This window comes from Pseudoxanthomonas sp. J31 (genome assembly GCF_000510725.1).
Taxonomy (GTDB): Bacteria; Pseudomonadota; Gammaproteobacteria; order Xanthomonadales; family Xanthomonadaceae; genus Pseudoxanthomonas.
In genome coordinates this window covers 1-56782 of record NZ_KI783312.1, presented here as the reverse complement: position 1 = coordinate 56782, position 56782 = coordinate 1, and the positions used below count along the sequence as shown (strand labels likewise).

The 56782-nt window shown below is 70.0% G+C and carries 48 protein-coding genes and 2 tRNA genes (1 of these 50 cut by a window edge); 29 read left to right on the top strand and 21 right to left on the bottom strand.

All coding sequences use genetic code 11. The features are described from left to right. A protein-coding gene (gene murD / locus PSEJ31_RS0114410; RefSeq protein ID WP_028915854.1) for a UDP-N-acetylmuramoyl-L-alanine--D-glutamate ligase crosses the window boundary here: on the top strand, positions 1-991 show its 3' portion. Its footprint begins 398 nt before the window's first position; only the last 991 of its 1389 coding nucleotides appear in the window; its start codon lies beyond the left edge, outside the window; the stop codon is at positions 989-991. Between the two features lie 108 nt (positions 992-1099). Here the strand turns inward: murD and PSEJ31_RS0114405 are convergent, their stop codons facing one another. Further along, complete coding sequence (locus tag PSEJ31_RS0114405; protein ID WP_019398783.1) at positions 1100-2107, bottom strand: polyprenyl synthetase family protein; 1008 nt, start codon at positions 2105-2107, stop codon at positions 1100-1102. 381 nt (positions 2108-2488) lie between these two features. On the opposite strand from PSEJ31_RS0114405, the gene ssb reads away from it, so the two are divergent. The 4 genes from ssb to PSEJ31_RS0114385 all read left to right on the top strand — a co-directional run bounded on the left by ssb (position 2489) and on the right by PSEJ31_RS0114385 (position 8684). Next, a complete protein-coding gene (ssb, locus tag PSEJ31_RS0114400; RefSeq protein WP_028915853.1) occupies positions 2489-2992 on the top strand; it encodes a single-stranded DNA-binding protein in 504 nt (167 codons plus the stop codon). Between the two features lie 200 nt (positions 2993-3192). Further along, the gene (locus PSEJ31_RS0114395) at positions 3193-5145 is read left to right on the top strand and encodes an oligopeptide transporter, OPT family (protein ID WP_028915852.1); all 1953 of its coding nucleotides are present in this window, start codon (positions 3193-3195) and stop codon (positions 5143-5145) included. A 110-nt stretch (positions 5146-5255) separates the two neighbouring features. Next, on the top strand, positions 5256-7349 hold the full coding sequence (locus PSEJ31_RS0114390) for a S9 family peptidase (RefSeq protein WP_037035335.1): 2094 nt from the start codon (positions 5256-5258) through the stop codon (positions 7347-7349). Between the two features lie 75 nt (positions 7350-7424). Beyond that, a complete protein-coding gene (locus PSEJ31_RS0114385; RefSeq protein WP_037035332.1) occupies positions 7425-8684 on the top strand; it encodes a DUF819 family protein in 1260 nt (419 codons plus the stop codon). 576 nt (positions 8685-9260) lie between these two features. On the opposite strand, the gene PSEJ31_RS0114380 is transcribed toward PSEJ31_RS0114385, so the two are convergent. The 9 genes from PSEJ31_RS0114380 to miaB all read right to left on the bottom strand — a co-directional run bounded on the left by PSEJ31_RS0114380 (position 9261) and on the right by miaB (position 18587). Beyond that, positions 9261-9485 (bottom strand): CstA-like transporter-associated (seleno)protein, encoded by a 225-nt coding sequence (locus tag PSEJ31_RS0114380; RefSeq protein ID WP_028915849.1) that lies wholly within the window; start codon positions 9483-9485, stop codon positions 9261-9263. A 10-nt stretch (positions 9486-9495) separates the two neighbouring features. Next, complete coding sequence (locus PSEJ31_RS0114375; protein ID WP_028915848.1) at positions 9496-11586, bottom strand: carbon starvation CstA family protein; 2091 nt, start codon at positions 11584-11586, stop codon at positions 9496-9498. Positions 11587-11722: 136 nt separating this feature from the next. Beyond that, complete coding sequence (locus PSEJ31_RS0114370; RefSeq protein WP_028915847.1) at positions 11723-12727, bottom strand: magnesium and cobalt transport protein CorA; 1005 nt, start codon at positions 12725-12727, stop codon at positions 11723-11725. Between the two features lie 43 nt (positions 12728-12770). Further along, positions 12771-13940: a DUF4105 domain-containing protein gene (locus PSEJ31_RS0114365; RefSeq protein WP_028915846.1), complete on the bottom strand. Its 1170-nt coding sequence runs from the start codon at positions 13938-13940 to the stop codon at positions 12771-12773. Then, positions 13940-14824, bottom strand: coding sequence for a transporter associated domain-containing protein (locus PSEJ31_RS0114360; protein WP_019397761.1), 885 nt, complete (start codon positions 14822-14824; stop codon positions 13940-13942). The genes PSEJ31_RS0114365 and PSEJ31_RS0114360 overlap by 1 nt, the downstream gene beginning before the upstream one ends. Before the next feature lie 45 nt (positions 14825-14869). Next, positions 14870-15439: a hypothetical protein gene (locus tag PSEJ31_RS0114355; RefSeq protein WP_028915845.1), complete on the bottom strand. Its 570-nt coding sequence runs from the start codon at positions 15437-15439 to the stop codon at positions 14870-14872. A 3-nt stretch (positions 15440-15442) separates the two neighbouring features. Then, positions 15443-15934, bottom strand: coding sequence for an rRNA maturation RNase YbeY (gene ybeY / locus PSEJ31_RS0114350; protein WP_028915844.1), 492 nt, complete (start codon positions 15932-15934; stop codon positions 15443-15445). Positions 15935-16001: 67 nt separating this feature from the next. After that, on the bottom strand, positions 16002-16994 hold the full coding sequence (locus PSEJ31_RS0114345; RefSeq protein ID WP_019397758.1) for a PhoH family protein: 993 nt from the start codon (positions 16992-16994) through the stop codon (positions 16002-16004). A gap of 147 nt (positions 16995-17141) precedes the next feature. Further along, positions 17142-18587, bottom strand: coding sequence for a tRNA (N6-isopentenyl adenosine(37)-C2)-methylthiotransferase MiaB (miaB, locus tag PSEJ31_RS0114340; RefSeq protein WP_125165327.1), 1446 nt, complete (start codon positions 18585-18587; stop codon positions 17142-17144). 124 nt (positions 18588-18711) lie between these two features. Here miaB and PSEJ31_RS0114335 point away from each other — a divergent pair, with 124 nt between their 5' ends. The 6 genes from PSEJ31_RS0114335 to PSEJ31_RS0114310 all read left to right on the top strand — a co-directional run bounded on the left by PSEJ31_RS0114335 (position 18712) and on the right by PSEJ31_RS0114310 (position 23658). Continuing rightward, positions 18712-19608: a lytic transglycosylase domain-containing protein gene (locus tag PSEJ31_RS0114335; RefSeq protein ID WP_028915842.1), complete on the top strand. Its 897-nt coding sequence runs from the start codon at positions 18712-18714 to the stop codon at positions 19606-19608. Positions 19609-19763: 155 nt separating this feature from the next. Then, entirely contained in the window at positions 19764-20381 is a 618-nt protein-coding gene (gene petA / locus PSEJ31_RS0114330; protein ID WP_019397754.1) for a ubiquinol-cytochrome c reductase iron-sulfur subunit, read from the top strand. A gap of 3 nt (positions 20382-20384) precedes the next feature. Next, positions 20385-21644 (top strand): cytochrome bc complex cytochrome b subunit, encoded by a 1260-nt coding sequence (locus tag PSEJ31_RS0114325; protein WP_028915841.1) that lies wholly within the window; start codon positions 20385-20387, stop codon positions 21642-21644. Further along, positions 21637-22380, top strand: a complete 744-nt coding sequence (locus PSEJ31_RS0114320; protein ID WP_028915840.1) for a cytochrome c1 — start codon at positions 21637-21639, stop codon at positions 22378-22380. The genes PSEJ31_RS0114325 and PSEJ31_RS0114320 overlap by 8 nt, the downstream gene beginning before the upstream one ends. A gap of 153 nt (positions 22381-22533) precedes the next feature. After that, positions 22534-23169, top strand: coding sequence for a glutathione S-transferase N-terminal domain-containing protein (locus PSEJ31_RS0114315; RefSeq protein ID WP_026010333.1), 636 nt, complete (start codon positions 22534-22536; stop codon positions 23167-23169). 48 nt (positions 23170-23217) lie between these two features. Next, the gene (locus tag PSEJ31_RS0114310) at positions 23218-23658 is read left to right on the top strand and encodes a ClpXP protease specificity-enhancing factor (protein ID WP_026010332.1); all 441 of its coding nucleotides are present in this window, start codon (positions 23218-23220) and stop codon (positions 23656-23658) included. 39 nt (positions 23659-23697) lie between these two features. On the opposite strand, the gene PSEJ31_RS0114305 is transcribed toward PSEJ31_RS0114310, so the two are convergent. From PSEJ31_RS0114305 to PSEJ31_RS0114290, 4 genes are all read right to left on the bottom strand, one after another. After that, positions 23698-24051, bottom strand: coding sequence for a DUF3301 domain-containing protein (locus PSEJ31_RS0114305; protein WP_019397749.1), 354 nt, complete (start codon positions 24049-24051; stop codon positions 23698-23700). A 38-nt stretch (positions 24052-24089) separates the two neighbouring features. Next, a complete protein-coding gene (locus tag PSEJ31_RS0114300; protein WP_028915839.1) occupies positions 24090-25157 on the bottom strand; it encodes a DUF2272 domain-containing protein in 1068 nt (355 codons plus the stop codon). Between the two features lie 62 nt (positions 25158-25219). Further along, positions 25220-26092 carry a carboxylating nicotinate-nucleotide diphosphorylase gene (nadC, locus tag PSEJ31_RS0114295; protein WP_028915838.1) on the bottom strand — a complete coding sequence of 291 codons (873 nt, stop codon included), beginning with the start codon at positions 26090-26092 and terminating at the stop codon, positions 25220-25222. Next, entirely contained in the window at positions 26089-26358 is a 270-nt protein-coding gene (locus PSEJ31_RS0114290; RefSeq protein ID WP_019397746.1) for a Trm112 family protein, read from the bottom strand. Before PSEJ31_RS0114290 ends, nadC begins: the two co-directional genes overlap by 4 nt. Before the next feature lie 57 nt (positions 26359-26415). Here PSEJ31_RS0114290 and purE point away from each other — a divergent pair, with 57 nt between their 5' ends. Both purE and PSEJ31_RS0114280 read left to right on the top strand, forming a co-directional pair. Beyond that, a complete protein-coding gene (gene purE / locus PSEJ31_RS0114285; RefSeq protein ID WP_019397745.1) occupies positions 26416-26940 on the top strand; it encodes a 5-(carboxyamino)imidazole ribonucleotide mutase in 525 nt (174 codons plus the stop codon). 10 nt (positions 26941-26950) lie between these two features. Next, the gene (locus PSEJ31_RS0114280; protein ID WP_037035329.1) at positions 26951-28102 is read left to right on the top strand and encodes a 5-(carboxyamino)imidazole ribonucleotide synthase; all 1152 of its coding nucleotides are present in this window, start codon (positions 26951-26953) and stop codon (positions 28100-28102) included. A 16-nt stretch (positions 28103-28118) separates the two neighbouring features. Here the strand turns inward: PSEJ31_RS0114280 and PSEJ31_RS0114275 are convergent, their stop codons facing one another. Beyond that, positions 28119-28694 (bottom strand): Fe-Mn family superoxide dismutase, encoded by a 576-nt coding sequence (locus PSEJ31_RS0114275; protein WP_019397743.1) that lies wholly within the window; start codon positions 28692-28694, stop codon positions 28119-28121. 109 nt (positions 28695-28803) lie between these two features. Between PSEJ31_RS0114275 and grxD the strand changes: the two genes are divergently transcribed. The 5 genes from grxD (at position 28804) to ppnN (ending at position 35358) form a co-directional block, all read left to right on the top strand. Continuing rightward, positions 28804-29124: a Grx4 family monothiol glutaredoxin gene (gene grxD, locus PSEJ31_RS0114270; protein WP_019397742.1), complete on the top strand. Its 321-nt coding sequence runs from the start codon at positions 28804-28806 to the stop codon at positions 29122-29124. Further along, the gene (locus PSEJ31_RS0114265; protein WP_028915836.1) at positions 29121-29879 is read left to right on the top strand and encodes an SDR family NAD(P)-dependent oxidoreductase; all 759 of its coding nucleotides are present in this window, start codon (positions 29121-29123) and stop codon (positions 29877-29879) included. Before grxD ends, PSEJ31_RS0114265 begins: the two co-directional genes overlap by 4 nt. After that, positions 29876-30475, top strand: a complete 600-nt coding sequence (locus PSEJ31_RS0114260) for a YhgN family NAAT transporter (protein WP_019397740.1) — start codon at positions 29876-29878, stop codon at positions 30473-30475. Before PSEJ31_RS0114265 ends, PSEJ31_RS0114260 begins: the two co-directional genes overlap by 4 nt. Before the next feature lie 219 nt (positions 30476-30694). Further along, positions 30695-33850: a carboxypeptidase regulatory-like domain-containing protein gene (locus tag PSEJ31_RS0114255; protein WP_232211034.1), complete on the top strand. Its 3156-nt coding sequence runs from the start codon at positions 30695-30697 to the stop codon at positions 33848-33850. Between the two features lie 125 nt (positions 33851-33975). Beyond that, positions 33976-35358 carry a nucleotide 5'-monophosphate nucleosidase PpnN gene (gene ppnN, locus PSEJ31_RS0114250; protein ID WP_028915834.1) on the top strand — a complete coding sequence of 461 codons (1383 nt, stop codon included), beginning with the start codon at positions 33976-33978 and terminating at the stop codon, positions 35356-35358. Here ppnN and PSEJ31_RS0114245 read toward each other — a convergent pair. Beyond that, positions 35340-36413, bottom strand: a complete 1074-nt coding sequence (locus PSEJ31_RS0114245) for a histidine kinase (RefSeq protein ID WP_051403774.1) — start codon at positions 36411-36413, stop codon at positions 35340-35342. The two genes, ppnN and PSEJ31_RS0114245, sit on opposite strands and share 19 nt — an antisense overlap. A gap of 182 nt (positions 36414-36595) precedes the next feature. Here PSEJ31_RS0114245 and PSEJ31_RS0114240 point away from each other — a divergent pair, with 182 nt between their 5' ends. Genes PSEJ31_RS0114240 through PSEJ31_RS0114215 form a run of 6 tightly spaced genes read left to right on the top strand, consistent with a single transcriptional unit; the run spans position 36596 to position 43645 of the window. After that, on the top strand, positions 36596-37126 hold the full coding sequence (locus tag PSEJ31_RS0114240; protein ID WP_019397736.1) for a GspH/FimT family pseudopilin: 531 nt from the start codon (positions 36596-36598) through the stop codon (positions 37124-37126). Next, positions 37123-37689, top strand: coding sequence for a type IV pilus modification protein PilV (gene pilV, locus PSEJ31_RS0114235; RefSeq protein ID WP_028915832.1), 567 nt, complete (start codon positions 37123-37125; stop codon positions 37687-37689). The genes PSEJ31_RS0114240 and pilV overlap by 4 nt, the downstream gene beginning before the upstream one ends. Beyond that, a complete protein-coding gene (locus PSEJ31_RS0114230) occupies positions 37686-38681 on the top strand; it encodes a PilW family protein (protein WP_028915831.1) in 996 nt (331 codons plus the stop codon). Before pilV ends, PSEJ31_RS0114230 begins: the two co-directional genes overlap by 4 nt. Beyond that, on the top strand, positions 38678-39307 hold the full coding sequence (locus PSEJ31_RS0114225; RefSeq protein ID WP_028915830.1) for a PilX N-terminal domain-containing pilus assembly protein: 630 nt from the start codon (positions 38678-38680) through the stop codon (positions 39305-39307). The genes PSEJ31_RS0114230 and PSEJ31_RS0114225 overlap by 4 nt, the downstream gene beginning before the upstream one ends. Positions 39308-39351: 44 nt before the next feature. Beyond that, positions 39352-43227, top strand: a complete 3876-nt coding sequence (locus tag PSEJ31_RS0114220; protein WP_028915829.1) for a PilC/PilY family type IV pilus protein — start codon at positions 39352-39354, stop codon at positions 43225-43227. Beyond that, positions 43217-43645 (top strand): type IV pilin protein, encoded by a 429-nt coding sequence (locus tag PSEJ31_RS0114215; protein WP_304412550.1) that lies wholly within the window; start codon positions 43217-43219, stop codon positions 43643-43645. The genes PSEJ31_RS0114220 and PSEJ31_RS0114215 overlap by 11 nt, the downstream gene beginning before the upstream one ends. Positions 43646-44059: 414 nt before the next feature. Here PSEJ31_RS0114215 and PSEJ31_RS0114210 read toward each other — a convergent pair. Both PSEJ31_RS0114210 and PSEJ31_RS0114205 read right to left on the bottom strand, forming a co-directional pair. Then, a tRNA-Asn gene (locus PSEJ31_RS0114210) sits at positions 44060-44136 on the bottom strand. Between the two features lie 123 nt (positions 44137-44259). Continuing rightward, a complete protein-coding gene (locus PSEJ31_RS0114205) occupies positions 44260-44805 on the bottom strand; it encodes a GspH/FimT family pseudopilin (protein WP_028915827.1) in 546 nt (181 codons plus the stop codon). 516 nt (positions 44806-45321) lie between these two features. Between PSEJ31_RS0114205 and uvrB the strand changes: the two genes are divergently transcribed. Both uvrB and PSEJ31_RS0114195 read left to right on the top strand, forming a co-directional pair. Beyond that, positions 45322-47349: an excinuclease ABC subunit UvrB gene (gene uvrB, locus PSEJ31_RS0114200; protein WP_028915826.1), complete on the top strand. Its 2028-nt coding sequence runs from the start codon at positions 45322-45324 to the stop codon at positions 47347-47349. Positions 47350-47434: 85 nt separating this feature from the next. Next, positions 47435-47509, top strand: a tRNA-Val gene (locus PSEJ31_RS0114195). 243 nt (positions 47510-47752) lie between these two features. Here PSEJ31_RS0114195 and PSEJ31_RS16205 read toward each other — a convergent pair. Together PSEJ31_RS16205 and PSEJ31_RS0114185 are read right to left on the bottom strand one after the other, a co-directional pair. Continuing rightward, the gene (locus tag PSEJ31_RS16205; protein ID WP_028915825.1) at positions 47753-50194 is read right to left on the bottom strand and encodes a glycoside hydrolase family 127 protein; all 2442 of its coding nucleotides are present in this window, start codon (positions 50192-50194) and stop codon (positions 47753-47755) included. Positions 50195-50300: 106 nt separating this feature from the next. Continuing rightward, a complete protein-coding gene (locus PSEJ31_RS0114185) occupies positions 50301-52025 on the bottom strand; it encodes an IlvD/Edd family dehydratase (protein WP_028915824.1) in 1725 nt (574 codons plus the stop codon). A 400-nt stretch (positions 52026-52425) separates the two neighbouring features. Between PSEJ31_RS0114185 and PSEJ31_RS16200 the strand changes: the two genes are divergently transcribed. From PSEJ31_RS16200 to PSEJ31_RS0114170, 3 genes are read left to right on the top strand one after another with little or no spacing between them, the layout of a single operon-like run. Beyond that, entirely contained in the window at positions 52426-53793 is a 1368-nt protein-coding gene (locus tag PSEJ31_RS16200) for an MFS transporter (protein ID WP_037035325.1), read from the top strand. Between the two features lie 21 nt (positions 53794-53814). Continuing rightward, positions 53815-54780 carry a glycoside hydrolase family 43 protein gene (locus PSEJ31_RS0114175; RefSeq protein WP_028915823.1) on the top strand — a complete coding sequence of 322 codons (966 nt, stop codon included), beginning with the start codon at positions 53815-53817 and terminating at the stop codon, positions 54778-54780. After that, positions 54777-55862 (top strand): arabinan endo-1,5-alpha-L-arabinosidase, encoded by a 1086-nt coding sequence (locus PSEJ31_RS0114170; protein WP_198015083.1) that lies wholly within the window; start codon positions 54777-54779, stop codon positions 55860-55862. Before PSEJ31_RS0114175 ends, PSEJ31_RS0114170 begins: the two co-directional genes overlap by 4 nt. 596 nt (positions 55863-56458) lie before the next feature. Here PSEJ31_RS0114170 and PSEJ31_RS16195 read toward each other — a convergent pair. Further along, positions 56459-56782: IS3 family transposase (locus PSEJ31_RS16195; RefSeq protein WP_037034618.1), on the bottom strand; the 324-nt coding region annotated here is incomplete at its 5' end.

Here is a 56782-nt window from a genome sequence, read left to right as displayed (position 1 = left end):
CGCCGGCGGCCACAGCACCGCCCTGGCCGGCAACATCGGCCTGCCATTGCTCGAAGTACTGGATCCGCAACCGGCGCCGGAGTTCTGGGCGATCGAACTGTCCAGCTATCAGACCGGCGACGTCGCCCGCAGTGGTGCGCATCCGGAGGTGGCGGTGGTGCTCAACCTGTTCCCCGAGCACCTGGACTGGCACGGCAGCGAAGACCGCTACATCGAGGACAAGCTGCGCCTGGTCACCGGAGCGCGGCCGCGCATCGCGGTGCTCAACGCCGCCGATCCGCGCCTGGCGCGACTGCAGCTTCCGGACAGCCGCATCGTGTGGTTCAACCGCGAGGACGGCTGGCACCTGCGCGACGACGCCCTGTACCGCGGCGACGCCTTCGTGTTCGACACCGCGGCCGTGCCGCTGCCCGGGCGCCACAACCGCGGCAACCTGTGCGCGGTGCTGGCGGCGATCGAGGCGCTGGGCGTGGACGCCGCGCCGCTGGCGCCGGCGGCGATGGACTTCCGCCCGCTGCCGCACCGCCTGCAGTGGCTGGGCGAGCGCGACGGCATCGGCTACGTCAACGATTCGATCAGCACCACCCCGCACGCCAGCCTGGCGGCGCTGGACTGCCATCGCGGCTCGCCGGTGGCGATCCTGCTGGGCGGCCACGACCGCGGCCTGGACTGGCACGGCTTCGCCGAGCGCCTGCGTGCGCAGCCGCCACGGGCGGTGGTCACCATGGGCGCCAATGGCCCGCGCATCCATGACTTGCTGGCACCGCTGGCCGCCGAGGGCCTGTTCGCGCTGGAAGCGGCCGACGACCTGGCCGACGCGGTGGCCCGCGCGCAGCGGCTGCTGGCCGGCCGCGGCCTGGTCCTGCTGTCGCCGGGCGCGCCGAGTTTCGGCGCCTATCGCGACTACACCGAGCGAGGCCGCCACTTCGCGGCCCTGGCCGGGTTCGATCCGGACGGCATCAGCGCCATTCCCGGGCTTGGCGTGGCCTGAGCGACGTAGCCGGGGCCGCGGGGGTGCACTGCGGCAGGCCGCGGTGCGGCGCGCGGACGGGCCGCGCGCGCAGGTGCAAAGGGATGGGCCGCGCGGCGGCCCCGGGGATCAGTGGCTGCGCTCGACCGCGTAGCGGGCCAGGCCGCGCAGCGCCTGCAGGGCCTCGCTCTCCGGCAGCCCGGCAAGCGCCGCCTCGGCCTCGGCGGCGTAGTCCATCGCGCGCTTGCGGCTGTACTCCAGGCCGCCGGTGGCGCGGATCGCGGCCAGCACCTCGTCCATGGCCGAGGTGTCGCCTTCCTGCACGATCTGGCGCAGGCGCTGGCGGGTGGCCTCGCCGGAATGGGTCATGGCGTGGATCAGCGGCAGGGTGGCCTTGCCCTCGGCCAGGTCGTCGCCGAGGTTCTTGCCCAGGGTGGCGGCATCGGCGGTGTAGTCGAGCACGTCGTCGGCGATCTGGAAGGCATAGCCCAGGGCCATGCCGTAGTCGTACAGCGCCTGCTGGGTGGCGGCGTCGGCATTGGAGGCCAGCGCGCCCAGGCGGGTGCCGGCGGCGAACAGCACCGCGGTCTTGCGCTCGATCACGCGCAGGTAGGCGGCCTCGTCGGTGTCCGGGTTGCGCACGTGCAGCAGCTGCAGCACCTCGCCTTCGGCGATGCGGTTGGTGGTGTCGGCCAGCACCTGCATCACCTCCATCCGGTCCAGCTCGACCATCAGCTGGAAGCTGCGCGAGTACAGGAAGTCGCCGACCAGCACGCTGGCGGCGTTGCCCCAGATCGCGTTGGCGGTGCTGCGGCCGCGGCGCAGGTCGGATTCGTCGACCACGTCGTCGTGCAGCAGGGTGGAGGTGTGGATGAACTCGATGATCGCCGCCAGCTGGTGGTGGTCGGCGGTGGTGCCGAAGCTGCCGGCGGTGGCCTGCCCGGCCAGCACCACCAGCATCGGGCGCAGGCGCTTGCCGCCGGCCGAGACGATGTGCTCGGCGATCTGGTTGATCAGGACCACGTCCGACGCCAGGCGGGTGCGGATCAGGCTGTCGACCGCGGCCATGTCGGCGGCCGCGAGGGCCTGGATCTGGGGCAGGGAGGCGTAGGAGGGGGAGCTGAAGTGGTCTGCCATGCTGGCCGCCTGGAATACAGGCGCGGAATTATAAGCCGCCGGCAGCGGGCAGCCCCAAGCAGGGTGGGGGGGGCTGGCCACTGGCGCGCCCTTCGGACCGGTGCCTGCCTGGCGCGGGGCGCGCTGCGCGTTCGGATACCTGAACGCGCAGCGCGTGGTCCTGCCTTGGGCCGGAGCGTGGGCAGGGGCAGGCTGGCCGCGACGGAAGCGGGGCGGTCCGCCGGCCACGGGCGGGCAACGCGGGGCCGGGCGCAGGGATCGGCACGCACCTGCGGAATATCCCTACGCAAGGATCCGCTCTCCGGCGATGGCGCGGGAGGGGCGGCTATACTCTCCTACCTTCCCCGGATCCGGTCGGGTCCTGCACACGGAATCAGAACTATGGCGCGCGGCATCAACAAGGTGATCCTGGTCGGCAACCTCGGCGACGATCCCGAAACCAAGTACACGCAGTCCGGCATGGCCGTGACCACCATCCGCCTGGCCACCACCAGCGTGCGCAAGGACCGCGATGGCAACACCCAGGAGCGCACAGAGTGGCACCGGGTGAAGTTCTTCGGCAAGCTCGGCGAGATCGCCGGCGAGTACCTGCGCAAGGGCTCGCAGTGCTACGTGGAAGGCTCGATCCGCTACGACAAGTTCACCGGCCAGGACGGCCAGGAGCGCTACATCACCGAGATCATCGCCGACGAGATGCAGATGCTCGGTGGCCGTGGCGGCGGTGGCGGCGAGGGTGGCTATGCCGGCGGCGACCGGCCGCAGCGCAGCGCCCCGCCGCGCCGCGAGTACGGTGGCGGCCAGCGCAGCGCCCCGGCGCCGGCCCCGGCCGCCCCGGCGGCGGGCGGCTTCGACGACGGCTTCGCCGACGACGACATCCCGTTCTGACTGGAATACAGGCGCGGAATTAGCCGGCCCGCGCCGCCCCGGCGGCGCCGGCCCGGTCCCGGAATGTCCCGGCGCGGACGGCCCTGGCCGTCCGCGCCGCGTTTGTGCGCCTGCCGGTCCGGAAAGGGACGGCACCGGTACTGGACCTGCCGCCCCGGGGCCGATAACGTGGCGGCCTCTTTGTATGCAGGGGTAACAGAATGGCCGGCCCGGGCACGCCACAGTTGACTTTCCGCGCCGTCGTCCTCGCCATCGTGCTCGCGGTGGTGCTGTCGGCGGCCAATGCCTACCTCGGCCTGTTCGCCGGCCTGACCGTGGCCACCGCGATCCCCGCGGCGGTGGTGTCCATGGGCGTGCTGCGCCTGCTGGGCGGCGGCACCATCCTGGAGAACAACATCGTCCAGACCGGCGCCTCGGCCGGCTCGTCGATCGCCGCCGGCGTGATCTTCACCATCCCCGCCCTGGTCCTGATGGGCTACTGGCCGGACTTCGACTACTGGTGGGTACTGGGCATCGCCGGCCTCGGCGGCCTGCTGGGCGTGCTGTTCTCGGTGCCGCTGCGGCGCACGATGATCGTCGAGGAGCCGCTGCCGTTCCCCGAGGGCAAGGCCGCGGCCGAAGTGCTCAAGGCCGGCGAGAATCCCGGCCCGGGCCTGAAGATCCTCGGCATCTCCGCCGCCATCGGTGGCCTGGTCAAGCTGGCCGCCGCCAACGGCCTGCGCCTGATCCCGGACAGCTGGGCGGTGGCCGGCTACTTCGCCAACAACAAGGTGATCGGCTATCTCGGCACCGGCCTGTCGCCGGCGCTGCTGGGCGTGGGTTACATCGTCGGCCTGAACGTGGGCATCGTGGTGCTGTCCGGCGCGATCCTGTCCTGGCACATCGCCATCCCGCTGTACCACGCCTTCTTCCTCGACAGCGATCCGGCCCTGGCCAGCGCGATTGCCGGTGCACCGGCGGCTGACGCGGCCTTCGCCATCTGGTCGGCCAAGGTCCGCTTCCTGGGCGTGGGCGCGATGCTGATCGGCGGCGTGTGGACCCTGTTCTCGCTGCGCAACTCCCTGCTGGCCGGCATCAAGAGCGGCTTCGCCGCCGCGCGCAAGGGCGCGATGCACGGCGCGGTGATCGCCGAGACCGACCGCGACCTGCCGATGAAGTGGATGCTGTTGGCGCTGGTGGCCTTCGTGGTGCCGCTGTGGCTGCTGTACCACGCCATCGTCGGCTTCTGGGTGGCCAGCCTGGCCATGACCCTGATCATGATCGCGGCCGGCTTCCTGTTCGTGTCCGTGTCCGGCTACCTGGCCGGCCTGGTCGGCTCGTCCAACAACCCGGTCTCGGGCATCACCATCGCCACCATCCTGTTCGCCTCGGTGGTGCTGCTGGTGCTGCTGGGCGCCGACGGCCAGACCCAGGTCGGCGGCGCGCCGCTGGGCGCGGTCGCGGCGATCATGATCGGCGCGGTGGTGTGCTGCGCCGCGGCCGTGGGCGGCGACAACCTGCAGGACCTGAAGACCGGCTACCTGGTCGGCGCCACCCCGTGGAAGCAGCAGCTGATGCTGGGCATCGGCGCCTTCTCCTGCGCGCTGATCATGGCCCCGGTGCTGAACCTGCTGCAGGAGGCCTACGGCATCGGCTCCAAGACCCTGCCGGCGCCGCAGGCCAACCTGATGGCCTCGGTGGCCAAGGGCCTGTTCGGCGGCGAGCTGCCGTGGACCATGATCGGCATCGGCGCGGTGATCGGCGCGATCGTGATCGCGATCGACGGCTGGCTGAAGAAGACCGGCAAGCGCTTCCGCGTGCCGGTGCTGGCCGCGGCCATCGGCATCTACCTGCCGCTGGAACTGATGGTGCCGATCTTCCTCGGCGGCCTGCTGGCGCACCTGGTCGAGCGCTTCCACAAGGCCAGCCCCGACGACGAGGCGGCGCTGGACCGCGTGCACCGTCCCGGCGTGCTGTTCTCGGCCGGCCTGATCACCGGCGAGGCGCTGATGGGCATCGGCATCGCCCTGCCGATCGTGATCAGCCAGGACGCCGAGGTGCTGGCGCTGCCGGTGGACCTGGGCGCCGCCGGGCAGTGGGTGGGTCTGGTGGTGCTGGCCCTGGTCGGCTGGCTGCTGTACCGCACCGGCAAGCGCGCAGAACAGGCGGGCTGAGCCGGCAGGCTCGGCAAACCGGGCGGAAGGCCGGCATGACCTTCCGCCTTTGCGCCGGCCCGGCGGCGCTGCCTAGCATCCGGGATCGCCTTCATTCCAAGGAGTCCCCGATGTCCGCACGCACGCCCCTCGCCCTGGCCCTGGCCGGCCTGCTCGTCCTCGGCGTGGCCAACGACGCCGAGGCCGCCCGCGGCTTCGACGTCCGCGACCTGCACAAGCTGGACCGCGTCTCTTCCCCGGTGCTGTCGCCGGACGGCGCGCGCGTGGTGTTCGCCAAGCGCGAGATCGGCGAGGACCTGGGCAAGGCCAGCACCGGCCTGTGGATCCGCGACCTGCGCACCCGCGACCTGGCACCGCCCAGGCGCCTGACCCCGGAAGGCTGGAGCGTCAACTCGCCCGCGTTCTCCGCCGATGGCCAGTCGGTGTACTTCCTCAGCGCGAAGGACGGCACCCAGCAGCTGTACTCGATCCCGGTCACCGGCGGGCAGCCGCGGCAGCTGACCCGCTATCCGCTGGACATCGGCAGCTACAAGGTCTCCCCGGACGGCAAGCGCATCGCGGTGAGCATGGACGTGTTCCCCGACTGCGGCGCCAACCTCGACTGCACCGTCTCGCGCCTGGACGAGCGCGGGAAGTCGAAGACCAGCGGCGTGCTCTACGACCAGCTGTTCGTGCGCCACTGGGACACCTGGGCCGACGGCCGCCACAGCCGCCTGTTCGTGACCACGCCGGCCAACGGCGACAAGGCGCCGGCACCGGTGCTGGTGGGCGCGGCGAAGAACGACCCGGTGGGCCACGTGCCGTCGCGTCCGTTCGGCGGTTCCGACGAGTACACCTGGTCGCCGGACGGCAAGTCGCTGGTGTTCTCCATGCGCGTGGCCGACCGCCAGGAGCCGTGGTCGACCAACTTCGACCTGTACCTGTACCGCGACGGCCAGCCGCTGAAGAACCTGACCGCCTCCAACCCGGCCTGGGACACCGGCCCGGTGTTCAGCGCCGACGGCAAGACCCTGTACTACCGCGCGATGAAGCGCCCGGGCTTCGAGGCCGACCGCTTCGGCCTGATGGCGATGGACCTGGCCAGTGGCAAGGTGCGCGAGATCGCGCCGAGGTGGGACCGCAGCGCCGATGGCATCGTGCTGTCCGCCGACGGCAAGACCATCTACACCACCGCCCAGCACCTGGGCCAGCACCCGCTGTTCGCGGTGGACGTGGCCAGCGGCAAGGTCGAGCAGGTGGTGGGCGAGGGCAGCATCTCCGCCTTCGACATCGCCGGCGACACCCTGGCCTTCACCCGCAACTCCCTCAAGAGTGGCGACCAGCTGTTCACCGCCGCGCTGTCCAGCCCGGCCGCGCAGCGCGCCATCACCCCCAGCGCGGGCGAGATGCTGCCGGAGGTGGCCTTCGGCGAGTACGAGCAGTTCACCTTCGCCGGCTGGAACAACGAGACCGTGCACGGCTACGTGGTCAAGCCGTGGAACTACGAGGAAGGCAAGCGCTACCCGGTGGCGTTCCTGATCCACGGCGGCCCGCAGGGCAGCTTCGGCGACGGCTGGAGCTACCGCTGGAACCCGCAGACCTACGCCGGCCAGGGCTACGCCGTGGTGATGATCGACTTCCACGGCTCCACCGGCTACGGCCAGGCCTTCACCGATTCCATCAGCGGCGACTGGGGCGGCAAGCCGCTGGAGGACCTGCAGAAGGGCTGGGCCGCGGCGCAGCAGAAGTACCCGTTCCTGGACGGCGACCGCGCCTGCGCCCTGGGCGCCAGCTACGGCGGCTACATGATCAACTGGATCGCCGGCAACTGGTTCGAGTCCGATGGAAGCTCGCCGTGGAAGTGCCTGGTCAACCACGACGGCGTGTTCGACACCCGCGCCATGGGCTACGTGACCGAGGAGCTGTGGTTCACCGAGTGGGAGAACGGCGGCACCCCGTACGACAAGCCGGAGAACTTCGAGAAGTTCAACCCGGTCAACCACGTCGCCAAGTGGCGCGTGCCGATGCTGGTGGTGCAGGGCGAGAAGGACTACCGCGTGCCGGTGGACCAGGGCCTGTCCGCCTTCACCGCGCTGCAGCGCAAGGGGATCGAGTCGCAGCTGCTCTACTTCCCGGACGAGAACCACTGGGTGCTCAAGCCGGCCAACAGCGTGCTCTGGCACGACACCGTCAACGCCTGGCTGAAGAAGCACATCGGCCAGTGAACCAGACGGAAAGCCGGCGCGAGCCGGCTTTCCGCTTTGCGCGGCCCCGCCGCACCGCAAGCAACGGAGCTGTACATGGCGCCCGAAACCGCCGAAACGTCGACTGCCCTGATCGCCAACGACATCGTCGTGTTCGGCCTGATCGCGGCCACCCTGGGCCTGATCTTCTGGCTGGCCAGCGGGCCCACCCCGTTCTGGAAGAAGTTCTTCGCCTGGGTGCCGGCGCTGCTGCTGTGCTACTTCGTGCCGGCGATCTACAACACCGTTGGCCTGATCGACGGCAGCCAGGGCGCGGTCTACAACCCGATCGGCAGCCGCGTGCTGCTGCCGGTGGCCCTGGTCCTGCTGACCATGACCATCGACCTGAAGGGCGTGCTCAGGCTCGGTCCACGGCTGCTGTTCGTGTTCTGCGCCGCCACCTTCGGCCTGTTCCTGGGCGCGATCGTGGCCTTCCAGCTGTTCCAGTGGTTCTGGCCGGACGTGGTGGCCGGCGAGGTGTGGAAGGGCATGGCGGCGCTGGCCGGCAGCTGGATCGGCGGCGGCGCCAACATGGTGGCGATCCGCGAGGTGTACCAGGTCGACGCCACCCTGTTCGGCCAGTTCGCGGTGGTGGACGTGGCCATCGCCAACAGCTGGATGGCCGTGCTGCTGTTCCTGGCCGGGCGCGCGGCCAGCATCGACGCGCGCAGCGGCGCCGACACCTCGGCCATCGACGAGATGAAGAAGCGCCTGGAGGCCTACGAGGCGGCCAACGCGCGCATCCCGACCCTCACCGACCTGATGGTGATCCTGGGCATCGGCTTCGGCATCGTCGGCGCGGCCCACGCCGTGTCCGAGCCGGTGGCCGCCTGGTTCGGCGCGCACGTGCCCAACGCCAGCCAGTACAGCCTGGACTCGGCCTTCGTCTGGGTGGTGCTGCTGGCCACCTTCGCCGGCCTGGGGCTGAGCTTCACCCCGGTGCGGCGGCTGGAAAACGCGGGCATGGCCAAGATCGGCAGCGCGTGCCTGTACTTCCTGATCGCCAGCATCGGCATGCAGATGGACTTCACCCGCCTGGCCGAGCGGCCCGGCCTGTTGGCGCTGGGCGTGGTGTGGATGGGCGTGCACATCCTGGTGCTGTGGGGGGCGGCCAGGCTGGTCCGGGCGCCGCTGTTCTATTTCGCGATCGGCTCGCAGGGCAACATCGGCGCCGCCGCATCGGCGCCGGTGGTGGCGGCGGCCTTCCATCCGACGCTGGCCCCGGTGGGCGTGCTGCTGGGCACGGTGGGCTATGCCACCGGCACGATGATCGCGTACTGGCTGGGGCAGATCCTGCGGATGATGGCAGGGCAGTAAGCCGTCGCTCCGACGCGCGCACCGGAAAGGCGAAGCCCCGGCTTCGCCTTTCTTTTTGCGGCGTTCGTGGCCCCTCGTGCCGCGCGACAAGGGGCTCGAAGCGGTTCTTCCGTAGCCCGGGTAAGCGAAGCGCACCCGGGGATGCCCGCGACAAAGGCGGCCCCGCCCAGATTCGTCCCGCGGCTCCGGGCTGCGCGTGCTGCAAAGGCACGGGTAACATCGAAACATGCTTTGCCATCCGCTTCGCGGCTGGCGAGTCACTTTTCCTTGCCCGTGCAAAGAGGCGCTTCCCGGCGCCGAATGGCTGCCTGGAAATAACAAAGAAGAACGCCAACCCGAACCCCTCGCCGTCCGGCCGCGCCGGCCGGTGCCCTGCGCTTCCCGCAACGGCGGAGCAGGGCCCATGTCTCGCTTCGCCCGGACGTACGGCCTCCACCGCGCCGCCGTGGCGGCGATGCCAGGTTCGCTGCAACGGGCGGAATGACAGCAACAGCAACACGGCAGGGCAGGAGTGCCTGGAAAAAAAGAAGGGCGAAGCTTTCGCTTCGCCCTCCCGGGTTCACCTGCCTCCGACCCTCAGCAGCAGCGGAATCCACTGCGTCCGCCAAAGCGGGCTTCCTGCCGCTCGCGGAAGAAGGTCTTGTAGTCCATCGGCTCCTTGTCCGGATGTTTCTCCAGCATGTGCCGGACATAGTTGTCGTAGTCCGGGATGCCGCAGCACAGCCGCGCGGTCTGGACCAGCCGCCGCCACACCCGCTTGTGCGTGGCGTAGTGGGCGACGGGGACGAGCTGGGTACCCATGGCGTCCTCCTTACAGGTGGGCCTGCGCGGCCTGCTGCTCCGCGGTGAGCGCGACGTAGGCGGTCTCGCGGTCGGTGCGCGCCGGGTTGGCGCGAGCGGCCAGGATCGCGCGGATCGAGTAGAACAGGATCGAGAACACGACCAGCAGGAACAGCACGGTCAGGCCGGTGTTGACGTAGGCATTGGTCACCACCTGGTGCATCTGGTCCATGTTCTTGGCCGGGGCCAGCACCTGGCCGGAGGCGATACCGTCCTGGAACTTGCGTGCCTGGGCGAGGAAGCCCTGCGCCGGGTTGCTGTCGAAGATCTTGATCAGGCCTGCCCAGGTGGTGCAGATCAGCAGCCAGGCCGCGGGCAGGGCGGTGACCCAGGCGTAGCGGTCGCGCTTCATCTTGAACAGCACCACCGTGCCCAGCATGAGCGCGATGCCGGCCAGCATCTGGTTGGAGATACCGAACAGCGGCCACAGGGTCTGGATGCCCCCGAACGGATCGACCACGCCGGTGTAGAGCAGGTAGCCCCACAGTGCCACGCAGCCACCGGTGGCGATGATGTTGGCGCCCCAGGACTCGGTGCGGCGCAGCGCCGGGATGAAGTTGCCCAGCAGGTCCTGCAGCATGAAGCGGCCGGAGCGGGTGCCGGCGTCCACCGCGGTGAGGATGAACAGCGCCTCGAACAGGATCGCGAAGTGGTACCAGAACGCCATCATCGCGTCGCTGCCGCTGGGGATGGCCTCGTGCAGGATCTGGGCGATGCCCACCGCCAGCGTGGGCGCGCCACCGGCGCGGTGCAGGATGGTCGGTTCGCCGATCGCGGCGGCCGTGGCCTCCAGGTCCTGCGGGGTGATGGTGAAGCCCCACTGCTGGGTGATGTGCGCCGCGGCCGAAGCTGCGTCCGCGCCGATCACCGCCGCCGGGCTGTTCATGGCGAAGTACACGCCCGGATCGATGATCGAAGCCGCGACCAGGGCCATGATCGCCACGAACGACTCCATCAGCATGCCGCCGTAGCCGATGTAGCGGGCGTGCCCCTCGTTGGCCAGCAGCTTGGGCGTGGTGCCCGAGCTGATCAGGGCATGGAAGCCGGACACCGCGCCGCAGGCGATGGTGATGAACAGGAACGGGAACATGCCGCCCTTCCACACCGGGCCCTCGCCGCTGGCGGCGAATTCGGTCAGCGCCGGCATGCGCAGTTCGGGCATCACGACCACGATGCCGATGGCCAGGGCGATGATGGTGCCGATCTTGAGGAAGGTGGATAGGTAGTCGCGCGGCGCCAGCAGCAGCCACACCGGCAGGACCGAGGCGACGAAGCCGTAGCCGATCAGCATCCAGGTGATCTGGGTCGCGGTGAAGGTGAAGGCCGGACCCCAGGTCGGATGCGAGGCGACCTGGCCGCCGAACCAGATCGCGCCCAGCAGCAGCACCAGGCCCACGACCGAGATCTCGCCGATCTTGCCGGGCCGGATGTAGCGCATGTAGATGCCCATGAAGATCGCGATCGGCATGGTCGCGATCACCGTGAACATGCCCCACGGGCTTTCGGCCAGCGCCTTGACCACCACCATCGCCAGGACGGCGAGGATGATGATCATGATCAGGAAGGCGCCGAACAGGGCGATGGTGCCGGGAATCGGCCCCATCTCCTCGCGCACCAGGTCGCCCAGCGAGCGGCCGTCGCGGCGCGAGGAGATGAACAGGATCATGAAGTCCTGCACCGCGCCGGCGAGCACCACGCCGACCACCAGCCACAGCAGGCCGGGCAGGTAGCCCATCTGCGCGGCGAGCACGGGGCCGACCAGAGGGCCTGCGCCGGCGATGGCGGCGAAGTGGTGGCCGAACAGCACGTGCTTGTTGGTCGGCACGTAGTCGAGGCCGTCGTTGTGCAGCACGGCGGGCGTGGCCCGGGTGGGATCCAGTCCCATGACCCGGTTGGCGATGAACTGGCCATAGAAGCGGTATGCGGCCAGGTAGATCGATACGGCTGCCACCACGATCCACAAGGCGTTGATCTGCTCGCCGCGGCGCAGTGCGATCGTGGCCAGACAGAACGCGCCGAGCAGCGCCAGCGCTGCCCACGCAACCTTCGAGAATGCCTTCATGTGTTGTCTCCGGCGGGGGTACGACAAGGGTCGTCCTGCGTGCCGGGACCGTCAATGCGCCTGCCGCTCCCGCGGCTTCGACTTTGGTCTTATCCGGCGGCGCGAGGATTCCACCGCGGGTGTTGTCGCGGTGTGTTCACAGCCAGCGTGCGCGCTTGAACAGACGGTACAGGACCACGCACACCAGGCCCACGCCGGCCGCCAGCGCCGGGTAGGCCCAGCGCGGCGCCAGCTCGGGCATGTGCGCGAAGTTCATGCCGTACCAGCTGGTGACCAGGGTCGGCGCGGCCAGCAGCGCGGCCCAGGCGCCCAGGCGCTTGACCGTCTCGCCCTGGGCCAGGGTGACCAGCGACAGGTTCACGCTCAGCGCGGTGCCGAGCATGTCGCGCAGGCTGTCGATCGCGTCGTTGATGCGCACCACGTGGTCGTGCACGTCGCGCAGGTACAGGCGCACGTCCTCCGGCACCAGCTGGCCCTGCGCCGCCTGGCTGCGCACCAGCTGCTGCAGCACGTCCTGCAGCGGCGACACCGAGCCGCGCATGTTGGTCAGTTCGCGCTTGAGGTCGTACAGGCGCACCACGATCTCGCGGCGGTAGGTATCGGAGAAGATGTCGCGCTCCAGCGCGTGCAGGGTGTCGCGGTGGGCATCGACGATCGGGGCGTAGTTGTCGACGATGAAGTCGAGCACGCCGTACAGCGCCATCGCCGGCCCGGGGCGCAGCAGCTCCGGTTCGCGCTCCAGGCGGGCGCGCACCGGGGCGTAGGACAGCGAGGCGCCGTGGCGCACGGTCAGCAGGAAGCGGCGGCCGAGGAAGGCGTGGGTCTCGCCATAGGCGATGCGGGTTCCCTCCATCTGTGCGGTGTGCGCGGCCACGAACAGGGTGTCGCCGTAGGCCTCGACCTTGGGCCGCTGGTGCGCCTTGCCGGCATCCTCCACCGCCAGCGGGTGCAGCCCCAGCGCTTGCTGCAGGCGGTCCAGGATCTCCTGCTGCGGCTCGTACAGGCCGATCCAGGCGAACCCCGGGACCTGCCCGGCGATGCGCCGGCCGACTTCCTCCAGCGACATGTCGTGGCGGCAGCCGTCGCCGTCGTACCAGGCGCAGGCGAGGACGCAGGCGGGCAGGGCGGCGGCGTTGGTCATGCGCGGCATCCTGCGGGCTGCCCGCGGCGGGGGCAAGCCCGGCTCAGGCGCGGCGGCCCAGGGCCAGCGCCAGGGCCAGGTGCAGCGGCAGCAGCAGGGCCACCCAGGGCTGGTTGAACTGCGGCTGCAGGCTCAGCCACTGCAGCACCCAGCCGACGCAGGCGATCGCCGCGACGGCCCACAGCAGCGGCCGGAACAGGCGCCCGGGGACCCGGCTGCGCAGCAGGGCGAACGCGCCGGGCAGCAGGAGCAGGCACAGCGGATCCAGCAGCGACAGGTTGCGGTTGGCCCAGCCTGCCTCGTGCGCCGTGCCCAGCCAGATGAAGGCCATCAGCGCCCCTCCGATGCCGCACAGCAGCCACAGCGGCGCGGCGAAGGCAGCCAGCGCGCGCGGGCGGCGGCGCAGGGCGAGGATCGCGACGGCCCCGGCAAGGCCGGCCAGCAGCCAGGGCCAGACCCGGCGCGGGCGCTCCACGGGCTCGGGAGCGATCAGGTGCGGCAGCAGTTCGTGCTCGGACAGCACCAGCGGGCGGCCGTCGGCCCGGCGCGCCTCGCGCAGGCTGTCGGCCAGGCGCATCGGCACGAAGGCCTCCTCCCAGCGCGACAGCGGCCGGTCGGCGTACGGGCCCAGGCCCAGGTCGAAGCCCAGCCACATCCACGCGGCCGGCCGCGCCAGGCGCACCGCCTCGCTGCGGTAGGTGTTGCCGCGTGAACGTCCCGCCAGCTGGCTGCGCAGCGCACCGCCCAGCGCCTGGTCGAGCGCGTCGCGCACCTGGGTGGCGCAGTTGGCGGTGAAGTAGTCGTAGCGGTAGCGCGCGTTCTCCGGACGGGCGCGCTCGGCCAGGCTGGCGGCCAGGGCCTCGGCCTGTTCCGGCTCCAGGTCCAGCCACTGCAGGGTCACGCCGCGGCCGGACTGGCGGTACTGCTCCAGGTCCTGCTCCAGCGGCAGCGCCACCAGCATGTACATCATCTCGCCGCGCACGAACCGGGCGACGAAGTCCGGCTCGGTCGGGTCGAAGTAGCCGAAGTTGTACGAGACCGCCTCGCCGCTGGCCGGGTCGGCCACGACGATGGCGTCGTGGCCGAAGCGCTCGAAGAACACCTCGCCCGGCTGCATGGTCAGCACCCCGATGCGGGGCGCGGCCGCGGCCACCGGGGCCAGCAGCGCCAGCAGGCCGGCCAGCAGCAGGGCGGCCCAGGCACGCGCCGGCATCAGTGCCCGTCCACCGTCTCGGCCGGCAGCACGCCGACCTGGAAGGCGCGCACCCGACGCGCGTCGGCGCGGATCACGCGGAACGCGAAGCGGTCCAGGGTCAGCTCCTCGCCGACCTCGGGCAGGTGGCCGATGGCCTCGGTCACCAGGCCGCCGATGGTGTCGTACTCGTCGTCGGGGAAGTCCGCGCCGAAGCGCTGGTTGAAGTCGCCGATCGGGGTCAGCGCGTCGACGATGTACTGGCCGTCGGCCTGCACCGCGATCAGCGCGCTGTCGTCGGCGGCCTCGTCGTGCTCGTCGTCGATCTGGCCGACGATCTGCTCCAGCACGTCCTCGATGGTGACCAGGCCGGCCACGCCGCCGTACTCGTCGACCACGATCGCCATGTGGTTGCGCGAGAGCCGGAACTCCTTGAGCAGGACGTTGAGCTTCTTGGATTCGGGGATCAGCACCGCCGGACGCAGCAGCGGGTTGATCTCGCACGGGCCCCGGTTGGCGGCCACGCCGCGCAGCAGGTCCTTGGCCAGCAGGATGCCGAGGATCTCGTCGCGGTCCTCGCCGTGCACCGGGAAGCGCGAGTGGCCGGATTCGACCACCTGGGCGATCAGTTCGGAGAAGGGCGCGTCGGCCGAAAGCGAGACCATCTGCGACCGCGACACCATGACGTCGCCCACGGTCAGCTCGGAGACCGAGAGCGCGCCTTCCATCATGCGCAGCGTGTCGGCGTCGATCAGCCCGTTGCCCTGGGCGTCGCGCAGCAGGGCGACCAGGTCCTCGCGGGTGTCGGGTTCGCCGGAAAAGGCGGCGCTGATGCGCTCGAGCCAGTTGCGTCGCCGCTCGTGCGGCTCGGAAGCGTGGTGGCTGCTACTGTCGTCTTCTGACATCTGGGGTGGAAACGGCGCCCCGATGCGGGGGCGTTGGGTCCCAGTCTAGCGTGGAAGGGCGACGCCGGGCGAGGCGCCGGTCGCAGGCGCGGGCTCCCCGGGTTCCAGCGGATCGCGGCTGTAGCTGCAGCCGGCCAGGGTCTTGCCCGGGTGGGAATCCACGTTCGAGACGTTGATCACGGCCGACTCGATCCAGCCGCCGTCCTCCGCGGCAACCTCCTCGGCCCGCACCTCCAGCCCGAACAGGGCCTTCTGCGGGGTGTCGATCCCGGTTTCCAGGCGCAGTTCCCGCGCCAGCACCCGCGGGTCCCCCAGGTCGAGCACGGCGAGGATGGCGTCGCCGGCCAGGGCGATGTGGTCGGTGCGGTGCCCGAACACCTCGACCGGGGTGTTGAGCCGGTACTCGAGCATGAACGGGTTGGCCTGGGCCTGCGGGCGCCAGCCGAGCGCGACCGCGGCCAGCGGGTCGGCCTGGACCGGCGCCAGCTGCATGAACGCTTCGTACGAGCCGCGGCACTCGATCAGCGCGCCCAGGTCGGGGGCGGCGGGGCGATCGGCGGCGGCGGCCGGGGCGAGGGCCAGGAGCAGGGCGGCGGCGGGGAGGCGCGTGGACACGGCTCAGTCCCCGCGCTCGGCCGCGTACGGGTCCGGCAGCCCCAGGCTGGCGAGGATCTCCCGCTCCAGCTGTTCCATGGCCTCGGCCTCCTTTTCGTCCTCGTGGTCCCAGCCCAGCAGGTGCAGGGTGCCGTGCACGGTGAGGTGGGCGTAGTGCGCGGCCAGGGCCTTGCCCTGCTCGGCCGCCTCGCGCGCCACCACCGGCGCGCAGATCACCAGGTCGCCCAGCAGCGGGAACTTGACCCCCTTGGGCAGGCCTTCCGGCAGCTCGGCCGGGAAGCTCAGCACGTTGGTGGCGTAGTCCTTGCCGCGGTAGTGGCGGTTGAGTGCCTGGCCCTCGGGCGCGTCGACGATGCGGATGGCCAGGTCGGCCTCGCGGATGCGTCCGGCCAGCGCGGCGGCCACCCACTTGCGGAAGCTCTGCGCGGCGGGCACGCCGGCGCGCGGCACCGCGTAGCTCACCGCGACATCGAGACGGACGGGGCCCTTGGTCATGGCTGCAGGATCGACGGGAATGGACGCGCAGTATCGCGCGCGGCGGCCGCGGCCGCGAGCACGGCGCCTACCCGCGTTCCTCTTCCTGCCGGGCCGGGGCCTCGCGGTCGCGGCGGTCGTAGGCGTTGACGATGCGCGCCACCAGCGGGTGGCGGACCACGTCGCGGCCCTCGAAGAAGGTGAAGCTCACGCCTTCCACCCCGCGCAGCACCTCGATCGCGTCCTTCAGGCCCGACTTGACGTGCTTGGGCAGGTCGACCTGGGTCATGTCGCCGGTGACCACCGCGGTGGAGCCGAAGCCCAGGCGGGTCAGGAACATCTTCATCTGCTCGATGGTGGTGTTCTGGGCCTCGTCCAGGATCACGAAGGCGTCGTTGAGGGTGCGGCCGCGCATGTAGGCCAGCGGCGCGATCTCGATGACGTTCTTCTCCAGCAGCTTGACCACCTTCTCCACGCCCAGCATCTCGTACAGGGCGTCGTACAGCGGGCGCAGGTAGGGATCGACCTTCTGGGTCAGGTCGCCGGGCAGGAAGCCGAGCTTCTCGCCGGCCTCCACCGCCGGGCGCACCAGCACCAGGCGCTGCACCCGCGACTCGTTGAGCGCGTCCACCGCCATGGCCACGGCCAGGAAGGTCTTGCCGGTGCCGGCCGGGCCGATGCCGAAGTTGATGTCGTGGGTGGCGATCGAATGCAGGTAGCGGGCCTGGTTGGCGCCGCGGCCGCGGATGGTGCCGCGGCGCACCTTCACCGTCACCTCCTGCGGCTGGTAGCCGACCTCGTCGATGCGGTCGACGTTGGCCTCGTTCAGGCGCAGGTGGATGGCGTGGCTGTCGAAGGTGGTCTCGCCGGCCTCCGCGTACAGCGCCTGCAGCAGGTGCTCGGTGCGCGACACCGCCTCGGACTGGCCGGTGACGCGGAACACGTTGCCGCGGTTGGCGATCTCCACGCCCAGGCGCAGTTCGATCTGGCGCAGGTGCTGGTCGAACGGCCCGGCCAGGTTGGCCAGGCGCTCGGTGTCGGCGGGTTCGAGGGTGAAGTCGCGCTGGGTCGGGGTGGTCATCGGCGGGGCGCGGCCTGCGCGCGGGACGCGCGGGCGCCGTTCGGTCGGGGGCGGAAAGGTTAGCGCGGGGCAGGTAGCGGAGCCAGTGAAAACCCCGCTCCCGCCGGTGGTGCCCCGGCCGGCGGACGGGCCGCCGCGCCAGAGGCCTCAGGCCACCACCACCTCGCCGCGCAGCGAGTTGGTCAGGGCCGCGGTGATGCGCACGTCCACGAACTGGCCGACCAGGCGCGGATTGCCGGGGAAGTTCACCGAGCGCATGTTCTCGGTCTTGCCGGTCAGCTCGGCCGGGTCCTTCTTCGACGGGCCTTCCACCAGCACCTTCTGCACCGTGCCGACCATGGCCCCGGAGATGCGCGCGGCATTGGCGTTGATCGTGGCCTGCAGGTGCGCCAGGCGCGCATGCTTGACCTCGTCGCTGACGTCGTCGGGCAGGTCCGCGGCCGGGGTGCCGGGGCGGCGCGAATAGATGAAGGAGAAGCTCTGGTCGAAGCCCACGTCCTCGATCAGCTTCATGGTCTTCTCGAAGTCCGCGTCGGTCTCGCCGGGGAAGCCGACGATGAAGTCCGAGCTGATCGAGATGTCCGGGCGCACCGCGCGCAGCTTGCGGATCTTCTGCTTGAACTCCAGCGCGGTGTAGCCGCGCTTCATCGCGCTGAGGATGCGGTCGCTGCCGGACTGCACCGGCAGGTGCAGGTAGTTGGCCAGCTGCGGCACGTCGCGGTAGGCCTCCACCAGCGAGTCGGAGAACTCCAGCGGGTGCGAGGTGGTGAAGCGGATGCGGCCGATGCCCTCGATCTGGGCGATGGTGCGGATCAGCAGGCCAAGGTCGGCGACTTCGTCCGTGCCTTCGCCCATCGGCCCGCGGTAGGCGTTGACGTTCTGGCCCAGCAGGTTGATCTCGCGCACGCCCTGGGCGGCCAGCTGCGCGACCTCGACCAGCACGTCCTCGAACGGGCGGCTGACCTCGGTGCCGCGGGTGTAGGGCACCACGCAGAAGCTGCAGTACTTGGAGCAGCCCTCCATGATCGAGACGAAGGCGCTGGGGCCTTCGGCGCGCGGCTCGGGCAGGCGGTCGAACTTCTCGATCTCCGGGAAGGAGATGTCCACCTGCGGGCGCTTCTGCTCGCGCCGGGCGCGGATCAGCTCCGGCAGGCGGTGCAGGGTCTGCGGACCGAACACCAGGTCCACGTAGGGCGCGCGGCGGATGATCGCCTCGCCTTCCTGCGAGGCCACGCAGCCGCCGACGCCAATGATCACGTCGCGGCCGCCGTCCTTGAGCGCCTTCCAGCGGCCGAGCTGGCTGAACACCTTCTCCTGGGCCTTCTCGCGGATCGAGCAGGTGTTGACCAGGACGACGTCGGCCTCCTCCGGGTTGTCGGTCAGTTCCAGGCCCTCGTGCTCGGCGAGCACGTCGGCCATGCGGGCCGAGTCGTACTCGTTCATCTGGCACCCGTGGGTCTTGATGTAGAGCTTGCCGGGGGCCCCGCCGGGAATGGCGCGCGGGGCGGCGCCCGGCAGCGGGACCAGGGACGGGGCGGGGGTGGTGGCGGGCGCGATGGCGGCGTCCGGAGCGCGCTCCGGCGTGGCGGTCATCCCGGTCATGGCGGTTAATCCAGGCGGGCAGGGGCCGGCATTGTAGCCGCGAAGCCGGACCGGCGCCCCGGTTTGCCGGCCCGCGACTTGGCAAGGCGGCCGGCAGCCGGGATACTCCCGGCCCATGGGGAACCTGGGGAAGGCAGCCGTCCTGCTGCTGCTCGGGCTGGCTGCGCTTCCGGCCAGCGCGGGCACCGTATACCGGTGCGTCGGCAGTGACGGTGTATCCAGCTACGTGACCAAGCGCGTGCCCGGCGCCCGTTGCGCCGTGGCCAGCCATTTCACGCCCGATCGCCGCAGCCCCAGGCCCGCCGCGCCGCCCGCGGCCGCCCCGGCCAGTACGGCCAGTACGGCTGCCGCACCGGCCACCCTGGTCCCGGCGGCCATCACCACCCCGGCATCCGCTGCCAGCCCCGCGACCGCGGCCACGCCGCCCCGGCGCCGGGTCAGCGGCCAGGTTTATTCCTACGTCAAGGACGGGGTGCGCCACTTCAGCAGCCGGCCCCCGGCCCGCGGTTCCGGCGCCAGCGGCGTGCGCGCGGTGGCCTACAGCTTCATGGAGACCTGCTACGCCTGCGCGGTCCAGCCGGGGGTGAGCTTCGCCACCGTGCGCCTGAACACCGACGCCTACCGCGACGAGATCGGCGCGGCCGCGCGCGAGTTCGGGGTGGAGGAAGCGGTGGTGCGGGCGGTGATCCACGCCGAATCGGCCTTCAACCCGATGGCGCTGTCGCACGCCGGTGCCCAGGGACTGATGCAGCTGATGCCGGCCACCGCCCAGCGCTTCGGGGTCAGCGACAGCTTCGACGCGCGCCAGAACATCCGCGGCGGGACCCAGTACCTGGCCTGGCTGCTGAAGCGCTACAACGGCGACCTGACCCTGGCCGCGGCCGGGTACAACGCCGGCGAGGGCGCGGTGGACCGCTACAACGGGGTGCCGCCGTACAGCGAGACCCAGCGCTACGTGCAGCGCGTGGGCGTGCTGGCCGAGCGCTACCGCGGCGTGCTGGCGGCGCGCTGAGTCCGCGGGGACGGGCATGCGACCGGGACGCAGCATGCGAGGGACAGGCCGCCATTGTCGGCCCATTAAGCGTTCCGTTACACTTCCCTGTCTTTTGCGACCAGCCATGGTCGCGGGCAGCCAACGCTACCAGCTGAAGATTTTCGGAGTGCCGGATGGCCAACGATGAGGTCCAAGCGCCCGTGAACACGGGCCGACGCCGGTTCCTGACCGCCACCACCGCCGTGGTGGGGGCCGTGGGCGCCGGTTTCGCCGCAGTGCCGTTCATCAAGTCGTGGAACCCGAGCGCCCGGGCCAAGCTGGCCGGCGCCCCGGTGACCGCCGACATCAGTGCCCTGCAGGAGGGCCAGCGGCTGATCCTGGAGTGGCGCGGCCAGCCGATCTGGATCGTCAAGCGTTCCAAGGCCGTGCTCGACGCACTGCCTACGCTGGACGGCCGCCTGCGCGACCCGCAGTCGGAGAATCCGGACCAGCAGCCGGAGTACGTGCGCCAGGCCAACCCGGTGCTGCGCTCGCTCAAGCCCGAGATCTCGGTGCTGGTGGGCCTGTGCACCCACCTGGGCTGCTCGCCGGAGATGGCCGCCGAGATCAAGCCCGAGCCGTACGACCCGGAGTGGAAGGGCGGCTACTTCTGCCCGTGCCACAAGTCCCGCTTCGACATGGCCGGGCGCGTGTTCCAGGGCGTGCCGGCGCCGACCAACCTGGTCGTGCCGCCGCACCACTACGCCGACGACAACACCATCGTCATCGGCGTCGATCCGCAGGGGGCATAAGCCATGGCCAACATCTTCACCCGCGCCGCCACCGGCGTGATGGACTGGGTCAACGCGCGCGCGCCGGCCCTGGCGCCGATGTACCGGAAGCACATGTCCGAGTACTACGCGCCGAAGAACTTCAACATCTGGTACATCTTCGGCGTGCTGTCGCTGGTGGTGCTGGTCAACCAGATCGTGACCGGCATCTTCCTGACGATGCACTTCAAGACCAGCGCGGCGGAAGCCTTCGCCTCGGTCGAGTACATCATGCGCGACGTCGAGTGGGGCTGGCTGATCCGGTACATGCACAGCACCGGCGCCTCGCTGTTCTTCATCGTCGTCTACCTGCACATGTTCCGCGGCCTGATGTACGGCTCGTACCAGAAGCCGCGCGAGCTGGTGTGGATCCTCGGCATGCTGATCTACCTGGTGCTGATGGCCGAGGCCTTCATGGGCTACGTGCTGCCGTGGGGCCAGATGTCGTTCTGGGGCGCCAAGGTGATCATCTCGCTGTTCGGCGCGATCCCGGTGATCGGCAACGGCCTGACCGAGTGGATCATGGGCGACTACCTGCCCTCCGACGCCACCCTCAACCGCTTCTTCGCCCTGCACGTGATCGCGCTGCCGCTGGTGCTGCTGCTGCTGGTCGTGCTGCACCTGGGCGCGCTGCACGAGGTCGGTTCCAACAACCCCGACGGCGTGGAGATCAAGAAGGGCCCGAAGGGCAACCGCTGGTCGCCCACCGCGCCGGCCGACGGCGTGCCGTTCCACCCGTACTACACGGTGAAGGACACCTTCTACGTGTGCCTGATGCTGCTGGTGGCGGCCTTCATCATCTTCTTCGCCCCGGCGTTTGGCGGCTGGTTCCTCGAGCACGACAACTTCACCGAGGCCAACAGGCTGGTCACCCCGGAACACATCAAGCCGGTGTGGTACTACACGCCCTTCTACGCGATGCTGCGCGTGGTCCCGGACAAGCTCGGCGGCGTGCTGGTGATGTTCGGCGCGATCGCGATCCTGTTCGCGGTGCCGTGGCTGGACCGCTCCAGGGCCAAGTCCTACCGCTACCGCGGCGTGCTGTCCTGGGCGCTGCTGCTGGGCTTCGCCTTCAGCTTCGTGTGGCTGGGCAAGATCGGCGCCGGCCCGGGCACGGATCCGGTCGAGACCATCGTCGGCCGCTTCCTGACCGCCTACTACTTCCTGTTCTTCCTGACCATGCCGATCTGGACCAAGATCGACAAGACCAAGCCGGTGCCGGAACGGGTGACGACGCATGACTAAGAAGTGGATTGCACTCCTGGCTTCGGCCGCGATCGGGCTGCTGTCCTCGGCCTCCGCGCTGGCCGCCTCCGGCGGCCAGCTGCAGCAGGCCGGCAACGACCTGTCCGACCGCGCCTCGCTGCAGCGCGGCGCGGCGCTGTACATGAACTACTGCTCCGGCTGCCACTCGCTGAAGTACCTGCGCTACTCGCGCATGGGCGAGGACCTCGGCCTGACCGAAGAAGAGGTGATGCAGAACCTCAACTTCACCGGCGCCAAGTACGGCGAGCAGATCCACGTCGCGCTGGCCCCGGCGGACGCCGAGAAGTGGTTCGGCAAGATGCCGCCGGACCTGAGCCTGATCTCGCGCGTGCGCGGCACCGACTGGCTGTACACCTACCTCAAGTCCTTCTACCTGGACGAGACCCGCCCGCTGGGCTGGAACAACAAGCTGTTCCCGAACGTCTCCATGCCCAACCCGCTGTGGGAGCTGCAGGGCCTGCAGCACGCCGAGTACGGCGAGCCGGACGAGGCGGGCGAGCGCCATCCGGAGCGGCTGGTGGTGACCTCCCCGGGCAAGGTGAGCACCCAGGAGTTCGACCAGGCGGTGCGCGACATCACCAACTTCCTGGAGTACGCCGGCGAGCCGGCTGCGCTCAAGCGCCAGGCCATCGGCATCTGGGTGATCCTGTTCCTGGTGGTGCTCTCGTTCCTGGCCTACCTGCTCAAGCAGGAATACTGGCGGGACGTGCACTGAGGTCCCCCCTCCAGGGTTCGCAGCCAAGGCCGGGTCTCCCCCGGCCTTGCGCTTTTTGGCGCCGGAACGGCACACTCGGGGGATTATCACGACCGGCGGCGAGGGGCCGCCGGCGTTGGTGCGACCGGCGGAGCCCGGTCGTCGGAGGCCCAGATGGCAGCGAGCGTGCGCATGCGCAATACCCTGACTTTGTTTTCCTCCGTCGATGACGTCCTGTGTCATCGAGTACGCCTGGTCCTGGCGGCCAAGGGCGTGACCTACGACCTGGTGGCGGTGGATGCCCAGAACCCGCCCGAGGACCTGATCCACCTCAACCCCTACCACTCGGTGCCCACCCTGGTGGAGCGCGAGCTGGTGCTGTACGCCGCCTCGGTGGTCAGCGAATACCTGGACGAGCGCTACCCGCACCCGCCGCTGATGCCGGTGGACCCGCTGTCGCGCGCGCGCCTGCGCCTGGCGATGCTGCGCATCGAGCACGACTGGGTGCCGCAGGTGCAGGCCATCCAGCTGGGCAACAAGCAGCAGGCCGAGGCCGGCCGCAAGCGCCTGCGCGAGCTGCTGACCGAGTCGCTGCCGCTGTTCAAGGCCAGCAAGTTCTTCCTCAACCCCGAGATGAGCCTGGCCGACTGCGCCATGGCCCCGATCATCTGGCGCCTGCCGGCGCTGGACGTGCCGCTGCCGAAGGACGGCAAGGCCATCGAGGACTACGGCAACCGCATCTTCCGCAACCCCGGTTTCGCCCGCAGCCTCACCGAGCAGGAACGGAAGCTGCGCGACCTTCCGGTCTGAACGGCGCCGCGGCGGCCCCCGGCCGCCGCGGTCGCGTAGACTGTCCGCATGAGCGACGACGTCCCCCGCATGACCTCCTACCGTCCGTACCTGCTGCGGGCGCTCACCGAGTGGATCAACGACAACGGCATGACCCCGCACATCCTGGTGGATGCGTCGGTGCCGGGGGTCCAGGTGCCGCCGGGTGCGGTGCGCGACGGCAAGGTGGTGCTCAACATCGCCGACCGCGCCGTGGTCGGCCTGCACATCGACAACGCCTGGATCGGCTTCACCGCGCGCTTCGGTGGCGTCAGCCAGCCGGTCAGCGTGCCGGTCAGCGCGGTGCTGGCGGTGTACGCGCGCGAGACCGGGCAGGGCATGGTCCTGCCCGAGGACACCGGCCTGCCACCCGATGCGGCGAGCGACGAGCACGACGGCCCGGACGACACGCCCCCGGCGCCGGAACCGCCGCCGGCCGGCAAGCGCCCGCACCTGCGGGTGGTCAAGTAAGCCCGATGCACGCGCCGGCCCTTGGCCGGCGCGGCCGTTTCAGTCCTGCAGGCCGGCGCGGCCGCGCGCAGGCAGGGGAACGACCGTGGCCCCGGACGAGGGCCCGGTGAACGACACCAGGCGCCCGCCGCGCAGCACCAGCCGTCCGCTGTGGCGGTCGGTGCCGTCGTGCGAATAGTCGAAGCGGAAGGTGCGCTCCAGGCCAAGCCAGCCGTCCTCGCGCCGGTACAGGCGCAGGCCGGCGGCGTGCACGCTGTGGTCCAGCCATTGCACGCCGGCGGCGGCGCAGGCATCGCGGCCGAGGGCCTCGGCGCGTTCGGCCGCCGCGCGCGCCGCGTTCCAGAACGCGACCATCGCGGCGCCGGCAATCATCAGCAGGATCAGGCTGGGCATGCGCGGACTCTAGCCCAGCGCCGCCGCGTGCGCACCGGTCAGTCGCCGTCCGCGGTGGCGTCCGGTGGCGTGGATCCGGATGCGGGCGCGGCAACGGGTTCCGGTCCAGCCGCCGGTGCCGGTGCGGGCGTTGCCGGCACCGGCGGGGCGCCGGACCACAGCGCATCCAGTTCCGCCTGCGTCCGCAGTTTCAGCAGCACCGCCCAGTCGCGCCGGTTGAGGCTGCAGGCCTCCGGGCGGGCGGGGCCGCAGGCGGCCGCGGGCATGGTGCCGTCGTAGTCGGCGCCGGCGGTCTGGCCGGCGCCGACAAGGCCGGCGACGCTGCGCTCCAGGCGTCCGGTGCGATCCAGCGGCAGCTGGCGCATCACCACGGAATTGAGCACGTTGCCGCCGATCGAATAGAGGGTGCGGTCGCCGCCGGGATTGGCCGCGACCACCACCTCGCAGTGCGACTGCCGCGGCAGTGGCCCGCTGCCGGACAGGCCGGCGCGCAGTCCCGCGGCGCCCCGGCCCTCGTCGTTCCCGCGCAGGAAGCACAGCAGGTCGCCCGGCGCGGGCTTGTCCGCGAACGGATCGGCGTAGCGGTACGGGCTGTGCTCCGGATCGCGGTAGGCCTGGGCGATGTAGTCCATGTGCCGCGGCGAGGCAGCGAAGTTCGGCACCCCGGCGCGGCGCACGACCCAGGAGATGAACGCCGCCGACCAGGGGTGGTCGAGCAGGAAGGCGCGGCAGTCGCTGTCGTAGTGGCGGTCGCCCGGCGGCAGGAAGCAGCTGGTGGCGCCGGGAAGCGCGCCCATCTGCGCCAGGGTGCCGCTCTCGCGCCAGTAGCGCGCGACCTGCTGCCAGGCCGGGGTGGCATCGTCCGCGAGCCGGGTGCGGTCGCCTTCGCCCAGGGCCAGCGCGATCACCCGGCCCTCGCTGTCGATGAAGGGCCGGTACCACAGCCGGTACTCCTGGCAGGCGACCCGGGCCACCGCAGCAGCGGTGCGCTCGACGCCATAGCGCGGTGGCAGGTCGCAGGCCTCGACCGCGGCGCGGGCCGGCGCCGGGGCCAGGAGCAGCCCGGCCAGGGCGAGCAGGATCAGGCAGGGGAGGTTGGGGCGCATGCGGACTCCTTTCCCGTGGCCCCGAGGTTAGCCGCTGGCGGTGGGCGCGGCGTGACCGCGGCTCAGGCGGGCGGCGGGCCGAGCTTGAGCGACAGGTCCACCGCGCGCACGTGCTTGGTCAGGGCGCCGATGGAAATGAAGTCCACGCCGTCCTCGGCGATCGCGCGCAGGCCTTCGAGGCCGACGCTGCCGGAGACCTCCAGCGGGATGCGGCCGGCGAACGGCGCCGAGCGGGCGATGCGCACCGCCTCGCGGCGGGTGGCGGCGTCGAAGTCGTCGACCAGGATGCGGTCGCAGCCGGCTTCCAGCGCCTCGCGCAGCTCGTCCAGGGTTTCGACCTCGACGATCAGCGGCAGGTCGGGCCGCGCCGCCCGCGCGGCCTGGATCGCGGCGCCGACCGAACCGGCCACGCGCACGTGGTTCTCCTTGAGCATCACCGCGTCGTACAGGCCCATGCGGTGGTTGCCGCCGCCGCCGGCGCGCACCGCGTACTTCTGCGCCTGGCGCAGGCCGGGCAGGGTCTTGCGGGTATCGAGGATGGTGGTGCCGGTGCCGCGCACGGCCTCGACGTAACGGGCCGTCACCGTGGCGGTGCCGCTGAGGGTCTGCATGAAGTTGAGCGAGGTACGCTCGGCGCTCACCAGCGCCCGGGTGCGGCCATGCAGGACGGCCAGCACGGTGCCGGCGGCCACGCGCTGGCCCTCGGCCACGTGCCATTCGATGCGGACCTGCGGGTCGAGCACGCGGTGCGTGGCCTCGAACCAGGGGCGGCCGGCGACGACCGCGTCTTCCTTGCACAGCAGGTAGGCCCGCTCGGGCTGGTCCGGCAGCAGGGCGGCGGTGGCGTCGCCGTCGCCGATGTCCTCGGCCAGGGCGCGGCGCACGTCCTCCAGCACCACCGCTTCCGGGGGCGGGAGCAGGTCCGGCCGGCTCATGCCGGCGGGAAGTCGGCCACCTGGGCCGTGGCCAGGGCTTCCTCGACCAGCAGCACCGGGATGCCGTCCTCGATCCGGTAGACGTGGCGGCGGTCGCGGGTGACCAGGGCCTCGCGCAGCGGTTCGCGCTGCGGCGTGCCGTCGGCGCGGCTCACCTGGCCGGCGGCGATGGCGCGGTTGAGCGCTTCCAGCCCGCGCGACTCCAGCAGGGCCAGCGGCTGGCGGGTGTCGGGCGAACAGAGCAGGTCGAGCAGCTTGCGGTCCATGGCATTCGGTCGGGGAGCGGAGGCGGCTAGAATACGGCCTTGCCACCGAGGACGGCCATGCCAGCCCAGCCCAATCCGCCCGCGCCCACCGCCGCCGCGCCCCTGGTCGGCGTCGTGATGGGTTCCCGCTCCGACTGGGAGACGATGCAGCACGCCGTGCAGAAGCTCGAGGCCCTCGGGGTTCCGCACGAAGTCCGCGTCGTGTCCGCGCATCGCACCCCCGACGTGCTGTTCGAGTACGCCGCCAGCGCCCAGGCGCGCGGCCTGCGCGCGATCATCGCCGGCGCCGGCGGTGCGGCCCACCTGCCGGGCATGCTCGCCTCCAAGACCCCGGTGCCGGTGCTGGGCGTGCCGGTGCAGAGCCGCGCGCTCAACGGCCTGGATTCGCTGCTGTCGATCGTGCAGATGCCGGCCGGCATCCCGGTCGCGACCTTCGCCATCGGCAACGCCGGCGCCGCCAATGCCGGCCTGTTCGCCGCGGCGATGCTGGCCGCCGACCATCCGGACATCGCCCGCGCGCTGGAAGCCTTCCGCCAGCGCCAGACCGAGGACGTCATGGCCAATGACGACCCGCGGCAGTGAGTCGCCGCGCATGAGCCGTCGCCAACGCGTGGGGATCCTCGGGGGCGGGCAGCTGGCGCGGATGATGGCGCTGGCCGGCCTGCCGCTGGGGCTGCAGTTCAAGGTGCTGGACCCGGCCGCCGACGCCTGCGCCGGCGAGTGCGCGCCGCTGCTCAACGCCGCGTTCGACGATGCCGCCGCGCTGCAGGCGCTGGCCGGCGAGGTCGACGTGGTCACCTTCGATTTCGAGAACGTGCCGGCCGACAGTGCCCGTGCCCTGGCCGGCAAGGTGCCGGTGTTCCCGGCGCCGGACGCGCTGGCCGTGGCCCAGGACCGCCTGGCCGAGAAGACCCTGTTCCGCGAACTGGGCATCCCGGTGCCGGCGTTCGCCGCGGTCGACAGCCGCGAAGGGCTGGAGCGCGCGCTGGACGAGGTCGGCGTGCCGTGCATCCTCAAGACCCGCCGCCTGGGCTACGACGGCAAGGGCCAGTTCCGCATCCGCAGCCACGCCGACGCCGATGCCGCCTGGGAGGCGCTGGGCGCGCAGGCGGCGCGGGTAGGCTTGATCCTCGAGGCCTTCGTGCCGTTCGACGGCGAGGTCAGCGTGGTTGCCGTGCGCGGCCGCGACGGCGAATTCCGCGCCTGGCCGCTGACCGCCAACTGGCATGTCGACGGCGTGCTCTCGGCCAGCCTGGCGCCGGCGCCGGTGCCGGCCCGGGTGCAGGACACCGCGCTTCGCTACGCCCGCCTGCTGGCGGAGAAGCTGGGCTACGTCGGCGTGTTCGCGCTGGAGCTGTTCCGCCGCGGCGACCAGCTGCTGGCCAACGAAATGGCGCCGCGCGTGCACAACTCCGGGCACTGGACGATCGAGGGCGCGGAGACCTCGCAGTTCGAGAACCACCTGCGCGCCGTGCTGGGCCTGCCGCTGGGCAGCACCGCGATGCGCGGCCATGCCTGCATGCTCAACTGGATCGGCGCGATGCCGGACGCGGCCGGCGTGCTCGGCCAGGCCGGCGGCCACTGGCACGACTACGGCAAGGAGCCGCGCGCAGGGCGCAAGGTCGGCCATGCCACCTTCCGCGCCGACACGCCGCACGCGCTGGCCGATGCGCTGGAGGCCGCCGGCGCGGCGCTGGAGCGGCAGGCGCAGGTCGTGCCGGTCGTGGCCCTGCTGCGCGGCTGAGCCGCGCCGTGGCCGGTCAGCGCAGGCGGCGGGCCACGGCCTCCCAGTCCACCACCTTCCAGAAGCCGGCCAGGTAGGCGGCGCGGTCGTCCTGGTGGTCCATCCACCAGGCGTGTTCCCACAGGTCGCAGGCCAGCAGCGGGGTGTCGCTGCCGGTGGCCGGGGTGCTGGCGCCGCGGGTGACCAGGATGCCGGGGCTGCCGTCGGGGCGCTGCACCAGCCAGGCCCAGCCGGGCCCGGGCTGGGCCAGGGCCATGCGCTCGAACTCGGCGCGGAAGCCGGCGAGGTTGCCGTAGCGGCGTGCCAGCAGGTCGGCCAGCGCGCCGCGCGGTTCGCCGCCGCCGCGTGGCGACATGCAGCTCCAGTAGAAAGCGTGGTTCCAGGCCTCGGCGGCGGCCTCCGCCAGCCGGCCCTGGGCCCGGCGCAGCAGCTCCGGCAGCGCCAGCGCCTCCAGCCCGGAGCCCGGCAGCAGGCGGTTGAGCGCCTCCACATGCTCGCGGTGCACGCCACGGTGCGCTTCCAGCGCGGCGGCGGAAACATGGGGCTCCAGCGCGGTGCGCGCGTAGGGCAGGTCGGGCAACTCGAACGGCATCGGGGGACTTTCCGGGGGAGGCGCGGCGTCGGGGCGGCCGCGCTGGGATTACAATTGCAACTTCAGTGTAGCCGACGGCCGTCCAGGCCCCGGCGTCAGGAGACTCGCAATGGCGGTGATGGATCGCATCCAGGCCGAGGTCGAGAGCCGGCCAATCGTGCTGTTCATGAAGGGCACTCCGGCGTTCCCGATGTGCGGGTACTCGGCCCGCGCGGTGCAGGCCCTGCAGGCCGCCGGGGCCAAGGACCTGCACACGGTCAACGTGCTGGAGGAGCCGGAGATCCGCGCCAACCTGCCGCGCTATTCCAACTGGCCGACCTTCCCGCAGCTGTTCCTGCACGGCGAGCTGATCGGCGGCTGCGACATCACCCTGGAGCTGCTGGAGTCCGGCGAGCTGCAGCGGATGGTCAGCGAAGCGCAGACGCAATGAGCCTGGTTGGTCTTCCCGTGGCGGCGCCAAGGCCGCTGGCAGGTCGTGTCGTGCTCGTGGCCGGTGCCCATGGCGGGCTGGGCAGCGTGGCTTCCCGTGCCTGCGCCGAAGCCGGCGCCACCGTGGTCCTGCTGGGCCGCAAGCTGCCGCGGCTCAACCGCGTGTACGACGCCGTCGCCGCGGCGGGCCCGGAGCCGCTGCTGTACCCGCTGGACCTGGAGGGCGCCACGCCGGACGACTACGCCGAGCTGGCCGGGCGCATCGAGGCCGAGCTGGGCCGGCTGGATGGCATCCTGCACTGCGCCGCCGAGTTCCGCGGCCTGACGCCGCTGGAACACCAGGACCCGGCCCAGTTCGCCCGCGCCATCCACGTCAACCTGACCGCGCCGTGGTGGCTGCTGCAGGCCTGCCTGCCGCTGCTGCGCCAGGCGCCGGACCCGGCGGTGGTGCTGGCGGTGGACGACCCGGCGCGGGTGGGGCAGGCGTACTGGGGCGGCTACGGCGTGGCCCAGCACGGGCTGCACGCGCTGCTGCGCATGCTGGCCGCCGAGCTGGCCAACGACCCGGTGCGCGTCTGCGGCCTGCAGCCGGGGCCGATGCGCACCCCGTTGCGCGCCCGCGCCTACGCCGACGACCTGGCCGCCGACCTGCGCGATCCGCAGGCCTATGCCGAGCGCTGCGTCATGCTGCTCTCGGCCGCAGGCAGGGACTACCGCGGCCGGGTGCTGGCCGGGCTGGAGGGGGTGCCGGCATGACCATCATGTCCGCGGCCCTGCTGCTGTTCCTGATCCTGGATCCGCTGGGCAACGTCCCGGTGTTCCTCAGCGTGCTCAAGCCGCTGGCGCCGCAGCGCCAGCGCAAGGTGCTGGTGCGCGAGCTGCTGATCGCGCTGGCCGTGCTGATGCTGTTCCTGTGGTGCGGCAAGTACGCCCTGGAGCTGATGCACCTGCGCCAGGAGTCGGTCTCCATCGCCGGCGGCATCGTCCTGTTCCTGATCGGCATCCGCATGATCTTCCCGCGCCCGGAAGGGCTGATGGGCGAGATCCCGGACGGCGAGCCGTTCATCGTGCCGCTGGCGATCCCGCTGGTGGCCGGCCCCTCGGGCATGGCCGCGGTGATGCTGATGGGCAGCCGCGAGCCGGACCGGCTGTGGGAGTGGAGCCTGGCGCTGTTCCTGGCCTGGGCCGCGACCGCCGCGATCCTGCTGGCCTCGCCGTTCCTCTACCGGCTGCTCGGCCGGCGCGCGCTGACCGCGGTCGAGCGCCTGATGGGCATGCTGCTGGTGGCCATTTCGGTGCAGATGCTGCTGGACGGCGTGGCCGTCTACCTGGCCCAGGTGGCGGCCGCTTGAGCGGTCGCCGGGCGGCGGTTTCGTCGCAAACCATGCTGCGACGCAGTAGAAATTTGTAATGAAACCGTCACGGTACGCACCTACCATGTTAACCTAGTGTTAACCGCGCGCAGCGCCGCGCGCGGGGAAGCCATTGATCCTATTAGCCCTTGTTCGGGCTGAAACTTTTCCGCCACCCTCCCGAGGCCTTTAGCCATGACCGATCACCGTCGACCCCGGATGTCCAAGCTCGCCCTTGGACTGGTCGCCGCCCTCGCTGTTGCTCCTGCGTTCGCCCAGAGCACTTCCTCTGGTGTCGCCGGTACTGTTACCTCCACCAGCGGCCAGCCGGTCGCCGGCGCCGAGGTGACGATCGTCCACGTCCAGTCCGGCACGGTCAGCCGCGCCACCACCGACGCCAACGGCCGCTACACCGCGCGCGGCCTCCGCCCGGGTGGCCCGTACACCGTCACCATCACTTCGGCCCAGGGCACCACGACCGAGGAAGGCGTGTACCTGGAGCTGAACAAGGTCGGCACCGTCAACGCCGCCCTGGGCAACGTGACCGAGATCGCCGCCGTGCAGGTCACCGGGTCGCGCCTGCTGGACACCTTCAACCCGGACAACAAGGGCGTCAGCACCTCCATCAGCGGCCGCCAGCTCGAGACCGCCGCCGCCGGCAACCGCTCGCTGGACGACTTCGCCCGCCTCGACCCGCGCCTGTCGGTCGACGCCGGCACCGGCGCCATCTCCGCCGCCGGCGTGAACAACCGCTTCAACGAGATCCAGGTCGATGGCATCTCCCAGGGCGACCCCTTCGGCCTGAACGCCAACGGCATGCCGTACACCGGCTCGCCGATCTCGATCGACACCATCGCCGCGTTCGACATCGCCGTCACCGACTACGACGTGGCCTTCAGCACCATCGGCGCGCAGATCAACGCGGTCACCAAGTCGGGCACCAACGAGCTGCACGGCTCGGCCTACTACGCGTTCAAGGATGCCGACAGCATGATCGGCAAGCGCGACGGCAAGCGCTACACCGGCTTCGACAAGGACAGCACCAAGGGCTTCACCCTGGGCGGCCCGATCGTCAAGGACAAGCTGTTCTTCTTCGTGTCGGCCGAGAAGCAGGAAGTGACCGCGATCGGCGGCACCGACTCCGACGGCCTTAGCACCGGCGCCGTGACCCAGCAGCAGGTCAACGACGTGATCGACGCCGCCACCCGCCTGGGCCTGTTCCCGGGCGCGTACATCGGCGCGATGGACCTGGAGAACGAGCGCTTCCTGGCCAAGCTGGACTGGAACATCAACGACTACCACCGCGCCAGCCTGACCTACCAGCGCACCGAGGAGGTCAAGCCGAACCCGTACAACCAGTCGGGCAACCGCGTGGTCCTGTCCAGCCACTGGTACAACTACGACAGCCTGACCGAGAACACCTCGCTGCAGCTGTTCAGCGACTGGTCCGAGAACTTCAGCACCGAAGCCAAGATCAGCTACCAGAAGTTCGACCAGGAGGCGGCCGCGTTCACCAACCAGCCGCACGTGGAGGTCTACACCGGCACCGCCACCAGCGGCCCGGCGATCTTCCTGGGCGAGGACAAGTACCGCCACGAGAACGCGATCTCGACCAAGAAGCTGACCGCCTCGCTGTTCGGCAACTGGTACCTGGGCGACCACGTCGTCAAGGGCGGCTTCGAGTACGTCGAGAACGACGTCTACAACATGTTCGGCCGCGACCTGCACGGCGTGTACCAGTTCACGCTGGCCAACTTCCTGGCCTGCGCCGACGGCAGCACCCCCTGCAACTACTCGCGCTACGACCTGCGCACCCCGGCCCCGGGCTACGGCCTGGAGGACGTCCCGGGCGCGGTGACCATCAGCACCTTCAGCCCGTTCGTGCAGGACACCTGGCAGGCCACCGACAAGCTGTCGCTGACCTACGGCGTCCGCGTCGACATCCCGAAGGAAGACCACGCCCCGCTGTACAACGCGGCCTTCGAGGAAGCCTTCGGCTACCGCAACAACCACCGCCTGGGTTCCAGGAACAAGGTCGTGCAGCCGCGCGTGGCCTTCAACTACCTGCTGAACGAGGAGCAGTTCATGCAGGTGCGCGGTGGCTTCGGCCTGTTCCAGACCAAGCCGCCGGCGGTGTGGCTGAACAACCCGTACCAGAACAACGGCCTGACCGTCTACGCGTACAACACCTCCAACCCGGCCACCGCCCCGTTCAGCCCGGATCCGTACAACCAGAACGTCCCGGGCAACGGCTCGGCGCCGCAGATGGCCGTCGACACGCTTGATCCGGACTTCAAGCTGCCGACCGCGTGGAAGGCCAACCTGGGCTTCGACGCCGCCCTGCCGTGGTGGGACCTGGTCGCCACCGTCGAGCTGCAGTGGATCAAGAACAAGGACGCGATCCTGTACCTGGCGCCGAACATCGGCACCCCGAACGGCACCCTGCCGGACGGCCGCGCCTCGTACTGGGTGAACGGCTTCACCACCAGCAGCTCGGCCAGCGGCAAGAACCACGGCAGCAACCGCGCGTTCACCACCAACTCGACCCTGCTGACCAACACCGACAAGGGCGGCTCGCGCGCCATCACCTTCGCCCTGGACAAGAAGTTCAGCGACGGCTGGTACGCCAACCTGAGCACGACCTTCACCAAGGCCGAGGAAGTGAACCCGGGCAACAGCTCGCAGGCCTCGTCGGGCTACAGCTACGTCGCCCGCGTGGACCACGAGAACGTGGTCTCCAGCACCGCCGACCGCACCATCGCCACCCAGGTCAAGCTGGCCGTGGGCTGGGAGCACGCGTTCTTCGGTGACTACAAGACCAGCATCACCGCGTTCTACAACGGCCACGACGGCATGCCGTACAGCTGGACCTACGGCACCGACGTGAACGGCGACGGCGACTCCAACTACGACCTGGCCTACATCCCGCTGCGCGAGAACGACCCGTACGTCAGCTACGGCAACGCCACCGCCGAGCAGATCGAGGCCTTCCACAAGTTCATCGACGGCGACCGCTACCTGTCCAAGCACCGCGGCGAGATCGCGGAGCGCAACGGCGCGCGGATGCCCTGGGTGAACCAGCTGGACGTGTCGATCCAGCAGGAGCTGCCGGGCTTCTTCAGGGAGCACAAGTCGATCGTCCGCCTGGACATCTACAACTTCCTGAACCTGCTCAACAAGGACTGGGGCGTGACCAACTACATCGACAACGGTTACAGCACCCGCCGCCTGGCCTACGTCAACGGCATCACCGACGACGGCAAGTACATCTACGGCCTGAACACCGCTTCGCTGGTGCCGTACGATGGCAAGGGCCTGCCGAGCCGCGCGGTGTCCCGCTGGGGCGCCATGCTGACCCTGAAGTACCAGTTCTGATGGCTGCTGCTTCAAGGTGACACGGAAACGGCCGGGGCAACCCGGCCGTTTCCTTTTGCGCGGTGGTGCGGCGCCCGGGGCTGCGCTAGAGTCGCCGACCGGTTTGCCACACTCGCAGGACCCCGATGAACGAGCCCGCCACCAGCACCCTCCCGGTCCAGGACGCCAGGATCTACCCGCGCGGCGGGCTGGACGTGCTGTCGCGGACCGAGGTGGCGCGGTTGCGCGACGCCTCCAGCGGCGGCATGCACGAGCTGCTGCGGCGCTGCGCCCTGGCGGTGCTGACCAGCGGCAGCGCCAGCGACGACCCGCGCGCCGCGCGCGACCTGTACCCGCACTTCGACATCCAGGTCACCCAGCAGGACCGCGGCGTCCGCATCGACCTGCAGAACGCGCCGGCGATGGCCTTCGTCGACGGCCAGATCATCCGCGGCGTGGCCGAACTGCTGTTCGCGGTGGTCCGCGACCTGGCCTGGACCGCGATCGAGCTGGGCCCGGAGTACGCGACCGAGCTGGAGAGCTCCGAGGGTATCACCGACGCCGTGTTCGGCCTGCTGCGCAACGCCCGCGTGCTGCGCCCGGCCGACCCCAACCTGGTGGTGTGCTGGGGCGGCCACTCGATCTCGCGCGACGAGTACCTGTACACCAAGCAGGTCGGCTACGAGCTGGGCCTGCGCGGCCTGGACATCTGCACCGGCTGCGGCCCGGGCGCGATGAAGGGCCCGATGAAGGGCGCCACCATCGCCCACGCCAAGCAGCGCAAGACCCACACCCGCTACATCGGCATCACCGAGCCGGGGATCATCGCCGCCGAGTCGCCGAACCCGATCGTCAACGAGCTGGTGATCATGCCGGACATCGAGAAGCGGCTCGAGGCGTTCGTGCGCATGGCCCACGGCATCATCGTGTTCCCCGGCGGCGTGGGCACGGCCGAGGAAATCCTGTACCTGCTGGGCATCCTGCTGCGCGAGGAGAACGCGCACGTGCCGTTCCCGCTGATCTTCACCGGCCCGACCATCGCCGCGCCGTACTTCGAGCAGATCGACCGCTTCATCCGCCTGACCCTGGGCGAGGCGGCCACCTCGCGCTACGAGATCGTGATCGGCGACGCGCCGGAGGTGGCGAAGAAGATGTTCGCCGGCATCCGCCAGGTGCGCGAGGCGCGCATCGCCCACAAGGACTCGTTCTACTTCAACTGGGGCCTGTCGATCCCGCTGGAGTTCCAGCGCCCGTTCGTGCCCACCCACGAGGCCATGGCCGCGCTGGACCTGCACCACGGGCGCCCGGCCTCGGCGCTGGCCGCGGACCTGCGCCGCGCCTTCTCCGGCATCGTCGCCGGCAACGTCAAGGAAGAGGGCATGCGCCGGATCGAGCAGCACGGCCCGTTCGAGATCCACGGCGCGCCGGACATGATGCAGGCCCTGGACGGGCTGCTGCGCGCCTTCGTCGAGCAGCGCCGGATGAAGATCGCCGGCGAGTACCGGCCCTGCTACCGCGTGGTGGCCTGAGCCGGGTCGTCTGCCCCGGGTCCGGGCGCGGGCAGGTACAGCACCGCCACGTGGCGGCCGCCGCTGGCGTGGGTCTCCACCCCGCCGCGGTCGCCGGTCAGCGCCTGCACCCGCGCGCGCACCGAGCTCAGCCCCACCTGGTGGCCGTGGGTGGCCGGCCCGGCCGCGGACGGCAGGCTGTTGCTGACCGTGACCCGCACGCCCGAACCGGTGGAGACCACCACGATCCGCACCTCGCCGCCGCGGGGCGAGCGCTCGATGCCGTGGCGGATCGCGTTCTCCACCAGCGGCTGCACCGACAGGGTCGGCACCGGCACCGCCGGCAGCACCGCCGGCACCTCCCACTTCACCTGCAGGCGCGGGCCGAAGCGCAGCTGCTCGATCTCCAGGTAGCGGCGGGCCAGCGCCAGTTCGTCCTCCAGCGGGATCGTCGGTGGCCCGGCCAGGGCGGCGCGGAACAGGTCGGACAGGTCCAGCAGCAGGCGCTCGGCCTCGCCCGGGCGCTCGCGCACCAGGGCCACGCCGGTGTTGAGGGTGTTGAACAGGAAGTGCGGCCGGATCCGCGCCTGCAACGCCTCCAGCTGCGCCTGCTTGGCCTGCACCGCCAGCTGGGTGGCGCGCCAATGGTGGTAGAACACGGCCAGGCCCAGCAGGCCCACGCACAGGGTCAGGCCGGCCATGCGCGGCAGGCTCCAGCCCGGCGGCACCGGACCAGGCACCACCAGCGCCACCAGCGCCTGGGCGATGGCGTGCACCAGCCAGCTGGACAGCACCAGCAGCAGCAGGGCGATCCCGGCCACGTGCAGCGGCCGCAGCCGGGCCAGCAGGCCACGCACCAGGTATAGCGCGGCCAGGGCCAGCAGCAGGGTCCACTGCACCATCAGGCAGGCCAGGCCGAAGTACACCCAGCGGTCGGTCAGCGGCGGCTGGGCGATGGCCAGCAGGGCGGCCACGCCCATGCCGGCGACCACCGCCCAGACGATCGCCGGGGCGCGCCATAGCGCGTCCAGCGGCGGATCGGGTTGCGGGGCAGGGCGGCCGGACGGTGCGGGCATGCGGGCATGATGCCTTGCCACGGGCGGCGGCGGGAGCCGCCGCTGGTTCCCGGGTTCGGGCCGCTCGTCGGTTGCGGCTAGAGGCTGCGGGCATGCTCCGCTAAGTTGCGTTTGCATCCAACTTGGGGAAATCGGGCATGCATCCTTCGCATGGGCCACTGGTCCGGCGGCGCGGAACCCGCTTGCGTGCGCGGCCGGGGGGCTTCTCGCTGATCGAACTGATGGTCACCCTGGCGGTGCTGGCCATCGTGGCCGCGCTGGCCGTGCCCAACTTCGCCGTGGTGATGAACGGCAACCGCCTGACCAGCCAGGCCAACGAGCTGGTGGCCGACCTCCAGCTGGCGCGCACCGAGGCGCTGCGCCGCAACCGCACCGTGCGCCTGTGCCGCAGCAGCGACGGCGCGACCTGTGCCACCGGCAACGGCGAATGGACCGGCTGGGTGGTGCAGGCCTCCGGCGCGACCCCGGAGCTGCTGCGCACGACCGCGGTCAAGAGCCAGCTGAAGATCAAGACCCCCAGCGGGGTCAACAGCGTGGACTTCCGTCCCGACGGCCTGGCCCGCAATTCCAGCGGCGGCCTGCTGTCGACCACCTTCACCGTGTGCATGCCGACCAACCGCCCGCGCGAGAACCTGCGCCGGGTGGAACTGGCCGGCGGCAGCCGCCTGAACGTGACTGCCGCGGCGCATACCACGCAGGGAGCCTGCCCATGATCCGGATCCAGACCGCCGCCGGCGCGCGTGCCGGGCGCCGGCCGGGCCCGCGCTGGCGCCGCCAGGCGGGCGTGAGCCTGCTGGAGGTGATGATCTCGGTGCTGATCCTCGGGATCGGCCTGCTGGGCATCGCCGCGATGCAGGCCACCGCCCTGCGCAACGGCCAGAGCTCGCTGGAGCGCACCCAGGCGGTGATGCAGACCTACGCCATCCTCGACGTGCTGCGCGCCAACCGCACCAACGCCATCGCCGGCTACTACAACACCAGCGGCATGCAGTGCACCCCGGCCAACCCGGACGCCTCGCTGCCGGCCGGCCAGCAGTCCGCCCAGGGCGAGCTCAACGTCTGGCTGGTCGCGCTCAAGACCAGCATGGGCCAGGCCGGGGACACCACCACCTGCGCCAACGTTGCCTGCGCGGGCAATGCCGTCGGCGGCGGCACCTGCACCGTCACCATCCAGTGGGACGACAGCCGCGGCAGTACCGCCAACGCGAGCGGCCAGGCAAGCGAGACCGGCGAAGGCAGTTCCACCCGCCAGGTCGTCACGGTGAGCGCCCTATGAAACCCGTCAACCGCATCCCCCGCGGCGCCGCGCGCGCCCGCCAGGCCGGCGTGAGCCTGATCGAACTGATGATCGCCCTGGTGCTGGGCCTGCTGGTGGTCGGCGCGGCCATCGGCGTGTTCATCTCCAACAAGGCGACCTACCGCAGCACCCAGAACCTGGCGCGCATCCAGGAGAGCGCGCAGGTGGCGTTCGAGCTGCTCTCGCGCGACATCCGCGAGGCCGGCGCCAATCCCTGCGACGCCACCCTGGCGCCCGCCAACATCACCACCGCCGCCGCCACGGCCACCCCGGACGGCGCCGACTGGTACCTGGCCGTGGACTACCCGCTGTACGGCTTCGAGGACGGCGGCCCGACCCACGTCTCGGGCACGGACGTGATCCAGATCCTGCGCCCCGGCGACGACCTCCGCGGCCTGACCGCGGACCTGGCCTCCGGCGCCACCAGCGTGACCGTCGCCCCGGCGACCCCGCTGTTCAAGAGCGGCGACCCGGTGATGATCTGCGACATGCGCGTGCTGGCCGTGTTCCGCGCCAATGGCGACAGCACGGCCGGCGGCTCCCTCAGCTTCGCCTCCGGCGCCGGCACGAACTCGTGCGATTACTTCCCGATGCCGAACACCGGCACCTGCGCCGGCGCGGCCACCGCCTACGCCTTCCCCAAGTTCTCCTCGGTCATCTCCCTGCAGGGCGTGCGCTGGTTCCTGCGCGACCCCGACGGCAACCCCGACAACGGCTACTCCCTGTACCGCCAGGTCAACGGGGCCGCCGCCGAGGAAGTGGTGCAGGGCGTGGCCAACCTGCAGTTCCACTACCTGACCGATGCCGGGTACGTGAGCGCCTCCGTCCTGACCACCGCCGCCGACTGGCGCAACGTGCGCGCCGTGCGGATGACCCTGGTCCTGCGCGAAACCGAGCGCACGGGCACCGGTGGCCAGCACCTCACCCGCGTCGTCGAGAACGTCGTCGCCCTGCGGAACCGCGTGCTATGAAACAGCCCCTTGCCTTCCCCCCGCGCCAGCGCGGCGCTTCGCTGGTCGTCGTGCTCGTCCTGCTGCTGGTCATGACCCTGCTGGGCCTGGCGGTGCTGCGCGGCACCCTGCTGGAAGAGCGCATGAGCGCCAACATGTTCGACCGCAGCCTTGCCTTCCAGCAGGCCGAGTCGGCCCTGCGCGAGGCGGAAGAGAAGGTCCGCGCCGCCGTCGTGGCCAATGGCAACGGCTGGGTGATCGGCATCAAGTGCGGCAACGACCCGGCCAAGGGCGGCATCACCGGGATCGACGATTCCAAGTGCGGGATGCCGGCGACCGCGTATACCGGCGGAACGACCTGCACAGGAAGCAGCCTGACCAGCGACTGCTGGTTCAATGCGACCGACCAGCTAGGCACCGGGAACAAATCGGCCGGCGCGCCCCAGTACTACGTGCAGTACATGGGCTTGCGTGACAGCCATGACGAACTGGGCCTCGGTTCCAGCGCCGGATCGATGCAGTACGGCGGTGGTGGCGGATCGGTGGTGCAGGAGGCCATGTACAGGATCTTTGCCCGCAGCCACAACCCCTCCACGAACGGGGATCGCGCCGTGGTCGTGCTGCAAGCCAACGTGGTGGCCAAGTGATGAATTCGATGAGCCAGCTGCGCAGAGGTGCAGGGAGTATTGCCATGAAGAATCTCCACCATCGTCGTATGGCGGCAGCGTCTGGCCATGGGAGCGCAAGCCGATTCGCAGCATTCGCCATCGGCTTGATGGCGGTGTTCTGCTCGATATCGTCCGTATCCGGCGTCAATATCGAAAACAAGCCGCTTACGGTGGGTAGCAGCGTGCCGGGTAACCTGGTGCTGGTCCCGTCGGTGGAGTATCCGACGATTCACAGCCAGGCAAATATCGGGAACTACGACGCCACGCGTCGCTATTCGGGCTACTTCGATCCGGACAAGTGCTACGCCTACCATTACAGTGCTACCGAATCGGAACGGCACTTCTATCCGGTTGGGCTGGCGAGCTCTTTCAATTGCCCGACTGCCGGGCAATGGAGCGGGAACTACATGAACTGGGCGGCCACCCAGACAATCGATCCTTTCAGGTTGGCATTGACCGGAGGTTATCGGGTCAAGGACGAGCCCGGTGAAACTTGGCTGGAGAAGGCGCGTCATGCGCCAGGATATGGGCTTTATCCGAATCGCAGGCTGCCAGCGAGCGGGAACAATGCGACGTTGGTGGCGAACGTGACGGCTGCGCAGTGGGACAATCTGACTGTCCGTATTGAGGGCCTCGGCAACAAGATGAGGTTCAGCTCCTCGGGGAATCTTGATAACACGCCAACTGCATACAACCCGGCCATTCATCTCCTGACGAAGGGCGTGGCCGAGCAGAGCCACTGGGAAAGTTGCAGGGAGGGTCAGCAGGGTTGCCAGAACAACGGCACGCGGAGGAATCCAAGATGGGAGCGGAAGGTTGTGGACGTGGCCGCTGTTCCCAGTGATGCGGGGACAGTTTACGAAGTCAGCGTGCGAGTCAAGGTGTGCGACGCATCGGTCGGGGTCGAGTCGAACTGCAAGCAGTATGCCCAAGGCTGGAAGCCGGAGGGCTTGATCCAGGAGTATGCGGAACGTATCCGCTACAGCATCTTTGGTTTTCTCAATGAGACCGGCAACCAGCGGAACGGTGGCGTGATGCGCGCGCGCCAGAAGTTCGTCGGCCCGTACACCAACTATCCCGAGCTGGGGCGACTCGCGAACGTGAACAGCGAGTGGAACTCGTCCACGGGCGTGCTCGTGCGCAATCCGGATCCGGATGATGCGAACGGTACGGGCTTTGGTGTCGCGGACAGCGGCGTGATCAATTACCTGAACAAGTTCGGCCAGATGACAGGGCAGAACCCGAAGGGCAATGACCCGGTCAGTGAGCTTTATTACGCCGCCCTGCGGTACTTCAGGGGGCAGGGCAACCTTGCGGATTACACGAATAATCTTGATTACAATAAGGCTGATGGTTTCCCGGTCATCACCAATTGGGACGATCCGATACGGTACTCCTGCCAGGTGAACGCGGCCCTCGGCATCGGCGACGTGTACACGCACGCGGACCATGACCTTCCCCCTGACGACAAGACTCTGGCGCAGCAGTACACCAACAGGGTGTTTCAGCTCGAGGGGATAAACAAGGCGGCATCCGCGGAATTTTCGGGGCGCGGCAATTCCGCGTACATCGCCGGTCTGGCGTACTACGCCCATACGAACGACCTTCGTCCGGACGATGCGGCCAAGCCGAACACCAAGGGCATGCAGACCCTTTCTACCTATTGGGTGGACGTGCGTGAGAATCAAAGGCTCGAGCCCAAGACCGGCAATCAGTATTGGCTGGCGGCCAAGTACGGTGGTTTTCGGGTCCCCAGTGGCTTCCGTCCTTTGACGGACAACCTGCCAGCCGGGAGCTGGCATACCTCGGGTGAGTACCTCACGGCTGGCGCTAACGGCGGGGTCACGTCGACCGTGACCGATTATCCGCGCCCCGACAATTTCTATGTCGCCAGCGAGGCCGACAAGATGGTGGAAAGCCTGCGCGCGGCGTTCCGAAAGATCGTCGATGACGCGAGTGGCTCCGCCAGCTCCTTCGCAAGCAACACGACCAAGCTGGAAGTCGGGGCGCGTACCTACCAGGCCAAGTACATCTCCAATGGCTGGGCTGGGCGGCTGACGGCCAGCGACGTCGATACGGCAACGGGTAACCTGACAGACATCTGGGACGCGTCGGACTGGCTCGGCCAGGCGGCGGGCGACCTGAAGGTCAATGCCAACGCCACCACGCTGAACTACACCCAGCGGCAGATCCTCTACAACAACAGTGGCACCCTGGCCAACTTCATCACCAACTGGACCGGCAACACGCTGACCAGCCCGACGCTGGCCAAGCCGGGGGCGTTCTCGACGCTGAACGACAACCAGCTCAAGTACATCCTCGGCGATCGCACCCACGAGCGGCAGTCGACGGTGAATGGGAGCCTGAGGACCTTCCGCGACCGCCGTGGCATGCTCGGCGACATCATCAACTCCACCCCTGTCTACGTGGGACGCCCCAACGCGAACCTGTACGCGGGAGACGCGAGCTACGCGACTTTCGTCTCGCAGCAGTCTTCGCGTACCCCGGTGGTCTATGTCGGGGCGAACGACGGAATGTTGCATGCGTTCAAGGCGCCGGATTCGTGCACGGGCGCCAACGCCGAGTGTGGCAAGGAACTCTTTGCATTCATGCCGACAGAGGCAATGGGCGTGCTCACCCAGAACGACCCGTCCACCAATAAATACCCGTACTGGCACCCGGAGTACGATCACGCGTACTCGGTGGACGGCGAACTTACCGTGGCCGACGTCAAGCACAACGGCACCTGGAAGACAATCCTCGTCGGCACGATGGGGCGTGGCGGCAAGAGCATTTTCGCGCTGGACGTGACGGATCCGGCTTCGCCCAGCCTGCTCTGGGAGAAGACCGCGTCGGATCCGGCAATTGGATCGCTGCTCGGCAATGCCCTCGGCCGGCCGATCATCGCCAAGGTCGCGGACAACGACTGGCGAGTGTTCATCGGTAACGGCCCCAACAGCAGCAGTGGTGAGTCCGTGCTCATCATGCTCAACGCCGTGACCGGAGCGAATGCGAACACGAAGAGCACCGGGGCAGACGGGGACAACGGTCTTTCCGGCGTGAACGTCTGGGACGACCATGGCACTGTTATTCCCAGCAAGCCTGACGGCAACTTCGACACCGTGTATGCCGGGGACATGAACGGCAACCTGTGGAAGTTCGACCTCGACAACAACACGGTCACGCGGCTGTTCACGACCCAGGCCGGCCAGCCCATCACCGCCGCGCCCCTGGTCGCGAAGAATCCCTACAACCCGCCTGAAACCTGGGTGTTCTTCGGCACGGGACGCTATCTCAGTACGGCTGATACGAGCAGTACCGCCAACCAGGTCGTGCAGAGCTGGTACGGCATCATCGACCGGGATGCCGCGGTGACCAGGGCTACGCTTTCGCAGTCCCGCATCACCCACCAGGACAGCGTCGGTCGGGTGATCGAGAAGGTGGGTGCGCCCGGGACGAATGGCTGGTACATCGACCTCCAGTCCCCCGCCGAGGCTGCCGGCGGTACGCCGAAGGGCGAACGCATGGTGGTGCCCAATTTCTTCCAGGGCATGGCGCTTATCGGCACGACGCGGTATCCCGATTCCACGGATCCGTGTTCGCCCACGGGTCGCGGCTACACGATGGCGATCGACCCGTTCACCGGCGGCCGGCTCGGCAGCGCGTTCTTTGACATGAACGGGAACGGGACCGTCGGCGACAGCGGCGACTACTACGGCGGCAACACCGACACCCCGTACTCGGGCGTGGCCTACGACAGCGGCCCGAACAACCCGATCTTCCTCGGCTCGTACATGTACACGAGCCTGGACGACGGCAGCTATTCGAAGATCATGACCAGCGGCTCGCAGGCGTTGGTGCGACGTGTCTCCTGGAGGGAACTGATCAATGGCAACTGACCGGAACCGCATGCGGGCCGCCGGAACGCGCCGGGCGCGGGGCTTCACCCTGATCGAGCTGATGATCGTGGTGGCGATCATCGCGGTGCTGGCCGCGATCGCCAACACCATGTACCAGGGCCACGTCGTGCGTGCCCGCCGCGCCGCCGCGGCCGCCTGCCTGCAGGAGCGCGCCCAGTTCCTGGAGCGCTACTACACGACCAACCTGAGCTACGCCAGCGCGCCCGACCCGGCGCAGTGCGGCCCGGACGTGGAGCCGTTCTACCAGATGTCGCTCACCGGCGTGACCGCCAAGGCCTACACCCTGTCGGCCACCCCGACCAGCCGGCAGAAGGATCCCAAGTGCGGGACCCTGTCGATCAACGCCCAGGGCAAGCGCAGCGTCAGCGGCACCGCCGGCGTCGGCGAATGCTGGTGACCGGCCCCGGATGCGGCGTGCCCGAACCGCTGCATCCCCCGGCCCACGACCCGCAGCGGTAGCCACGGATGCCCATGCGAGGGGGCCGCAGCAATGCGGCCCCCTTCGTGCATCCGGTGGCCGGCTGCGGCGGCGGAAGTCCTGCCGGGTTAAGCTGGGGCGGCGCGGCGCGATGTGCGGGGGATGGCGGCAATGCCCGCAGGCCAGGGGTGTCCGCGCTCGGCGCGCCCGGTGGCGGCAGGCCGCGCGATTGATCCTGCGGCAAGCGGGGCCGCTGGGAGGAGGGGCGGGGTGCACGCACGGGCGCGCACGCAGAACGGCCTGGACTCACGGCCAGCAGCCGGGCGATCGCCACTTCCGCCGGTTTCCGCAATAGCAAAAAGGGCCGCTTCGCGGCCCTAAGTGCTTGAATACTGGCGCCCGAAGTTGGACTCGAACCAACGACCCCCTGATTAACAGTCAAGTGCTCTAACCGGCTGAGCTATTCGGGCGGGGGCGCGTATTGTAGACAGATGGTTTCCGGCGCGGCAAGGGGGTACGTGGCCGGAATTGCGCGCGCGGGCGCGCCGCGCCCGCCTCCGCGCGCCGGAAGCCTTGTGCCGCGCGGGCTGAGGCTAGCCCGGCGGCCCGCAGGGCGTATCCGCCGGGGCCTGCGTCCAGCGCGTGCGGCCGCTGTTGTTGACCACCACCTCCGCATGCAGGCGCTCGCCGCTGCAGATCCGGAAGGTGACGTTGGTCCCCGGCGCCAGGCCGTCCGGCTGGTAGCGCACCCGTACCCGGCCCTGGGTGGAGAAGATCCGGATCGAGCCGTGCACAGGGGCGTGCTCGTCGCGCAGCACGTCGTCCGGCACCCGCGGCTGTGGCAGGCGCGCCGGGTCACGGTACAGCAGCCAGCCCGTGCTCCAGTCCGTGCTTTCCGCGCAGCGGCCGCCGCCGCGGGTGGGGCATAGCGTGACCGGCGTCCGCGCGCTCACGGCGGCGTTGCGCGCCAGCGCCAGCTGGGTGGTCAGCGCGTGCATGGCGCCGGTCGCGCGCTGCCATTCCAGGAAGCGCTGCATGCCCGGGACGGCGAGCCCGGCAAGGATGGCCGCCACGGCCAGCGTGGTCATCAGTTCCACCAGGGTGAAGCCGGCTGGGGCGCCCGGCGCATCCTTGCGCATAAGCGGAAATCCATTTCGCCCGGGCGACCCAGCATGGCGCGGCCGCAGGTGGCGCGGAATCAGGCGTGGCCGGAATCCCGTGTAGGACTTTGGCTGGAGATCGCGGGCGGTGCCGCCACATGGGCGCAGGTCGCCATGGGGCGCCCCCGGAAGTGCACCGGCCGATCCAGGCCGAGCCGTCACTTGCCAGCCGGTGCCGCGCACCGGTCCCGGCGCATGGTCACGGGGGGCTGCGGTCACGCGGCGAAGCGGTGCGGCGCACCCCGGCAGGCGTACCCCCTCCAGGGCGCGCGGCCGCCGGCGTCCTGCCGGCCGGCCCGCCGCGGCGTGGGCGTGACCACCGCCCACCTCGAAAGGCTGGGCGCCACGGCCCGGGGAGGACGGGACGGCAGGCCGCGCGGGCAGGGGCGCGGCGCCGTGCCTGCAGCACACTTCGTGGCCGCGCCACTGCGTTCCACGCGCCGCGGACAAGCGCGCTCCTATACTGGATGGTCTTCCGAGGACGCTGCCTGGCGCATGAGCGAACGATTCGAACTGGTCTCCCCGTACGCCCCGGCGGGCGACCAGCCGTATGCCATCGAAAAGCTGGTCGAAGGCTTCGAGGCCGGCCTGGCGAAGCAGGTGCTGCTCGGCGTCACCGGCTCGGGCAAGACCTACACCATCGCCAACGTGGTCCAGCAGGTGCAGAAGCCGACCCTGGTGATGGCCCACAACAAGACCCTGGCCGCGCAGCTGTACGGCGAGTTCAAGGCGTTCTTCCCGAACAACGCGGTCGAGTACTTCGTCAGCTACTACGACTACTACCAGCCCGAGGCCTACGTCCCCTCGACCGACACCTTCATCGAGAAGGACAGCTCGATCAACGACCACATCGAGCAGATGCGCCTGGCCGCGACCAAGGCGCTGCTGTCGCGGCGCGACGTACTGGTGGTGGCCACCGTCTCGGCGATCTACGGCCTGGGCGCGCCGGAGGACTACCTGTCGCTGCGCCTGATCCTGTCGCGCGGCGAGCGCATCGACCAGCGCGAGCTGCTGCGCCACCTGACCCAGCTGCAGTACACCCGCAACGAGTACGAGCTGCAGCGCGGCACCTTCCGCGTGCGCGGCGAGGTGGTGGACGTGCACCCGGCCGAAAGCGACGCCGAGGCGGTGCGCATCGAGCTGTTCGACGGCGAGATCGAGAACATCTCCCTGTTCGACCCGCTCACCGGCGAGGTGCTGCGCCGCATCCCGCGCTACACCATCTACCCGAAGACCCACTACGCGACCACCCGCGAGCGGGTGCTCAACGCGATCGAGACCATCAAGCTCGAGCTGAAGGAGCGGCTGGAGCAGCTGTACGCGCAGAACAAGCTGGTCGAGGCCCAGCGCCTGGCCCAGCGCACCCAGTTCGACCTGGAGATGATGGCCGAGGTCGGCTACTGCTCGGGCATCGAGAACTACTCCCGGCACCTGACCGGCAAGGCGCCTGGCGAGCCGCCGCCGACCCTGTTCGACTACCTGCCGGCCGACGCGCTGCTGGTGGTGGACGAGTCGCACGTGACCATCCCGCAGATCGGCGCCATGTACAAGGGCGACCGCTCGCGCAAGGAAACCCTGGTGGAGTTCGGCTTCCGCCTGCCCTCGGCGCTGGACAACCGCCCGCTGAAGTTCGAGGAGTGGGAGGCGCGTGCGCCGCGCTCGATCTACGTCTCGGCCACGCCTGGCCCGTACGAGATGCGCGAGGCCGGCGACCAGGTGGTCGAACTGGTGGTGCGCCCGACCGGCCTGGTCGACCCGCAGGTGGAGATCCGCCCGGTCGCCACCCAGGTCGACGACCTGATGGGCGAGATCAACAAGTGCGTGGCCATGGGCGACCGCGTGCTGGTCACCACCCTGACCAAGCGCATGGCCGAGAACCTCACCGACTACCTGGCCGAGCACGATATCAAGGTGCGCTACCTGCACTCGGACGTGGACACGGTCGAGCGCGTGGAGATCATCCGCGACCTGCGCCTGGGCAAGTTCGACGTGCTGGTGGGCATCAACCTGCTGCGCGAGGGCCTGGACATGCCCGAGGTCTCGCTGGTGGCGATCCTCGACGCGGACAAGGAGGGTTTCCTGCGTTCGTCCGGCTCGCTGATCCAGACCATCGGCCGCGCCGCGCGCAACCTGCGCGGCAGGGCGATCCTGTATGCGGACACCATCACCCGCTCGATGCAGGCGGCGATCGACGAGACCAACCGCCGCCGCGAGAAGCAGGAGCAGTACAACGCCGAGCACGGCATCGTCCCGCGCCAGGTGGTGCGCCAGATCATGGACGTCATGGAGGGCGCGCGCCCCGAGCCCGGCGAGGCCAAGTCCAAGGGCAAGGGCCGCGGCAAGGCGCGCCAGGTGGCCGAGCCGGCCACCGACTACTCCACCCTGGACCCGGCCAAGGCCCTGGCCAGGATCAACGAGCTGGAGCAGCGCATGTACCAGCACGCCCGCGACCTGGAGTTCGAGGACGCCGCGCGCCTGCGCGACGAGATCCGCAAGCTCAAGGAAGCGGCCCTGGCCGGCTGAGGCCCGCCCCCTGTTGTGGATTCGGCCCGGGGCAGGGTAGAATGCGCGCCCCTGCAGACGGCGACGCCGTCCGGCAGCGGCAAACGGGCGGTTAGCTCAGCGGTAGAGCACTACCTTGACATGGTAGGGGTCACAGGTTCGAACCCTGTACCGCCCACCACCTCCAGGCAGGTGGAAAAAATGCCTTGGCCCGAAAGCCCCGCCCGCCGCGGGGCTTTTTCGTATCCGCGGCCGGCACCGCGCCACGCGCACGCGGCTCAGCGGGCGAGGGCGTCCAGCAGCCACGCCAGCCTGCGCAGCTGCACCGGCTGCACGCGGAGACTCCGGGTGTGCGGATCGCCTCCGGCGTGGCGATATCCCGGGCGCTTCGCTACCCCCGGCTACGCCCGCTGGCCCGGGCCGCTCACCTGCCGGCCGCGCCTTCCACCACCCGCACCTCGAACACCCACGGCGTGCGCTTCCCGCCATGGGCGACGAACTCCACCCGCGTCCCATCGCCGCGCAGCGCGGCCGCTGTCCCGGCAGGCAGCGTGAACTCCTCGACCACCAGGTCGTCCTTGCCCTTGCCGTCGAGCACGATGCTGCCGAGCTTGCGGCCGTCGACCAGCACGTCCATGCCGGCATTCCACTGGCCGCCGAACACCGTCAGCTGCAGGGTCGGTGGGGTGCTTTCGGGAACCGGACGGCGGGCTCGCAGCAAGTAGGAGAAGCGGTCGCCGGCATCGCGCCAGGGCCGGCCGAGCATGTTCCCGGTCCTGCTGTCGCGGCCCTGGTAGGCGTGGTCGACCTCGGGCTGCTGTTCGCCGGGCTGGACCTGGTCCAGGGTGCGGGCTTCCAGGGCCTGGCGCTGGCGTTCGGCCGCCTCGATCGCGGCGACCACGGCCGGATACCGCTCCGGGGTGGTGGTGCGCCAGTAGGCCATGTAGCGGGCGTCGTGGACGCGGTACAGCGGCTCCAGGCGCAGGCCGCGGAACGACATCGGCCGCACCAGGGCGTCGGCGCTGAACACCAGCGGCTGCCCCGGCACCGGGCGGATGCCCGCGGCCAGCGCCTCGCGCTCGCCCACCAGCATCGGCGCCTGGTCCAGCGGCAGGTAGGGGCCGGGGGCGATATGGCTGCCGCGGCCGTCGTCGGCGATCAGGCCTTCCAGATCCTCCCCGCCGGTGCGCGCGGCCAGCATCAGCGGGCCGTGCATCACCGCCACCCAGTCCGAGCCGTCGGGCAGGGCCTCGATGCGGGTGGCCATGGGCAGCTCGACCTCGATGCGGTCGCCGTCCTGCCACCGCCGCTCGATCCGCGCATGGGACGAGGGCCTGGACTCCACCGGCCAGGGCCGGCCATTGATCTTCACCCGCAGCGGGCCCGCTAGCCAGTGCGGATGGCGCAACTCCAGGGCGAAGCTGTGCGGCGTATCCAGCGCCAGTTCCAGCACGCTGCGCGGCTCCTCGGGGAAGCGCGTGCGCTGGCGCAGCACCAGGCCGGACTCGGCCCAGCGCAGTTCCGAGTCCAGGTACAGGTTCACCCGCAGCACATCGGCATCGTAGGAGTACACGAAGGCACCGTGGCGGCCGTGGTTCTCCATGCCGCTGCCCACGCAGCACCAGAAGCACTGCTGCGGCTGCGAATACACGCGGTAGTGCCGCGGCCGGATCGGGGTGAAGTACACCAGCCCGCCGTGGTCGGGATGCTGGGTGGAGAGGATGTGGTTGAACAGCACCCGTTCGTAGAAATCCGCATGCCGCGGGTCCGGGCGCAGCCGCTCCAGCAGCAGGGTCAGGCGCAGCATGTTGTAGCTGTTGCAGGTCTCCGGGCCCTCGCGCGAGGCCACCATGCCGCTGAAGTCGCCGGCCGGGTTGAAGTGCTCGCGCACGCTGTTGCCGCCGAAGGCGATGCTCCGGTGCAGCGCAACCCGCTCCCAGAAGAACTGCGCCGCCTCGATCCAGGCCGCGTCGCCGTCCAGCTCGCCGATGCGGGCGAAGCCGATCACCTTGGGGATCTGGGTGTTGGCGTGCAGCCCGTCCAGCCGGTCCTCGCGCCGCAGCAGGGGCTCGAGGATGGCGCGGTGCGAGAAGCGCCGCGCCAGCGCCAGGTAGCGGCGTTCGCCGGTGATGGCATAGACGTCGGCCAGCACCTCGTTCATGCCGCCATGCTCGGTATCGAGCACGCGCTGCAGCTGGTCGTCGTCGAGGTTGGCCACCAGCGCCCCGGCCCAGTCGGCGAAGCGCACCAGCACCTCGCGCGCCTGCCCGTTGCCGGCCAGCACCCAGGCATCGCGCAGCCCGGCGAAGGTCTTGTGCAGGTTGTAGAACGGCACCCAGGCGCCTTCCAGCGCGAACGACTCGGCCTGGAAATCGCCGCTGGCGATGCGCTCCCACAGCACGCGGCCGTTGGGCACGCCGCCGACGTAGCCGTCGCCGTTGGCGGCCTGGACCTCGGCCAGGGCCGCGACCATGTAGTCCAGCCGCCGGCGCATCTCCGCGCTGCCCTGCGCGGCCTGCTGCGCCAGCGCCGAGAGGTAATGGCCGGCGGTATGGCCATCCAGGCCCATGGATTCCCAGTTCGGGTACCTGGACGCGGGCGAGGGCAGGCCGGCCTCGAGCCGGAATGGTGCCAGCAGCCGGTCCATGTCCAGCGCGGCCAGATAGCGCAGGTTGAGCGCGCTGGAGCGGGCGAACAGGCCTTCGCCCAGGCGCACGTCGGACAGCGGGAAGAAGCGCACCGGCCCGCGCTGCCAGGGCAGCGGCGGCGGCAGGGCCAACGCCGGCAGCAGGGGCAGGCTGGCCGCGGCGCCGCCCAGGGCGGCGACGAAGCCGCGCCGGCTCAGGCGCGGGCCGGGCGCGGCCATGGCGGCGTCTGCCAGGAGAAAAAGACCCCGTCGCAAGGGGAAACCGCCGGGGCGGTGGCGGCGGGGCTTCCGGAAGGGAGGAACACACCGCGCGGCATGGCGGCGCTCAGTGCGAGTCGCGGGCGACGGTGTCGCCACTGCCGCCGACCAGGAAGTCCAGGTCGGCACCCAGGTGCGCCTGCTGCACGTGGTCCACGTACAGCCTGGCCCAGCCACGGGCCGGTGGCGGTGGCGGGGTCCACTCGGCGCGGCGGCGCTCCAGCTCGGCCGCGTCCACGTCCAGGTGCAGGCGGCGGGCCTCCACGTCCAGCTCGATGAAATCGCCCTCGCGCACCAGCGCCAGCGGGCCGCCGGCGGCGGCTTCCGGCGAGACGTGCAGCACCACCGTACCGTAGGCGGTGCCGCTCATGCGCGCATCGGAGATGCGCACGATGTCGGTGATGCCACGGCGCAGCAGCTTGGGCGGCAGCGGCATGTTGCCGACCTCGGCCATGCCCGGGTAGCCGCGCGGACCGCAGTTCTTCAGCACCATCACGCAGGTCTCGTCGATGTCCAGCGCTTCGTCGTCGATCCGCGCCTTGAAGTCCTCGATGTCCTCGAACACCACCGCGCGGCCGCGGTGCCTCAGCAGGTGCGGCGAGGCGGCCGAGGGCTTGATCACCGCGCCGTCCGGGGCCAGGTTGCCGCGCAGCACGGCGATGCCGGCCTCGGCGCGCAGCGGCTGGTCGAGCGGGCGGATCACCTCGCGGTTCCAGCACGGCGCGTCGGCGATGTTCTCGCCGAGGGTGCGGCCGTTGACCGTCAGTGCGTCCAGGTCCAGGTACTGCGCGATCTCGCGCAGCACCGCCGGCAGGCCGCCGGCGTAGTAGAAGTCCTCCATCAGGTACTCGCCCGACGGCTTGAGGTTGACCAGGCAGGGCAGGCGCGAGCCGATCTCGTCCCAGTCCTCCAGGCTCAGTTCCACGCCCAGGCGGCCGGCCAGGGCCAGCAGGTGGATCACCGCGTTGGTCGAGCCGCCGATCGCGGCGTTGGCGCGGATCGCGTTGGCGAAGGCCTTGCGCGTGAGGATCCTCGACATGCGCAGGTCCTCGCGCACCATCTCCACGATGCGGCGGCCGGAAAGGTGGGCCAGGCGGAAGCGGCGCGAGTCGACGGCCGGGATTGCCGCGTTCTCCGGCAGCGACATGCCCAGTGCCTCCACCATCGAGGCCATGGTCGAGGCCGTGCCCATGGTCATGCAGCTGCCCCTGGAGCGCTGCATGCAGGCCTCGGCCTCGGTGAACTCGGCCTGGGAAAGGGTGCCGGCGCGGACCATCTCCGACATCTCGATCACCCCGGTGCCCGAGCCCACCGGCCTGCCGCGCCAGTTGCCCGACAGGGAAGGGCCGCCGGACACGCCGATGGTCGGCAGGTCCACGCTGGCCGCACCCATCAGCAGCGAGGGCGTGGTCTTGTCGCAGCCCATCAGCAGCACCACGCCATCGATCGGGTTGGCGCGGATGGATTCCTCCACGTCCATCGAGGCGAGGTTGCGGAACAGCATGGCCGTGGGCCGCACCTGGGTCTCGCCCAGGGACATCACCGGGAACTCCAGCGGGAAGCCACCGGCCTCGTAGACGCCACGCTTGACGTGCTCGGCCAGCTCGCGGAAGGAGCTGTTGCACGGCGTCAGTTCGGACCAGGTGTTGCAGATGCCGATCACCGGGCGGCCGTCGAACATGTCGTGCGGCAGGCCCAGGCCCTTGAGCCAGCTGCGGTAGTAGAAGCCCTGCTTGCCCTCGCGGCCGAACCACTGGCGGCTGCGGAAGGGCGGCTTGCTGGATTCGCTCATGCGGTCGGGATTCCTGCCCGGTGGACTTGGCCGGGCCATCACCGTGCCGATGGCATGGCTGCGTCCCGTTGCCGGGGATGCTACCGGGGCGGGCAATGCACGAAAAATAACAAATGCACGCAGATCGATATGCGTATTGCAATCCACCCACCAAAGCCCCCCTCCCCCGGGAGAGGGTTGGGGGAGAGGGCAGACAGCCCCGCGCCCTTCGTCGGCACCCACCCTCTCCCTCGGACCCTCTCCCAGTCGGAGAGGGCAGGAAAGCGCCATAACCAATCGGATATGCATGACACCGATATCCGCATTTGTTGTGCATCCGCCGCGGCTACGAGAATGCAGCGGAGCCCCCGCGGTGGCGGTGGCGCATTCGGCGGTGCATCGCGGCGCTCTGGGAGGGGCAATGCAGGACCGGAAACAGGCGCTGGACCAGAAGCTGAGCGTGCTCGAGAAGATCGGCTTCGGCGCCGGCGACATGGCGGTCAACGTCGTCATCTCCTCGATGATGCTGATCATCACGTTCTTCTATACCGACGTGTTCGGCCTGCGCCCGGCCGACGTGGCCCTGCTGCTGATCGTGGTGCGGATGGTCGACGCGGTCACCGACCCGCTGATGGGCATGGTCACCGACCGCATCGAGACCCGCTGGGGCCGCTACCGGCCGTGGTTCCTGTGGATGGCGGTGCCGTTCGGGATCTCGGTGACGCTGACCTTCACCACGCCGGACACCACTTACGGCCTGAAGCTGGCCTGGGCCTACGCCACCTACACCCTGGTCACCCTGGTGTTCACCGCGGTAACCATCCCCTACATCTCGCTGATCGGGGTGCTCACCGCCAACCCGAAGGAGCGGCTGTCGGCGAACGGCTACCGGCTGTTCTTCGCCAAGATCGCCGCCTTCCTGGTCACCATCCTGGTACCGGTGCTGGCCGAGGCCTGGGGCGACGGCCAGCTGGCGCGCGGCTACCAGCGGGCGATGGGGCTGATGGGGCTGATGGCCACGGTGCTGTTCCTGTTCTGCTTCTTCACCACCACCGAGCGGATCCGCCACGAGGTGGACCGCAAGCCGCTGCGCGAGCAGTTCGCCCTGCTGCTGCGCAACGACCAGTGGCTGCTGCTGTGCGCGGTGTGCGTGATCGGCACCATCGGCTACGTGGTGCGCGGCTCGGTGGCCGCGTACTACGCCAAGTACTACCTGGGCGGCGACGCGAAGCTGCTGTCCGCCTTCCTGGCCACCGGGGTGGTCGCGGCGATTTTGGCGATGGTCGCGTCCACGTGGATCACCAAGCGCTTCTGCAAGATCGCGCTGTTCCGCTGGAGCCAGCTGCTGGTCGGCGTGCTGAGCCTGGCGATGTACCTCGTGGTGGGGCCGGGCGACGTGGTCGCCGCCTTCGTCTTCTACTTCCTCATCTGCTTCATCGTCGACCTGCACGCGCCGGTGTTCTGGTCGGCGATCGTCGAGGCGGTGGACTACGGCCATGCGCGCAGCGGCAAGCGCGTGGCCGGGCTGGCGATGGGCGGGATCTCGTTCTTCCAGAAGGCGGGCATGGGCATTGCCGGGGCGATCGTCGGCTGGCTGCTGGCCTGGTTCCAGTACGTTCCGGACCAGCCGCAGACGCCCTCGGCGCTCAACGGCATCGCCCTGATGCTGACGCTGATCCCCGGCGCCTTCCACGCGCTGATGGGCCTGGTGATGTTCGCCTACCGGATCACCGACGGTTACTACCAGCAGATCCGCCAGCAGATCATCCACGAAGCCCCGGCCGCCTGAGGCCGGCGGAGAGGACGCCCCATGAAGCTGAGCAATCCCTTCATCCTGCAGCGCGCCGACCCGCATGTGTCGCGCCACGCCGGCCGCTACTACTTCACCGCGTCGGTTCCCGAGTACGACCGGGTGGTGTTGCGCAGTTCGCCCACGCTGGCCGGGCTGGCCGCGGCGGAGGAGAAGGTGCTGTGGCGCGCCCCGCCGGAAGGACCTGCCAGCTCGCTCATCTGGGCGCCGGAACTGCACCGCGCCGACGATGGCTGGTACGTGTACTTCGCCGCCGCGCCCTCGCGCGAGATCAAGGACGGGCTGTTCCAGCACCGCATGCACGCGCTGCGCAATCCCTCGGCCGATCCGATGCAGGGCCCGTGGGAGTTCGCCGGCCAGGTCGACAGCGGCATCGACGCGTTCTGCCTGGACGCGACCAGCTTCAGCCACCGCGGCGTGCGCTACTACCTGTGGGCGCAGAAGCACCCCGATATCCCCGGCAACTCCAACCTGTACATCGCGGCGATGGAGACGCCCACCCGGATCAAGGGCCCGCCGGTGCTGCTGACCCGGCCCGAGTTCGACTGGGAAGTGCAGGGCTTCCTGGTCAACGAAGGGCCGTCGGTCCTCATCCGCCACGGCAAGGTGTTCTGCACCTATTCGGCCAGCGCTACCGACGAACGCTATGCGATGGGTCTGATCTGGGCGGATGCGGACAGCGACCTGCTGGATGCGGCCAGCTGGCACAAGTCACCGCGGCCGGTGTTCGCCACCGACGTCGAGCGCGAGGTCTACGGGCCGGGCCACAACAGCTTTACCGTAGCCGAGGACGGCATCACCGACCTGCTGGTCTACCACGCACGCAACTACCGCGAAATCGAGGGCGACCCGCTGTGGAACCCGGATCGCCACGCCTGCGTGCAGCCGCTGCAGTGGGACGCCGACGGCATGCCGGTGTTCGGCCGGCCGCTGCGCGAGGTGGAACTGCCGGAGGCGGGGGCGTGAGCGGGGCGGCGGGCATGGCGGGGCTGTGCCGCGCAGCGCTGCTGCTGGCCTGCGCGCTGGCGGCGCCCGCGTCCGCGCAGGAAGCGAAGCCGAACAACGACGACATGATGGAAGCGCCGCCGGTGGCTGCGCCGCGCGAGGGCTACTGGGCCGATATCCTCGCCCATGACCCGGTGCTGGCCCGGCAGGGCGACACCTGGTACGCCTTCGTCACCGGCCCGGGCATCACCGTCTACAGCTCGAAGGACATGCGGACCTGGAAGGCCGAGCCGCCGGTGTTCGCCACCATTCCGGCCTGGGCCTACGAGGTGGTGCCGAAGTTCAACGGCCATATCTGGGCGCCGGACATCTCCGAACACGACGGCACCTACTACCTGTACTACTCGATCTCCATCGGCGGCAAGAACACCTCGGCGACAGGTGTGGCCACCAATACCACGCTCGATCCGGCCGATCCGGCGTTCCGCTGGGTGGACCACGGCATCGTCCTGCGCTCGGTGCCGCACCGCGACCTGTGGAACGCGATCGACGCCAACTTGGTCGAGGACGAAGACGGCACGCCGTGGCTGGCCTTCGGCTCGTTCTGGGGCGGCTTGAAACTGGTGAAGCTGCGCGAGGACCGGCTGGCCATCGCCGAGCCGCAGGAATGGCACACCCTGGCCCGGCGCGAGCGCCCGCTGCTGGCCGTCGACGATGCCAACCCGGAGCCGGGCGCGATCGAGGCGCCCTTCATCTTCCGCCACGACGGCTGGTACTACCTGTTCGTGTCGTACGACCACTGCTGCCGCGGGGCGAAGAGCGATTACCGGATCATGGTCGGCCGTTCGCGCGACCTGCGCGGCCCTTACCTGGACCGCGACGGCCGGCGCATGGACCAGGGCGGTGCCACCGAGGTACTGCGCGGCACCGCCCGCTGGCCCGGCCCCGGCCACAACAGCGCCTACACGTTCGACGGCCGCGACTGGCTGGTGTTCCACGCCTACGACGTGGAGGACGGCGGCCTGCCCAAGCTGAAGATCCTGCCGCTGGCTTGGGACGAGGACGGCTGGCCAGTGGTGGAGGCGGGGGCGCTGGAGCGGTAGGACCCTTGGCTGCCGGAACGTTCCGGGCACCCACGCACCGGCTTCCCCTTCAAGTTCGCGCGGATGCCTAAGCCCCAGGTCCTGGATATACCGCCGGGTCCGGTACAGGTTGGCCTGTTGGTGCGCAGGCCGTAGCCTGCGGTGCAGGCGGCAGGCGCCCGCGCAGCCGCTCCGGCAGGCGGCCCGCCCGGGCCTGCCGCGCCCGAATACCGGGGCCTGCTCGCCGTCATAAGACATACCGAGCCACCTTGCTGCCTTTTCCCGGATGCCGCCCAAGGGCAGGCCCGGACTGGAGCGGCATAACTCCATGATCCGCCGGGGATTCCTCGATTGACGGCAGGCAAGCGGCGGCCACAAACTCGGCGCTACGGCCCCGGTTGGGGCTCTACTGGCAGTTAGGTCTGAGGTGTTCGGTCGTAGGGGTGCGGCGTCGGACTTCGGCAGGGGATCGCAATGGGCAGTGGGTGTGCGGTGCCGCTTCGGGCAGGTCGCAGGGCAGGCGCCAGGTCAGCGCCGCTCTCGGACCATCAGTGGGCTGGCTTGCCAGCCATCTCGGCCATGCGAATCGCCCCGGCTTCTGTAGACACCCCGAAGCCTCAAATTGATTGCCGCTTTTCGAACTCTACCGGAGGCAGGCCATCGTTGTGCCCGTGCTGCCTGCGGGTGTTGTAGAACATCTCGATGTAGTTGAAGNCGTCGGCCTTGGCCTCGTCCCGGGTGGCGTAGATCCGGCGCCTGATGCGCTCGCGCTTGAGGAGCTGGAAGAAGCTTTCGGCGACCGCGTTGTCATGGCAGTTGCCGCGGCGGCTCATGCTGCTGACCAGGCCGTGGGCTGTCAGGAAATCCTGCCAATCGTGGCCGGTGTATTGCGTTCCCTGATCGGAGTGAATGAGCAGTCCGGCGGGCGGCTTGCGGCGCCA

Coding starts and splice junctions, on each gene's coding strand:
- PSEJ31_RS0114335 (WP_028915842.1), top strand. CDS start 18,712: ATGGGGAACCTGGGGAAGGCAGCCGTCCTGCTGCTGCTCGGGCTGGCT.
- PSEJ31_RS0114360 (WP_019397761.1), bottom strand. CDS start 14,824: ATGTCAGAAGACGACAGTAGCAGCCACCACGCTTCCGAGCCGCACGAG.
- PSEJ31_RS0114175 (WP_028915823.1), top strand. CDS start 53,815: ATGAAGCTGAGCAATCCCTTCATCCTGCAGCGCGCCGACCCGCATGTG.
- PSEJ31_RS0114245 (WP_051403774.1), bottom strand. CDS start 36,413: ATGCCCGCACCGTCCGGCCGCCCTGCCCCGCAACCCGATCCGCCGCTG.
- PSEJ31_RS0114345 (WP_019397758.1), bottom strand. CDS start 16,994: ATGACCACCCCGACCCAGCGCGACTTCACCCTCGAACCCGCCGACACC.
- PSEJ31_RS0114260 (WP_019397740.1), top strand. CDS start 29,876: ATGACCATCATGTCCGCGGCCCTGCTGCTGTTCCTGATCCTGGATCCG.
- PSEJ31_RS0114280 (WP_037035329.1), top strand. CDS start 26,951: ATGAGCCGTCGCCAACGCGTGGGGATCCTCGGGGGCGGGCAGCTGGCG.
- PSEJ31_RS0114300 (WP_028915839.1), bottom strand. CDS start 25,157: ATGCGCCCCAACCTCCCCTGCCTGATCCTGCTCGCCCTGGCCGGGCTG.
- PSEJ31_RS0114310 (WP_026010332.1), top strand. CDS start 23,218: ATGAGCGACGACGTCCCCCGCATGACCTCCTACCGTCCGTACCTGCTG.
- PSEJ31_RS0114395 (WP_028915852.1), top strand. CDS start 3,193: ATGGCCGGCCCGGGCACGCCACAGTTGACTTTCCGCGCCGTCGTCCTC.
- PSEJ31_RS0114320 (WP_028915840.1), top strand. CDS start 21,637: ATGACTAAGAAGTGGATTGCACTCCTGGCTTCGGCCGCGATCGGGCTG.
- grxD (WP_019397742.1), top strand. CDS start 28,804: ATGGCGGTGATGGATCGCATCCAGGCCGAGGTCGAGAGCCGGCCAATC.
- PSEJ31_RS0114185 (WP_028915824.1), bottom strand. CDS start 52,025: ATGAGCGAATCCAGCAAGCCGCCCTTCCGCAGCCGCCAGTGGTTCGGC.
- PSEJ31_RS0114220 (WP_028915829.1), top strand. CDS start 39,352: ATGAAGAATCTCCACCATCGTCGTATGGCGGCAGCGTCTGGCCATGGG.
- PSEJ31_RS0114255 (WP_232211034.1), top strand. CDS start 30,695: ATGTCCAAGCTCGCCCTTGGACTGGTCGCCGCCCTCGCTGTTGCTCCT.
- PSEJ31_RS0114365 (WP_028915846.1), bottom strand. CDS start 13,940: ATGCCGGCGCGTGCCTGGGCCGCCCTGCTGCTGGCCGGCCTGCTGGCG.
- ybeY (WP_028915844.1), bottom strand. CDS start 15,934: ATGACCAAGGGCCCCGTCCGTCTCGATGTCGCGGTGAGCTACGCGGTG.
- PSEJ31_RS0114205 (WP_028915827.1), bottom strand. CDS start 44,805: ATGCGCAAGGATGCGCCGGGCGCCCCAGCCGGCTTCACCCTGGTGGAA.
- uvrB (WP_028915826.1), top strand. CDS start 45,322: ATGAGCGAACGATTCGAACTGGTCTCCCCGTACGCCCCGGCGGGCGAC.
- nadC (WP_028915838.1), bottom strand. CDS start 26,092: ATGAGCCGGCCGGACCTGCTCCCGCCCCCGGAAGCGGTGGTGCTGGAG.
- PSEJ31_RS0114290 (WP_019397746.1), bottom strand. CDS start 26,358: ATGGACCGCAAGCTGCTCGACCTGCTCTGTTCGCCCGACACCCGCCAG.
- purE (WP_019397745.1), top strand. CDS start 26,416: ATGCCAGCCCAGCCCAATCCGCCCGCGCCCACCGCCGCCGCGCCCCTG.
- PSEJ31_RS0114390 (WP_037035335.1), top strand. CDS start 5,256: ATGTCCGCACGCACGCCCCTCGCCCTGGCCCTGGCCGGCCTGCTCGTC.
- ssb (WP_028915853.1), top strand. CDS start 2,489: ATGGCGCGCGGCATCAACAAGGTGATCCTGGTCGGCAACCTCGGCGAC.
- PSEJ31_RS0114215 (WP_304412550.1), top strand. CDS start 43,217: ATGGCAACTGACCGGAACCGCATGCGGGCCGCCGGAACGCGCCGGGCG.
- ppnN (WP_028915834.1), top strand. CDS start 33,976: ATGAACGAGCCCGCCACCAGCACCCTCCCGGTCCAGGACGCCAGGATC.
- PSEJ31_RS0114370 (WP_028915847.1), bottom strand. CDS start 12,727: ATGACCAACGCCGCCGCCCTGCCCGCCTGCGTCCTCGCCTGCGCCTGG.
- PSEJ31_RS0114385 (WP_037035332.1), top strand. CDS start 7,425: ATGGCGCCCGAAACCGCCGAAACGTCGACTGCCCTGATCGCCAACGAC.
- PSEJ31_RS0114315 (WP_026010333.1), top strand. CDS start 22,534: ATGGCAGCGAGCGTGCGCATGCGCAATACCCTGACTTTGTTTTCCTCC.
- PSEJ31_RS0114305 (WP_019397749.1), bottom strand. CDS start 24,051: ATGCCCAGCCTGATCCTGCTGATGATTGCCGGCGCCGCGATGGTCGCG.
- PSEJ31_RS16200 (WP_037035325.1), top strand. CDS start 52,426: ATGCAGGACCGGAAACAGGCGCTGGACCAGAAGCTGAGCGTGCTCGAG.
- PSEJ31_RS0114275 (WP_019397743.1), bottom strand. CDS start 28,694: ATGCCGTTCGAGTTGCCCGACCTGCCCTACGCGCGCACCGCGCTGGAG.
- PSEJ31_RS0114325 (WP_028915841.1), top strand. CDS start 20,385: ATGGCCAACATCTTCACCCGCGCCGCCACCGGCGTGATGGACTGGGTC.
- PSEJ31_RS0114405 (WP_019398783.1), bottom strand. CDS start 2,107: ATGGCAGACCACTTCAGCTCCCCCTCCTACGCCTCCCTGCCCCAGATC.
- petA (WP_019397754.1), top strand. CDS start 19,764: ATGGCCAACGATGAGGTCCAAGCGCCCGTGAACACGGGCCGACGCCGG.
- PSEJ31_RS0114375 (WP_028915848.1), bottom strand. CDS start 11,586: ATGAAGGCATTCTCGAAGGTTGCGTGGGCAGCGCTGGCGCTGCTCGGC.
- miaB (WP_125165327.1), bottom strand. CDS start 18,587: ATGACCGCCACGCCGGAGCGCGCTCCGGACGCCGCCATCGCGCCCGCC.
- PSEJ31_RS0114225 (WP_028915830.1), top strand. CDS start 38,678: ATGAAACAGCCCCTTGCCTTCCCCCCGCGCCAGCGCGGCGCTTCGCTG.
- PSEJ31_RS0114265 (WP_028915836.1), top strand. CDS start 29,121: ATGAGCCTGGTTGGTCTTCCCGTGGCGGCGCCAAGGCCGCTGGCAGGT.
- PSEJ31_RS0114380 (WP_028915849.1), bottom strand. CDS start 9,485: ATGGGTACCCAGCTCGTCCCCGTCGCCCACTACGCCACGCACAAGCGG.
- pilV (WP_028915832.1), top strand. CDS start 37,123: ATGATCCGGATCCAGACCGCCGCCGGCGCGCGTGCCGGGCGCCGGCCG.
- PSEJ31_RS16205 (WP_028915825.1), bottom strand. CDS start 50,194: ATGGCCGCGCCCGGCCCGCGCCTGAGCCGGCGCGGCTTCGTCGCCGCC.
- PSEJ31_RS0114230 (WP_028915831.1), top strand. CDS start 37,686: ATGAAACCCGTCAACCGCATCCCCCGCGGCGCCGCGCGCGCCCGCCAG.